The organism is Streptomyces sp. AV19, from assembly GCF_015999245.1.
In the GTDB taxonomy this organism is placed as follows: Bacteria; Actinomycetota; Actinomycetes; order Streptomycetales; family Streptomycetaceae; genus Streptomyces.
Map to the genome: position 1 here is coordinate 881,719 of NZ_JAEAMR010000003.1, position 55,128 is coordinate 936,846.

Below are 55,128 nucleotides of genomic sequence, written 5' to 3' on the forward strand. Positions count from 1 at the left end.
GGGGGGGCGGGGGGGGTTATTTGCGGGCGGGGGGGGGGGGGGGGGGGGGGGGGGGGGGGGTTGTGCCCCGGCCCCGCCCTTTCACCGTTTCTTCCGGGGCGCCGCCCCTCGGCCCGGCACCGCGCTCCGCGCGGTGGGCGGGGGCTCCGCCCCCTGCACCCCCGCAACGCGGCTGCGCCGCGTTCGTCCTCAAGCGCCGGACGGGCTGGTTCGGGGCTCCGCCCCCGGCCCCCGCAACCGCGCTCCACGCGGTTGTCCTCAAACGCCGGACGGGCTGATTGGTGCGCGACGGCCATGGTCAGCGGCCCGCCCCCTCCGTAGAGTGTGATCACCCAGCCACCAAGGCGATTGGCCCGAAAGGGACTTGACATAGTCGCCCGCGAAGGAATGGACCCCATGTCCGAGACGCCCGCGATACTCGACCGCTACCACCGCGCCGTCCTCTCCAAGTCCGCCGACGACCTGGCCGAGCTCTACGCCCCCGACGGCGTGCACGAGTACCCGTTCTTCTTCCCCGGGATGCCCGAGCGCTTCGAGGGGCGCGAGGCGATCCGCGAGGGGTGCCGGGCGATCTGGGGGCCCAGCCCTGCCCGGCCGCAGCGGGTGGAGGAGGTCGCCGTCCACGTGAGCGCCGACGGCGAGGTGATCACCGTCGAGCACATCGTCCACGGGACCCTCGCCCCCACCGGGCAGGAGTTCTCCTTCCCCGGCCTCCTCGTCCTCCGCGTGCGCGACGGTCTGATCACCCACGCCCGGGACTACATGGATGGGCTGCGCGTCGCCCACACCATGGGCGTACTGCCCGCGCTCGCGGCCGCAGTAGGGACCTCCTGACGCAGCAGGATCACCGGCACCCGGCGCCCCGCCCGTGCCCGGAAGTCCGCGAACTTCGGCTCTACCGCGATCTGCCGGCGCCACAGCTCCTCGTACTCCCCCTCGTCGGCGACCTCCTCGGCCAGCACCCGGTACGCCCCGCCGCCCACCTCGGCGGTGAGGCGGTCCGGGTGCGCGCGGAGGTTGTGGTACCAGGCGGGGGCGGCCGGGTCGCCGCCGTTGAGGGCGAAGACGGCCAGGCGGCCGTCGTGGTGGCGGAGGTACACCAGGGGCGTGGTGCGCGCCTCGCCGCTGCGCGCGCCGACCGTGGTGAGCAGGAGCAGCTCCGTACCCGCGAAGTCCCCGCTTACCACGCCCCCGTTGGCGCGGAATTCCTCGATCACTCGGAGGTTGAACGGGTTGCTCATGACAGCTCCGACAGCTTCGCGAACTGGGCCGCCGTGAGGCGGACGTCGAGCGCCGCCGCGTTCTCCGCGAGGTGCGTCGCCGAGGCCGTGCCCGGGATGGGGATCACCGTGGGGGAGCGGTGCAGCAGCCAGGCCAGCGCCGTCTGGGACGGGGTCGCGCCGACCTCGTCCGCCACGGCGGCCAGCGGTCCGGCGTGGGCGTCGTCGAGGGAGACCGGGAAGTACGGGAGGAACGCGATACCGTGCTCGGCGGTGTGGTCCACGACCGCCTCGCTCGCGCGGTTGCTCAGGTTGTAGAGGTTCTGCACGCTGCTGATCGGGGCGATGCGGGACGCATCCTCGATCTGCTCGACCGTGACCTCGGAAAGTCCGATGTGACGGACTTTGCCCTCGTCCTGGAGCTGCTTGAGGGCGCCGACCTGGTCGGCCAGCGGGTACGCGGGGTCGACGCGGTGCAGCTGGAGCAGGTCCAGGCGCTCGACGCCCAGCCGGCGCAGGCTCAGTTCGGCCTGCTGGCGCAGGTAGGCCGGGTGGCCGAGGGGGACCCACTCGGTGGGGGACGGACGGGCCACGCCGACCTTGGTGACGACGGTGACCGACCCCTCGTACGGGTGGAGCGCCTCGGCGATCAACTCCTCGCCGCCGCCGAGCGCGTAGGCGTCCGCCGTGTCGATCAGGTCGACGCCCAGCTCGACCGCGCGGCGCAGCCGGTCGATCAGCTCGTCCCGGTCGTTCATGTCGCGGGCGGTGCGCCAGATCGTGGCGGTCGTGCCGCGCCGGTCCTCCGGGGCGCCGGTGAGCCGCATCGTGCCGTAGCCGATCCGGCGGACGGTCAGGTCGCCGCCGAGGGCGAAAGTAGTCTGGGTTTCAAGAGTTTCGGCAAGTGCGTCGTTCATGGAGAGGACGCTAGGAGCTCACATGGGTGTGAGCTTCAAGTAGGTGTGAGGGGGATCACGTTGAGGATCGGGGAGCTCGCGGAGCGCACGGGTGTGAGCGTCCGGCTGCTGCGCTACTACGAGGAGCAGGGGCTGCTCGTCCCGGAGCGGACGTCCGGCGGTCACCGTTCCTACGGGGCGGACGCCCCGCCGGCCGTCCGCCGCATCCGCAGGCTGCTGGACGCGGGGCTGCCCACGCGGGTGATCCGCGAGGTGCTGCCGTGCGTCGAGGGGGACGGGCTGTTCGTCCACCCGTGCGTGGGCGACCGGCTCCGGGACCAGCTGCGCGGGATGGACGAGAGGATCGCCGGGCTCCAGGAGAGCCGCACCGGGCTGGCGGCGATCCTCGCCGAGACGGAGCGCGCGGAGCTCGTCGGGTAGTCCGGGGCGGGTCCTGCGACCGGGGCGGGTCCTGCGGCCGCCGGGGCGACGCTTCACAATGGAGTAGGTGCCCACAATGAAGGCCGGTGCGCGATGCGCCCCGGCGGGCAGGATGGGGGCGAGGACGCCGGGGAGCCCACCCCGGGCGTGCGTCGTTCGGATGCCCGTGCGCAACGCGTCCGAAATCGTGTGGTGGGATGCTGATGCCCCCGGCCTGCCCCGCGGCCGGGAACGGACGGCCTGACCAGCGAGGATAGGTAGCTATGGATAAGCAGCAGGAGTTCGTGCTCCGCACCCTCGAAGAGCGCGACATCCGCTTCGTGCGGCTGTGGTTCACGGACGTGCTCGGCTATCTGAAGTCGGTCGCCGTCGCCCCGGCCGAGCTGGAGCAGGCCTTCGACGAGGGCATCGGCTTCGATGGGTCCGCGATCGAGGGATTCGCCCGTGTGTACGAATCCGACATGATCGCCAAGCCGGATCCGGGGACGTTCCAGATCTTGCCCTGGCGCGCCGAGGCCCCCGGCACCGCCCGGATGTTCTGCGACATCCTGATGCCGGACGGCTCGCCCTCGTACGCCGACCCGCGCTACGTCCTCAAGCGCATCCTCGCCAAGACCTCCGACCTCGGGTTCACCTTCTACACCCACCCCGAGATCGAGTTCTTCCTCCTCAAGGACAAGCCGGTGGACGGCACCCGCCCGGTGCCCGCCGACTCCTCCGGCTACTTCGATCACACCCCGACCGGCGTCGGCATGGACTTCCGCCGCCAGGCGATCACCATGCTCGAATCCATGGGCATCTCGGTCGAGTTCAGCCACCACGAGGGCGCGCCCGGCCAGCAGGAGATCGACCTGCGCTACGCCGACGCGCTCTCCACCGCCGACAACATCATGACCTTCCGGCTGATCATGAAGCAGGTCGCGCTGGAACAGGGCGTGCAGGCCACCTTCATGCCGAAGCCGTTCTCCGAGTACCCCGGCTCCGGGATGCACACCCACCTCTCCCTCTTCGAGGGCGACCGCAACGCGTTCCACGAGTCGGGCGCCGAGTACCAGCTCTCCAAGGTCGGCAAGTCCTTCATCGCCGGACTGCTGCGGCACGCGGGCGAGATCTCCGCCGTCACCAACCAGTGGGTCAACTCCTACAAGCGCATCTGGGGCGGCTCCGGCCGCACCGCCGGCTCCGGCGGCGAGGCCCCCGCGTACATCTGCTGGGGCCACAACAACCGCTCCGCCCTCATCCGCGTCCCCATGTACAAGCCCGGCAAGACCGGCTCCACCCGCGTCGAGGTCCGCTCCATCGACTCCGGCGCCAACCCGTACCTGACCTACGCCGTCCTCCTGGCCGCCGGCCTCAAGGGCATCGAGGAGGGCTACGAACTCCCGCCCGGCGCCGACGACGACGTCTGGGCTCTCTCCGACGCCGAACGCCGCGCGATGGGCATCGCCCCCCTCCCACAGAACCTCGGCGAGGCCATCGAACTCATGGAGCGCAGCGAACTGGTCGCCGAGACGCTCGGCGAGCACGTCTTCGACTTCTTCCTCAGGAACAAGAAGCAGGAGTGGGAGGAGTACCGCAGCGAGGTCACGGCCTTCGAACTGCGGAAGATGCTGCCGGTGTTGTGACGCTGCCGACGGCAGGCCGGTGGAAGTGGGAGGATCGGGCGCCATGGTGACCGTTCTGGACAGCCCAGGGCTCAGCTCCTCCCATTACCGCGGACTGCGCGACACGATCGAGCGGATCGAGGACGGCGTGCCCGGCAGGCTGGAGATCACGAAGGAAGGGCTCGTCCACGACCTGAGATCGCCTGTGGGGCCACATGCGATGACGACTGCCCTTGTGGGTCGCCGCCTGGAACAGGTTATGCCGGACGGCCTGCTCGCCCACGCGGGGGCGCCGGATGTCGAGGACGTGGACGAGGGCGTGCTGCGCCGTCCCGATGTCATCGTCATGGCCGAGCGGGACATGGAGGGCGAAGGTTCCTTCGACCCGCGCACCCTCCTCGCCGCCATCGAGGTCGTCTCCCGCTCCAACCCCGACAACGACTGGGTCGGCAAGATGCGGGACTACCCCTTGCTCGGCATCCCGGTCTACGTGATCTTCGATCCCCGCAAGGGCGAGGGGGCCGTCCTCTCCGAGATCCACCAAACCCCCTCCGGCCCCCGGTACGCCGTCCGCAAGGATTTCGTCTACGGCGAGGACGTCACGATCGGCGAGTGGACGATCTCCACGGAGGGTCTGCCCCGGTATCCGTAGAAGCGCCGCGGCGCATAGTCTGGGACGCCGGGAACTTGATCGAAATGGTCAGGCTGGAGGCGGCGGGACGATGGTGCCGGGACGCAGGAGCAGCACCTTCAGCCGGCTGGTGCGGCACGGGTTCACCGATCCCGCCGTCGCCGGGAGGCTGCTGGAGGCGGACGGGCTGACGGCCGTGCGGGACGATCCCGTGCTCCTCGACGCGCTCGGCGCCACCGCCGATCCCGACCTGGCGCTCGGCGGGCTCGTCCGGCTCGTCGAAGCGGCGGGCGACGACGCCCGGACGCTGCTGGACACCCTCGCCGCCGCCAAGCCGCTGCGCGACCGGCTGCTCGGGGTGCTCGGCGCCTCCGAGGCGCTCGGCGACCACCTCGCCCGCCACCCCGGCGACTGGCACGCGCTCGACGCCTTCGAGACCGGCGATCTCCACCCGGACACCGCCGCCTTCGAACGAGCCCTGGCCCAGGGCGCCGCGGCCGGACGGGAGCAGGGGCTCGCCCCGTCCAACGCGCTGCGCGCCGCCTACCGCCGCTGCCTGCTCACCATCGCCGCCCGGGACGTCACCGGCGCCGTCGACGTCGCCCAGACCGCCGCCGAACTCGCCGACCTGGCCACCGCGACGCTGCGCGCGGCACTGGGGATCGCCGAGGAGGAGCACCCGGACGACGCCGCCGCCTGCCGGCTCGCCGTCATCGGCATGGGCAAGTGCGGCGGCCACGAGCTCAATTACGTCTCCGACGTGGACGTCATCTTCGTCGCCGAGGCGCGCGGCGGCACCGCCGAGGGCCCCGCCCTCCAGGCCGCGACCAGGCTCGCCTCCCGGATGATGCGCGTCTGCTCCGACGCCACCCCCGAGGGCACCATCTGGCCCGTCGACGCCAACCTCCGCCCCGAGGGCCGCAACGGGCCGCTGGTACGGACGCTGAACAGCCACCTCGCCTACTACCAGCGCTGGGCCAAGACCTGGGAGTTCCAGGCCCTGCTCAAGGCCCGCCCGGTGGCCGGCGACCCGGGGCTCGGCAAGCGCTACGTGGACGCCGTCTCCCCGCTGGTGTGGCAGGCCGCCGAGCGCGACAACTTCGTCCCCGACGTCCAGCAGATGCGCCGCCGCGTCATCGCCTCCATCCCCGCCGACCGCGTCGACCGCGAACTCAAGCTCGGCCCGGGCGGCCTGCGCGACGTCGAGTTCGCCGTCCAGCTCCTGCAACTGGTGCACGGCCGCAGCGACGCGACGCTGCGCAGCGGCAGCACCCTGGAGGCGCTCGCCGCGCTCGCCGCCGGCGGCTACGTCGGCCGCGCCGACGCCGCCGCCCTCGACGCCGCCTACCGCTTCCTGCGCGCCATGGAACACCGCATCCAGCTCCACCGGCTGCGCCGCACCCACCTGGTGCCCGAGGACGAGGCCGGGCTGCGCCGGCTGGGCCGCTCGCTGGGCTTCCGCGGCGAACCGGTCGCCGAACTCGACCGAGAGTGGCGGCGGCACGCCCGCGAGGTGCGCCGGCTGCACGAAAAGCTCTTCTACCGCCCGCTGCTGGACGCCGTCGCCCAGCTCGAACCCGGCGAGATCCGGCTCAGCCCCAAGGCCGCCGGACAGCGCCTGGAGGCCCTCGGCTACGCGGACCCGGCCGCCGCGCTGCGCCATCTGGAGGCGCTTGCCTCGGGAGTGACCCGGAAGGCGGCGATTCAGCGTACGCTGCTGCCCGTGCTGCTGGGCTGGTTCGCCGATTCCGCCGATCCCGACGCCGGACTGCTCAACTTCCACAAGGTCTCCGACGCGTTGGGCAAAACACCCTGGTACCTGCGGCTGCTGCGGGACGAGGGCGCCGCCGCCGAAAACCTCGCCCGGGTGCTCTCCGCCGGGCGGCTCGCCCCCGACCTGCTGCTGCGCGCCCCCGAGGCGGTCGCTCTCCTCGGCGCCTCCGAGGGGCTGCGCCCGCGCGAACGCGACGTCCTGGAGCAGGAGACGCTCGCCGCCGTCGGCCGCGCCGATGACGCGGAGGCCGCGATCGTCGCGGTGCGCGGGGTGCGGCGCCGCGAGCTGTTCCGTACCGCCGCCGCGGACATCATCGGCGCCTACGGGCGCGCCGGTTCGGGCGCCGGGGCGACTGTCAACGGCGGGCACGGCACCGGCCCGCGCGGCGGCCGCTGCGAGACCGTCGGCCGGGCCGTCTCCGACCTCAACGCCGCTGCCCTGGCGGGCGCGTTGCGCGCCGCCGTCCGGGCGCAGTGGGGCGACACGCTGCCCACCCGCTTCGCCGTCATCGGCATGGGCCGCTTCGGCGGCCACGAACAGGGTTACGGATCCGACGCCGACGTCCTGTTCGTGCACGAGCCGCGCGAGGGCGTCGGCGAGGAGGAGGCGTCCAAGGCGGCCTTCGCCGTCGCCAACGAGATGCGCCGGCTCCTCCAACTCCCCACCACCGACCCGCCGTTGCCCATCGACGCCGACCTGCGGCCGGAGGGCCGGTCGGGCCCGCTGGTGCGCAGCCTCGCCTCCTACGCGGCGTACTACCGCCGTTGGTCGCTGGTGTGGGAGAGCCAGGCGCTGCTGCGGGCCGAGCCGGTCGCCGGCGACGAGGAACTCGGCCGCCGCTTCGTCGAACTCATCGACCCGCTGCGGTACCCGGCGGAGGGCCTCGCCGAGGACGCCGTGCGCGAGATCCGCCGCCTGAAGGCCCGCATGGAGACGGAACGCCTCCCGCGCGGCGCGGACCGCACGCTCCACACCAAGCTGGGCCGGGGCGGGCTGTCGGACGTGGAATGGACCGTGCAGCTGTTGCAGTTGCGGCACGGTGGTGCCGAGCCCGCCCTGCGCACGACGCGCACGCGGGAGGCGCTGGCCGCGGTGAGCGCGGCGGGCCTGCTGCCGGCGGACGAGGCGCGGATCCTGGACGAGGCGTGGGTGATGGCGACGAGTGTGCGCAACGCGGTGATGCTGGTGCGGGGGCGGCCGGGGGATTCCTTTCCCGGGGACGCGCGGGAGTTGGCCGCGGTGGGGCGGTATCTGGGGTATGGGCCCGGGCATGTCGGGGACATGTTGGACGACTACCGGCGGGTTACGCGGAGGGCTCGGGGGGTGGTGGAGCAGCGCTTCTATGGCGCGTAGGGGGTTTGTGCCCCGGACCCGCCCTTTCACCGTTTCTCGCCGCGCTGCGCGCGGGGTGCAATGCGGCTTCGCCGCATTGTCCTCAAACGCCGGACGGGCTATTTCAGCCCGTCCGGCGTTTGAGGACACCCGCGCGGAGCGCGAAGAAACGGTGAAAGGGCGGGGCGGGGAGAAACCCCTACCGGCCGACGGCCGGTACCTCCCTCGCCAAGCGGTACGGAAACGCGCCGTACCACACATACGACAGCCCGAACCCGAACCCCAGGCACAACACCCCACCCACCGCGTCCAACCAGAAGTGGTTGGCCGTCGACACGATGACGACAAGCGTCGCTGCGGGATACAACGCCCCCAACACCCGCACCCACCCCCACCGCCCCAACACCGCGATCATCACCCCGCACCACACCGACCACCCGATGTGCATCGACGGCATCGCCGCGTACTGGTTGGAGACATCCGCGAGATTGCCGGACGCCATCGAGCCCCATGTGTGGTGGACGACGACCGTGTCGACGAAACCGCCGCCGGACGTCAACCGCGGCGGCGCGAGCGGGAACAGGTAGTAGCCGAGCAGGGCGACGCCCGTCGTGGTGAAGAGGACCAGGCGGGCGGCGGCGTACCGCCCGGGGTGCCGGCGGTACAGCCACACCAGCACCCCGATCGTCAGCACGAAGTGGAGCGTCGCGTAGTAGTAGTTCATCCCCACGACGAGCCAGGTCACCGAATTGACGGCCCGGTTGACCGTGTCCTCGACGGCGATGTGCAAGGCCCGCTCCGCGCTCCAGATCCAGTCCGCGTTGCGCAGCGCCTGTTCCTTCTGCTCCGGAACGGCGTTGCGCACCAGCGAGTACGTCCAGTAGCTGATCGCGATCAGCAGCACTTCGAACCAGATCCGGGGCCTGCGGGGGGAGCGCGTTCCGCGCAGCGACGGGCGACGGTCCGCAGGCGGCCTGTCCGCTTCCCCGCTGGGCGGCGGGGCGGCCGTACGGCCTTCCAGGGTCCTTGCTGTCGCTTCACCCATAGGCCCACAGTGTGCCAGAGACCGGAGGAGCGCAGATCAATCCCGAGGCGGGTCCTGGCGGCTTTCGGCCTGATGCGTAACGGCCGCCGCCCCGGTGGAGCCCCGTACGACCAGCTCGGGCAGAAAGACGAACTCGCTGTGCGGCGCGGGCGTCCCGCCGATCTCCTCCAGCAGTGCCCGCACCGCCGCCTGCCCCATGGGCCGCACGGGCTGGCGGACCGTGGTCAGCGGGGGGTCGGTGAACGCTATGAGCGGGGAGTCGTCGAAACCCACCACGGAGACGTCCCTCGGCACCTCCAGGCCCGCCCTGCGGACCGCCCGGACGGCGCCCAGCGCCATCATGTCGCTGGCGCAGACGACGGCCGTGCAGCCGCGTTCCAGGAGCGCGGAGGCCGCCGCCTGACCACCCTCCAGGGTGAACAGGGAGTGCTCGATCAACTCCTGTGCGTCGTCCGCGTCCACGCCGAGCTGGTCCCTCATTCCGGCCAGGAAACCCTCGATCTTCCGCTGGACGGGGACGTACCGCCGCGGGCCCAGGGCCAGTCCGATCCTGCGGTGGCCCAGCTCCGCCAAATGGGTGACGGCGAGCCGCATCGCGGCCCGGTCGTCGGGGGAGACGAAGGGGGCCCGCACCTTCGAGGAGAAGCCGTTGACGAGGACGAACGGCACGCCCTGCGCGCGCAGCCGCTCGTAGCGCTGCATGTCGGCGGAGGTATCCGCGTGCAGGCCGGAGACGAAGATGATGCCGGCGACGCCGCGCTCCACGAGCATCTCGGTGAGCTCGTCCTCGGTGGAGCCGCCGGGGGTCTGCGTGGCCAGGACGGGCGTATAGCCCTGGCGGGTCAGCGCCTGCCCTATCACCTGGGCGAAGGCGGGGAATATGGGGTTCTCCAGCTCGGGCGTGATCAGCCCCACGAGGCCCGCGCTGCGCCGCCGCAGCCGCACCGGCCGTTCGTAGCCGAGCACATCGAGCGCGGCCAGCACGGACTGGCGGGTGGACGCGGCCACCCCCGGCTTGCCGTTGAGGACGCGGCTGACGGTTGCTTCGCTGACACCCGCCTGGGCTGCGATGTCGGCCAGCCGTGCGGTCACGGGAGGTGACTGTACCGGTCCCACTTCAGACTTCCCACCAGACGCAGGTCTCGGCGGGCAGCCGTACGGCGCCGCCGGTGAACTCCAGCGGGGCGGTGGCGAGCACCGGCCGCCCCGGAACGGTCAGTTCCACTTCTTCGCCGAGGGTGTTGAGGGTGCACTCGAACCCCGGCCGGGAGAAGGCGAGTACGCCCTCGGGCACGTCCTCCGCGCGCCAGGACATAGGCCCGTCGCCGAGCCCCGGCAGGCGCCGGCGCAACGCGAGCGCGGAGCGGTAGAGCTCCAGCGTCGAGCGCGGGTCGCCGGACTGGGCCGCGACCGACAGTTCACGCCACCGGCCGGGCTGCGGCAGCCAGCTGCCGGCCGGGCCCTCGGTCGGGCCGAAGCCGTACGGCGCCTCGTCGCCCTCCCACGGGATCGGCACCCGGCAGCCGTCCCGCGTGCCGTCCTGGCCGTCCCCCCGGAAGAACGCCGGGTCCTGGCGCACCGCGTCCGGCAGGTCCACGACCTCCGGCAGTCCCAGCTCCTCGCCCTGGTAGACGTACGCCGAACCCGGCAGCGCCAGCATCAGCAGCGCGGCCGCCCTGGCCCGGCGGGCGCCGCGCTCGCCGCCGCCGTAGCGGGTGACGTGCCGTACCACGTCGTGGTTGGACAGTACCCAGGTGGCCGGTGCGCCGACCGAGCCGGTGGACGCCAGCGACGCGTCGATGACCGCGCGCATCGCCGCCGCGTCCCAAGGGCACGTCAGGAAGTGGAAGTTGAACGCTTGGTGCAGCTCGTCCGGGCGGACGTACAGGGCGAGCCGCTCGGCGGTCGGCGCCCACGCCTCGGCGACGCCGATCCGGCCGCCGTCGTAGGAGTCCAGCAGCCGCCGCCAGGAGCGGTGGATGGCGTGCACGCCGTCCTGGTCGAAGAACGGCAGGACCTGGGCGCCGATGAGTTTGGCCTGTTCCTTTCGCCCGATGTCGGGCAGTCCGGGGGCCTTGACCATGCCGTGCGCGACATCGATGCGGAAGCCGTCCACGCCGAGGTCCAGCCAGAAGCGGAGGATGGACTCGAACTCGGCGGCGACCTCCGGGTTCTCCCAGTTCAGGTCGGGCTGCTCCGGGGCGAAGAGGTGGAGGTACCACTCGCCGTCGTCCGCGCGTGTCCACGCCGGTCCGCCGAAGACGGACTCCCAGTCGTTCGGCGGCAGTTCGCCGTGCGTCCCGCGGCCGGGACGGAAGTGGTAGCGGGCGCGGGCCTCGTCGCCGGGGCGCCCGGCGAGCGCCGCGCGGAACCAGGCGTGCCGGTCGGACGTGTGGTTCGGCACGATGTCGACGATGACGCGCAGACCGAGGCGGTGGGCCTCGCGGACGAGGTCGTCGGCGTCCTGGAGGTCGCCGAACAGCGGGTCGACGGCGCGGTAGTCCGCGACGTCGTACCCGCCGTCCGCCTGCGGCGAGGCGTAGAACGGCGTGAGCCAGACGGCGTCCACGCCGAGCTCGGCGAGGTACGGGAGGCGGGTGCGGGCGCCGCGGAGGTCGCCGATGCCGTCGCCGTCGCTGTCGGCGAAGGAGCGGATGTAGATCTGGTAGATGACGGCGTGGCGCCACCAGGTGTCCCGGCCGGACGGGGGGTTGGGGGCGTTGGTGGTGGCGGTGAGGTTCTGGGTCATGTGGGTCCTTGTGGTGGGTTCGGGTTCTGATTCGCGTGCGGGTCGGTGGGTGGGGTTTTGTGCCCCGGACCCGCCCTTTCACCGTTTCTTCCGGGGCTCCGCCCCGGGCCCCGCAACCGCGCTCCGCGCGGTTGTCCTCAAGCGCCGGACGGGCTGATTTCCCTGCTCGGGAGCGCACTTCAGCCCGTCCGGCGTTTGAGGACCAACGCGGCGAAGCCGCGTTGCACCCGCGCGGAGCGCGGCGAGAAACGGTGAAAGGGCGGGCCGGGGCAGAATCCCGCGCGAAGCGCGGAACCCCCTGGGGGCGGGCTACCCCTTCGTCCCCCCGGCCGTCAGGCCGGATATCAGATGGCGCTGCGCCAGGAAGAACACCGCCCCCGCCGGCACGGTGATGAGCACGGCCGCAGCCGTCATCAATCCCCACTCCGCCTTCTGCTGCCCCACGAACGTCTGCAGTCCCACGGCCAACGTGTAGTGCTCCTCACTGCTCATGAACTGACTGGCGAACGCCACTTCGCCCCACGCCGTGATGAACGAGTAGAACCCCGTCACCGCCAGCCCCGGCCGGGCCAGCGGCAGTATCAGCCGCCAGAACGTCCCGAACGGGGTCAGCCCGTCCACCCGCCCCGCCTCGTCGATCTCCGCCGGGATCGTGTCGAAGTAGCCCTTGAGCATCCAGGCGCAGAACGGCACCGAGACCGAGCAGTAGGTGACGATCAGCCCTACGTGCGAGTCGAGCAGGCCCAGCTGCCCGAGGATCGTGTACAGCGGCACGATCAGCACCGCCATCGGGAACATCTGCGCGACCAGGAAGGTCCACATCAGCGGCCGGTGGCCGGGGAAGCGCAGCCGCGAGACCGCGTACCCGGCGCTGGCCGAGACGAACACGCCCAGCAGGGTCGCCCCCAGCGCGACGACGGCCGAGTTGCCGAACCACGTCAGGAACGCGGTGTCCCCCAGCACGTAACGGTAGTTGGAGAGGCCGAGCCCCCCGATCCGCGTCGGCTCCTGCCAGCCGTCGCGCCCGTGCAGCGAGACGAGGACGACGTACAGGACGGGGAAGAGGGCGGTCAGCGACGCCACGGCCAACGTGGCGTGCAACGCCACCGACGCCCCGCGCGTACGGGACTTCATCGCACCGCCACCTCCTGCCGCGCCAGCATCCGGCGGTAGAACGTGGCGAACACCAGCAGCAGCGAGAGGATCAGGATCCCGTACGTCGCCGAGCCCGCGTAGTCGCGGATGCCCTGGAAGGCCAGCCGGTAGGCGTACGTCACCAGGATCTCGCTCTCCGAGCTCGCGCCCTGCCCGATCAGCAGGTAGATGACCTGGAACATGTTGAACGTCCAGATGGTGCCCAGCAGGACCACCGTCCCGCTCACCGCCCGCAGGCCCGGCAGCGTCACGTGCCGGAAGCGCTGCCAGGGCGAGGCGCCGTCGATCTCGGCGGCCTCGTGCAGCTCCGCCGGGATGGCCTGGAGCCCGCCGAGGAGCGCCACCATCATGAACGGGACGCCCATCCACACGTTGACGGCGACGGCCGCCGCCTTCTGCAGGGTGCTGTCGCCGAGCCAGTCGAGGGCGCCCACGCCCAGCCGGTCGAGCACCGCGTTGAGCACCCCGTACTTCTCGTTGAACATCAGCCGCCAGGAGAAGGCGCCGACGAACGCGGGCACCGCCCACGGCAGGATCAGCAGCACGCGGTACAGCCCGCGCAGCCGCATCGGCCGGTTGAGCAGCAGCGCCAGCCCCAGGCCGAGCGCGTAGTGCAGGACGACGCACGAGGCCGTCCACACCACCGTCCAGCCCAGCCGGCCGTAGAAGTTGCCCTCCTGGCCGGAGAGCACGCGCCAGTAGTTGTCCAGGCCGACGAAGGAGTACGTCGACGGGATGTGGTTGACGCCTATCGTGCGGGCCGAGTTGGCCTCGTTGGCGTCGGTGAACGACAGGTAGACGCCCTTGCCCAGCGGATAGCCGACGAGCACGGCCAGGACGACGACCACCGGCAGCACCATCGCCCACGCGTACCAGTGGGTGCTCAACGAACGGCGCAGCGTCATCGTCATGACGCGACCGCGTAGTCCTTGAGGAGCGCGGACTTCCACTCCTTCGCGGTGGCGTCCAGCCCCTCCCGCGGCTCCTCCTTCAGCGTCAGGATCCGCGTGTAGTGCTGGAGCCAGACCGTGAACAGGTCACCGCCCTGCGGGATCTGCGGGCGCGGGTGCGCGGTCGCCAGCGCGTCGTGGAACGACTTGCGCACCGGATCGGCCAGAACGTCCTTCGTATAGGCGGACGTACGCGTCGGCAGCAGCCCGAGCGCGAGGGACACCTCGCGCTGCCGCTCGCCGTCCGCCATGAACCGGGTGAAGAGGTACGACGCGTCGAAGTTCCCCGAGCCCGCGTAGACGACGAGGCTGTGGCCGCCCACCGGGGCCCCCGCGACCCCGGTCGAGCCTGCCGGGACCCGGGTGATGCCCAGGTTCTCCCGCTTGCGGAACGCCTCGCCGCCGAAGACCTCCTTGGTCGCCCACGGGCCGTCCAGCAGCATCGCCAGCTTCCCGCTCTTGAAGTCGGTCTTCAGCGCGTTGTAGCCGTCCGTCCCGGCCGGCTTCGGCGCCGCGCCGGACCTGACCAGGTCGACGGCGGTCTCGATCCCCTTGCGGGACGCGGCGTCGGCAATGGTGATCCGCTTCCCCGGCACGTCGAGCATGTCGCTCTTCTCGCCGTAGAGGAACGGGAGGGAGTAGTAGCTGTCCGGGCTCAGCCCGATGCCGCCCGCCCCCGTCTTCTCCTTGACCTTCCGCGCGACGTCCTTGACCTCCTGCCAGGTCGTGGGCGGTTCGCCGACGCCCGCCTTCCGCAGGAGCTCCTTGTTGTAGAGCAGCCCGAGGGTGTCCGTGACCTGCGGGACCCCGTACGTCTTCCCCTCGTACGCGGCGTTCTTCAGCGGCCCTTGGAGGAAGTCCCGGGGCTGCTGCAGGGCCGGGGTACCGCCGAGATCCTTGAGATAGCCGAGCTGCGCGAAGCCCGGCGTCCATCCGACGTCCGCCCGCAGCACGTCGGGCGCGCCCTTGCCGGTGGAGGCGGAGGTCTTGAACTTCTGCTGCGCCTGGTCGAAGGGGACGTTGACGTAATTCACCTTGATCTTCGGGTACTTGGCCTCGAAGTCCTTCACGAGCTTCCTGAAGACCGGGGCCTCGTTGGTGGCGTCCGAGGTGTCCCACCAGGTGATGCTGCCGCTGACCGAGCCCGGGTCCGTGGCGGCCTTCTCGCCGCTGCCGCCGTCGCCTCCACCGCTGCCGCCGCAGGCGGTCGCGGTCAGCGCGAGCGCGCCGACGGCGGCGATGATCGATATGCCTCTTCGCACAGGGATCTCCTCGTCACGAGGGCCGGTCCGGGGGTGGGGCGGCCCTGAGCTGAGGAGGAAGCTAACAGGCTGCAATCTCTTGCGAAAGAGGTTGCAAGAGGTTGCCGTCGTTTCCTCCCGTGCGTTTCCTCCCCTGTTAAGGACCTTGCGCGGAGTTGCGGCCGGGGTTGACCGTCACAGCAGGGGCACGTACGGTCTCGGGCACTGCGCCGGTGCCCGGCATCCGCAAGGGCCTTGTGGGGGTGGTGATATGTACCGAGCCGCACGCCGTGCCCTGCCGGCCGTTCTGTTGCTGCTGGCGGGCTGCCTTCTGTGGGCGTCCCCGCGGGCGGCGGCCGCTCCGCCGGGGCAACGGGACGTCACCGCCGTGCTGTTCCAGTGGCGCTACGACTCCGTGGCCCGGGAGTGCGCCACCGCCCTCGGGCCCGCCGGCTACGGCTACGTGCAGGTCTCGCCGCCCCAGGAGCACATCGCGGGCCCGCAGTGGTGGACCTCCTACCAGCCCGTCGGCTACCGGATCGCCGGACGGCTCGGCGACCGGGCGGCCTTCGCCCGGATGACGTCCGCCTGCCACCGGGTGGGGGTCAAGGTCGTCGTGGACGCCGTGGTCAACCACATGAGCGCCGGGTCGGGGACCGGTACAGGGGGCTCGGCGTACACCAAGTACGACTACCCGGGCACCTACCGGGACGCCGACTTCCACCGCTGCCGCCGCCCGATCGCGGACTACCGCGACCGCGACGACGTCCAGAACTGCGAACTCCTCGGCCTGGCCGACCTGGACACCGGCAGCCCCTACGTCCGCGACCGCCTCGCCCGCTACCTCGACGACCTGCTCGCACTGGGCGCCGACGGCTTCCGCGTCGACGGCGCGAAGCACATCGCGAGCACCGACCTCGCGGCGGTCAAGGCGCGGACCGCCCGTCCCGGGGCGTACTGGAAGCAGGAGGTCATCTTCGGCGCGGGCGAGGCGGTCCGCCCCGAGGAGTATCTGGACACCGGTGACGTACAGGAGTTCCGCTACGCCCGCGACCTGCGGCGCGCGCTGGAGCCCGGACACCTCGCGGAGCTGCGGGACTTCGGCGAGGGGCGGGGCTATCTGCCCGGCCGCCGGGCCTCCGTCTTCGTCGACAACTGGGACACCGAGCGGGACGGCAGCACCCTCAGCCGGAAGTCCGGTGCCGCCTACACGCTGGCCAATGTCTTCCTGCTCGCCTGGCCGTACGGCTCACCGGACGTCCACTCCGGCTACGACTTCGACGACCGCAACGCGGGACCGCCCGGCGGCGGGACGGTACGGGCCTGTTGGCAGGACGGCTGGACCTGCCAGCACCGATGGCCCGAGATCGCCCGCATGGTCGCGTTCCGGAACGCCGTGCGTGACGCGCCCGTCACCCACTGGTGGGACGACGGCGCCGACGCCGTGGCCTTCGGGCGCGGCGACCGGGGCCACGTCGTCCTCAACCACGGACGGACGCCCCTCACCCGGGAGTTCGCCACGTCACTGCCGGCCGGCGAGCATTGCGACGTGCAGAGCGGACGGCGGGTGCGCGTCGGCCCCGACGGGCGGTTCACGGCGACCGTCGCCCCGGACACGGCGCTGGCCCTGCTCGCCACAGGATCGGTCACGGGGGCGGTCACAGGGCCGGTCACAGGGTCGCGAGCGTGCTCACCGCGCTGACCGCGCCCAGGCACGGTCGCCGTGCGGACAGCGGCTCCCGGGCTCAGAGCGTCGCCAGCGCGCTCACCGCGCCGCCGAACGGCCCGTCCTCCGGCTCCTCCGCCAGGATCCGCCGCAGCACCGCCGCCATGTCGGCGTCGTGTGCCGCGCTCGCCGCCGTCATCGCCACGAACGCGTGGACGAGTTGGGACTCCATCTCGGCGCGGGGGATGCCGGTGCCGCCCCGCCACAGGCGGGACGTCGTCTCCGTCAGGGAGATCCAGGCACGCAGGGCGACCTCCAGGCGGGGGCCGGGAACGCCGACGGCCAGCTGGTCGAGGAGCTGGGCGTACGCGGCCTCGCGGACGCGGCCGGTGAGGTCGGGGCTGCCCCGCAGCAGGACGGCGTACCCGGCGGCGTCCTCCTCCGCGAAGTCGAAGAAACGGGCGATGACGCCCAACAAGACCGTCCCCGGCGGGACTTGGCGGCGCTCCGCGAAGAGCCCCGCCAAGTCGTCGGCGGCGCGGTGCAGTACGGCCTCGTAGAGGCTCTGCTTGCCCGCGAAGTAGTGGTAGACGAGCGGGCGCGAGATACCGGCGGCGGTCGCGATGTCGTCGAGCGAGACGTGTTCGGGCGGGCGCCGGCTGAACAGGTCGAGGGCCACGGCGATCAGTTGCTCGCGTCGCCGCGCCACGTCCATGCGGCGCCGGTTCCGTGTCGCGGTGGTCATGCGGGCATCCTAAGCGGTCGCCCGCGAGGAGGCTCACCGCAGTGGCGTCACCCGCGCACCGTCCTTCAATCGGCCACTCAACTCGGCCCGGGCGCCCGCCGGCGCGGGCCAGAAGGCCGTCGGCCCTTCGTCGGCCCCCTTCACCCCGCCCGTCGCCGCGATCGACGCCACGTCCTCGCTGCCCGCGGCCAGCGCGTACCACGCCCCGCTCGCGGAGCGCCACAGGCCGCCCGCCAGGGCGTGCGGGGAACGGACGCCGCACGCGGGGGAGTCCTCGGCGCGGCCGACCACCGCGGCCTGGGCGGCGGCCCGGGCCGCGGGGGCCTGGAACTGGGCGAGGACGTGACTGCCGGCGCCGCGCCAGGTCTCGGCGCGGGTGCAGTACCAGTCGGCCGTCCCGGCCACGCCCGGGAGTTGCTGGTGCGCGAAGTGCCAGAGGTTGACGGACCGCACGCCCTGGGAGTGCAGGGGCTGGAGCTGACAGGCGGTGTGGGACCACTGGGCGGAAGGGGCGCCGACCGCGCCCGGAGCGCCGGACGTCAGGCGCGCCGGGAGCAGTTCGCCCAGGTCCGTCGCCAGGCGCGGGCCCAGCTGGAGGGCCGGCCAGGTCCGGCAGTCGCCCGCCGCCGCGGGGCCCGCCACGGGGTCGGTCACCCCGTCGGCGTCCCGCCGCAGCGGCCGCGCGGCCTGCCCCGGCGCGAGCAGGTCGCGCACGGCGGCCGAGGCGACCCAAGGGGCCGTCAGATAGCGGACGTTGCCGTCGGTGCGGCCGAGGACGACGGCCGTCGCCGTGTCGGTGTCGGCCGCGTCCGCCCGCGCGAAGTCCAGCGCGGCCGCCCCCGAGCCGTCGCCCGACCGCGCCTCGGCGTAGCGGACGACGCGCAGACCGTCGTACAGGAGGACGACCGCGGCGGAGTCGACGTCGCCCGCGTAGAGGAGCTGGGCCGGTCCGGCGGCGGGACCGGCGGGGGTGCCGGGGGTGGCGGTCACGTGCACCGCGCCGCCCGGGCGGGCCCAGACGGTCAACGCCCGGCGCAGCAGCGGCTCGTCGTCGGCCCGTTCGCCGCGCGCCGGCCAGGACGCGAAGCCGGGACGGTCGGCGCGCTTCCACGAGTCGGGCTCGGCGCGCGTCAACAGACCGGGGTCCAGGGCCTGTTCGGCCGCGGCGTTGCGCGCGTACGGAGGGGCGGCGGCGCTGTCGGGGCCGCCGCCGGTGAAGGCCAGGAGCAGCGCCCCGCACACGGCCGTCGCGGCGACGCCGATCGCGGCCGCGCGCGTACGGCGGCGGCGCTGCATGAGGTCCGTGGGTCTGGCCTGGAGCGAACAGGGGTCGAATTCCACGGAGTTGAGGAGCGTGCCCTCGCGGGAACCGGGCGGGACGCGGACCGCCGTCGCCTCGGCGATGGCCGCGCCCGGGTCGTCCACCCCGGCGTCCTCCAGCAGCGCGCGCACCTCGCGGTCGGCGCCCAGCTCCACGGCGCGCAGTACGAAGGCGGCCCGGGCGGGGGCGGAGAGCCGGCCGAGGGCCTGGTCCAGGGCGAGCTCGTCGGCTCCCCCGGAGCGGGGGAACAGCCGCAGGCCCCACATCTGCGGGAGCAGCGGCGGCAGTTGGCCCGCCTTCGGCAGGGCGAACCGGGTGCGCGGACGGGCCGCGTCGAGGGCCGCGCGCAGCACGCGCAGGCGGACGTAGGCGTAGCCGGAGTCGCCGGCCGGAACGGGCTCCCCGGCCCCGGGCCGGGTGCGCGGCAGCGCGCGCTGGACGAGGGCGTGGGCGGTCAGGACGCGGCGGTGGCGGCCGAGGACCGGGGGGAGCACGAGGTAGCCGAGGCGGACGAGGCGGGGATAGTGCTCGATGAGCGCGGCCTCGGCCCGGTCGATGTCGATGGCGCCTTCGGTGGCGACGGCGCGCGGGCGGGGGGCTGTTGCTTGCTGCTCCACGTCCGTAGAACGAGTGAATGGTGCGATGGTCACCTCCACCCGTCAGGGCGTCCGGCGCCGGCGATCACGCCACGTAGCGCGCCCTGATCCGGTTCACCGCCGCGTCCGGCACGCCCAGTCCGACGCGGACGTACCCCGTCACGGACCCGTGCGTCCGCCGCATCTCCTCCAGGGCGGCCGCCAGATACGCCGGGCGCACGCCGAAGAGCGCGTCGGCGATGGCCCGGTCGCCGCCGGCGGCGGTGAAGCGGTCGACGACCGGTGCGAAGGCGGCCCGTACGGCGGGGGCCACCGCCAGGTACTCCGCCTCGGCGGTCGCCTCGTCCGCGCCGAGGAGCAGCAACAGGACGGTGGCGGCCCAGCCGGTGCGGTCCTTGCCCGCGGTGCAGTGGAAGAGCAGGGGGCCGCAGTCGGGTTCGGCCAGGGTGGTCAGCAGCCGGCCGTAGGCGCGGCACGCGGCGTCGGAGGTGACGAACGCCCGGTAGGACTCGCACATCAGCTTCTGCGCCTTGCCCCCGCCGAGGCGTTCCTCGGCGGCGGCCGGGCTGCCGAGGATCGAGTCGAGGCTCGCGGGCACCGGTTCGCCGCCCGGCGTCGCGCCGTCGGCCAGGACGTCCGCGACGATCAGCCGGGCCCCCTTCGGCAGCCGGCCCGGGCGCTCGCGGCGCTCGTGCTCGCCGCGCAGGTCCACCACGGTGCGGATGCCGAGCGCGGCGACGGCCGGGTCGGCCGCGGGGTCGTGCCGGTCGAGCTGCCCGGAGCGCAGCAGCAGCCCGGGGCGGACGGCGGAGTTGCCGGCGAGCGCGATGCCGCCGAGGTCGCGGAGGTTGATGATGGTCGAGGCGTCGAACTCCGGCATTGCGCGCTTCTCCCTTGTCGGCCCGTGGCTGTCGGCTTTTGGCAAGCTCTCGGGGTTTGGCAAGCTCTCGGGGGTTTTTCCGCTTTCCACTTTTATTGTGGAGAACGGTAGCCGAGGCCGCGACGTCACCCGTGGGCGAGGGTCCGTCGGCGCAGAGATCCCAGGCCCAGCCCGAGGAGCAGGGCGATCAGGTGCCCCGCGTCCGTGAAGCCGGGGCGGCGGGTGACCAGCGGGCGGACGGCCAGGGCGAGCAGCGCCGAGCGGGCCGCGATGCGCGGCCGGCCGGCGGGCAGACCCGCGGCGAGGAAGCCCGCGACGGAGTTGAAGCCGTAACTGGTGCCGACGTCGGTCGCGGACCGGGTGCGCTGCCCGGCCCGTACGGCGCGCAGACCGCCGTAGACGATCAGCGAGGCGCCCGCGTGCCCCCAGGCGAAGGCGCCCGCCGCCCACCACGCGCCGTACGCGTACTCCGTGTACCCGAGCACGGCGAGCAACAGCAGCGCGTACCCCAGATCCATGGGCGCCTCGACGACCAGGGCGCTGGTGACCAGGGTGTCCCAGCGCCCGGCGCGCAGGTTGTCCACATTGGTCGAACAGCGGCGCAGGAGCCGGGCGCGGCGGGCCGGGGACAGCAGGTGCCGCGCCGCGAGGGCGCCGAGCTGGACGCCGCCGACGTAGAACGGGGCGAACCGGGGCGGGAGTTCGGTGGTCATCGGGCCATCATCGGCCGCCCGCCCGGACCCCGCCAGCCCGATGACGTCTTCCCGTCAGCCACGGCCGGGACATCAACCGCGGTCGAGATAGGCGAGGACGGCCAGCACCCGGCGGTTGTCGTCGTCGGAGGGCGCGAGGCCCAGCTTGGCGAAGATGTTGGAGGTGTGCTTGGCCACGGCCCGTTCGGTGACGACGAGCCGGTCCGCGATGGCCGCGTTGGAACGGCCCTCCGCCATCAGCTCGATGACCTCCCGCTCGCGCGGGGTGAGCCGGGCCATCGGCGCGTCCTGCGAACGCCGCGACAGCAGCTGCGAGATGACCTGCGGGTCCATCGCCGTGCCGCCGCCCGCCACGCGGCGGACGGCGTCGACGAACTGCTCGGCGTCGAAGACCCGGTCCTTGAGCAGGTAGCCGACGCCGCCGCTGCCGTCGGCCAGCAGCTCCTGAGCGTAGAGCTGCTCCACGTGCTGGGAGAGCACCAGCACGGGCAGCCCCGGGGTGGCCCGCCGGGCGGCCAGGGCGCACTGCAGGCCCTCGTCGGTGAAGGACGGGGGCAGCCGTACGTCCACCACCGCGACGTCCGGCTTCAGCTCGGCCAGCGCCCGGCTGAGCTCGGGACCGCTCTCCACGGCCGCGACGACCTCGAAGTCGTACGCCTCGAGCAGCCGGACCAGCCCGTCGCGCAGCAGGAACAGGTCTTCGGCAAGGACGACACGCAACGTGGGACTCCAGGGTGAGGAAGGGCCGCGCCCCCCGCGGGCCCGGCGCTCCCATTGTCCCCGGGGGCCGGGCGGGCTCCGCCCCAGGCCATATCCCAGGCCATGCCCCAGGCCCCCAGGCCATGCCCCGGACCGAGCTTCAGACCATGGTGAAGTCCGCGAAGTCGAAGCCGGGGGCCACCACGCAGCTCACCAACACCGGCTCTTCGCCCAGCGGTTCGGCGTCCTGCCAGGCACCGCCGGGGACCAGCAGCTGGGGACGGTCGCCGTCCTCGACGCCCGGGCCGAGGACCAGCTCCCGGGCCCCCGCCTCGTCCGGCGCGCCGCCGCTGCCGCCCAGGCGCAGCCGCAGCCGGCTGCCGCGGTGCCACAGCCACAGCTCGTCGGAGCGCACCCGGTGCCAGCGGGAGCGCTCGCCGGGGTGCAGCAGGAAGTGGATGCCGGTCGCGTACGCCCGCGGCCCCGGGTAGCCGTCCGGGACCGCGTTGCCGGACGTCCGCCACGTCTGCCGGTACCACCCGCCCTCGGGGTGCGGTTCCAGCCCGAGGAGGCCGACCAGGGGAGAAATGTCGCTCATGGCCCCGACCCTCTCATCCGGCGGCGGACGCGGCCAGGGCACACGGGATCTCGACGGTGACGAGGGTCGGCCCGCCCGCCGGGCTGCTGATCGCCAGCACCCCGTCGAAGGCGCCCAGCCGCCGCTCGATGCCCAGCAGGCCCGTGCCCCGCGAGGTGTCCGCGCCGCCGCGCCCGTCGTCGGTGACGGCGACGCGCAGCATCCCGTCCGCGTGGTACACGTCCACCCGGACGCGGGTGGCCTCCGCGTGCTTGACGGCGTTGGTGAGCACCTCGCTGACCGCGAAGTAGGCGGCGGACTCGACCGGTTCGGCGGCGCGGCCCGGCAGGTCCACCGTCACCTCGACCGGCAGCGGCATGCGCAGCGCCAGCGCCCGGACCGCGTCCCCCAGCCCGCGCTCGGCGAGGACCGGCGGGTGGATGCCGCGCACCAGGTCCCGCAGTTCGGTCAGGGCCTCGGCGGAGTCGGCGCGGGCGGCGGCCAGCAGCCGCTTGGCCTGCGCCGGGTCCCTCTCGATCAGCGCCTCGATGGTGCCCAGGCTCATGCCCATGGCGACGAGGCGGGCCTGGGCGCCGTCGTGCAGGTCCCGCTCGATGCGGCGCAGTTCGGCGGCCGAGTGGTCGACCGCGTCCTCCCGGGTCTCCGTCAGCCGCTGGACGCGCAGTTCGAGCTCGCGCTCGTGGTCGGGGTGGAGCAGCTGCCGGGCGAGGGTGAAGTTGGCGCGCAGCAGGGGCCGGGCGGTGAAGAAGCCGAGGACGGCGAACACCGCGCCCAGGCCGGCCGCGAGGTTGGCGCTGGTCTGGCCGGTGATATGGATGAACGCGAACCACTCGTTGCCGCCCGCCTCGACGATCGGCTTCCACACGCCGCAGGCCAGCACGATGCCCCACGGGAAGTAGAGGAAGAGGACGGGCGGCAGGATCGAGAGCGTGAAGCCCGCGGTCATGTCCACCAGCAGCCACTGGAGGTCGCGCCAGGTCGCCTTGTCCTTCAGCAGGGCCGCGAGCCGCTCGACGTGCCCCATGAGCCCGCCGCGCTCCGGCAGCGGCCGGTAGGGGACGGGGATGGAGACGCCGGACCACTCCATGGCGTACAGCCGGCGCTGGTTGGCGTAGTGCCGCACGGCCTTGAGGGCGTAGGGCGCGGTGAGGACGCCGACGCCCGCCGGGATGAGGGCGATGGAGCAGACGGCGAGGGTGAACAGCAGGATCGAGGAGACCAGCCCCCAGAGCGCGAGCCACAGGGACCTCGCGGTGGCCTGCAGTGCGGTACGGATCCTCATGGTGCGGTTCTCCCGGTCGTGTCGTGCCTGCCGGGAGCCGTTCCCCCCGGGCCTGCCCCCAGTCTGCGGGACCGGCCCGGTCCGGGTCATTGGGCGTAGCCCGTGGCCCGGGGGTGTACCTGGCAACACCCCCGGGCGGCGCCCTCTACCACAGGCCGGACGGCCGTGGCCGGTGCGAACGTTTCCTCGCCACCTGTTCGGGGCTCCGCCGCGTAGGCCCGGGCGGCGCGGGGCAATCACCTCGCGCGTCACCGGTCCCGGTGCCGTACGGACAGCCAACCCCGGGAGACATCATGCTGCTTGTCGTCACTCAGCCCCTCGGAATGGCCATTCGGGCCCTGGGCGCCTTGGCCGGCAACTGTCTGTCAATGCTGCCGTTGGCCGGCTGACCTCCGCCCCGGGCGACCGGGCCGGTTCAGAGGCCGGACGGGGGCGCGTACTTGTAGCCGACGCGGCGCACGGTCACGATCGACTTGCGGTGCTCGGCGCCCATCTTGCGGCGCAGCCGCGCGACGTGGACGTCGACGGTGCGCCCGTCGCCCACGTGTCCGTAGCCCCACACCGTGGTCACCAACTGGTCGCGGGTGTGCACCCGGTGGGGGTGCGCCACCAGGTGGGCCAGCAGCTCGAACTCCAGGTAGGTCAGGTCCAGCGGCCGCCCGGCGATCCGGGCGGTGCGCTGCTCGGGGTCGATGCTCACCAGCGCGTCCCCGTGGCCGGCGGGCGCCGCGCCGTCCGCGCCGGGCTGCTGCTCGGCGGGCACGAGGACGAGGTAACCGACCATCGGCGGCTGGCCGGGCAGGGACGGCAGGGTGTGCTGCGGGGCGGGCAGCCAGGTGGCACCGGGGTGCAGCAGGTCGGCGACCGGGGGCACCTCGTCCGGGGCGACGGCCCGCAGGCGCTGGCGCTGGACCGGGATGCCGGCGGCGGTGCCGGCGGCGGTGCCGGCGGCGGGGGTGGACAGCGTACGGACAGGGTTCGTCATGGGGCTCAGCTCTTTCGCGCGGGGGAACGCCGAAAAGGACGTGCGATGCGCGGGCCTTGGCCGGTAATCGGTACCGGCGGCTGACTTCGACGTAAGGGGTCAGCGGGGGAGAGGGGCCTGCGCGGAACTACACGCGCGACAACACACTCGGTCGAAGTCGTGATGCTGGCGGGACGGCCAGAAAGGCTCAAGGTCGTTGCGACCCATCACGGTGTTCTGGTGGCTGCCCATGGCCCTATTGAAGCATGGCGGGCGGGTGGCCAGCAGCCCCCCGGGGCGCCGGGGCCACCGCTTCCGGCAGCCCCGGCGGCCGGAGCGCGCCGTAATCGTGGAAACGGCGCGTTCCGCAGGAGGCGCAGAACTCCTCGCCGCCGTCCCCGTCCACGGATTCCCAGCCGCCGGGGTGCGGGCAGTTCTCCACGAGCCGGCCCACCGCCCGCCGCATCAATTCCCGCCCCAGCGGCCGGTGTGCGCGACGATCCAGTGCGTGTACGCGGCGGCGGTGGCGTTCCCCGCCTTCGTCCGGTCGCCGCCGCCGGCGGCCGCGCGCCGCGCGGCGTCCAGCGCGACGCACTTGGCGCAGCCGGACTCGTACGGGGCGAGCCCGGCCGCCGCGCGCTCGGCGCGGGTCGCGAGCCGCAGGGCGGAGGCGTGGGCCTCCCACTCGGGAGCGTCACCCGGTCCGGTGGCCGGCCCCGGTTCGCGGAGCCGGGCGGTGTCGTCGGTGGTACTGATCACTTGGGCAAGCCGGTCCCGGCGCACGTCGATGACGAACGTGCCTGGTCTGTACGTCACGGTTCCCAGCATTGGGGTGGGGCAGTACGGTGGCCAGGGGTCGGGCCTTAAGGGCTGAGGGCTTAAAGCGAGGTCGAACAACAGTGCCTGATTCCAAGCGACTTGACCCCTCCCGGTCGTTCGTCGCGCAGTTCGGGGTGAAGCTCCGTGCGCTCCGTGATCAGCGAGGATGGTCCCAAGCCAAGCTCGCGGGGAAGGTGTTCCTGTCCCACGCGCGGATCGCCCAGTTCGAGTCGGGCGAGAGCATGCCGTCGCAGCGTCACGCGCAGGCGCTGGACGAGGCGCTCGGCGCGGGTGGCGCCCTGCTGGACGAATGGGACAAGCTCAACGACAGTCCGGACGCCAAGTGGGCCCAGAAACTGGTGGGCGTCGAGGCGAAGGCCCTTGAGATCCGGCACTTCAGTGATCTCGTCCCCGCGCTTCTGCAGACCGAGGGGTACGCCAGGGCGATCCTCGCCGAGAGTATGGAGTTCTACGGGGGAGACCTGGAGGCCAAGATGCGCTACCGCATCCAGCGACGGGCGCTGCTGGACCGGCCCGATGCGCCGACCTTCATGGGCCTGCTCAAGGAATCCGCCCTGAGCTGGGTCGTCGGAGGCACCGGGGTCATGCGCGAGCAACTGCTGGACCTGCTGCGCATGGCCCGTAAGTCGCACGTCAGCATCCAGGTCGTGCCCTTCGTGGGGCCCAGGTTCTTGAGCGATGTCGGCATGCTGACGATCACGCGGCTCCCGGGCGGCCGGGAGGTCGTCTACCGAGGCGGCGTCCAGGGGGCCTGGGTCACCAACCGAGCCGCCATCGCCGAGTATGCGGTCCTGTACGAGCGGGTCCAGCGTGGAGCGTTGTCGCCCTGCGACTCAATGACGTTGATCGACAAGGTACTTGGGGAGAAATATCCGTGAGCGTCGTACGGCCCCGCCTCGCTGCCGCTGCCTGGCGCAAGAGCTCGTACAGCATGGGGCAGGATGCGTGCGTCGAAGTGGCTTGCCAGTTCCTCGACGTCGTCCCGAACCGGGTCGCAGTCACCTGGCGCAAGAGCTCCTACAGTCACAGCGATGAAGACGCCTGCGTCGAAATAGCCGACCACGTCCCCGACATCGTCCCGATAAGAGACAGCAAGGTCCCCGACGGCCCAGCCATAGCGGCCGGCGCCCCCGCCTGGACGGCGTTCGTCGCGGCCCTCACCGCCGACACCATCCCCCCGCCCTGACCCGTGGGGCGGCATTGCGCTCTCCCGGCGAACCGTTTCGTCTCGGGCCCTCCGGGCCCAAAGATGGCGGGCTACGCGAGGGGGTGGGCGGGGCCCGGCTGTCGGGTGCGGGCGCCCGGGTGGCGATCGCCAGGAGAAGTGGGCAGTTTGGTGTGCCCAGCTGCCCGGAAGTCCGGCCGAGCAGACCCATATTGCCCGCAATTGAGAGGGCAACGACCTCACGGTCATCACACAACGCTCCAGGCTGTCCCGCCCCGCGTCCCGCGCCGCGCCGTCCCGCGCCGCGCCGTCCCGCGCCGTCCCGCGCCGCGCCGTCCCGCGCCGTCCCGCCCCGCGCCGCGCCGTCCCGCCCCGCGCCGCGCCGTCCCGCCCCGCGCCGCCCCGCGCCGCCCCGCGCCGCGCCGCGCCGCCCCGCGCCGCGCCGCCCCGCGCCGCCCCGCGCCGCCCCGCGCCGCGCCGCCCCGCGCCGCAGTCGGTCGGGCGCGGAGAGTCGAGGCCTGCGACAGCCTCCGGCCGACGGCGGCCGCCAGTCGGGAAGCCGGCCTCGCCGTCGGCGTCGACCCGCAGTCGAACGGCGGCCCCCGGCCCCCTCCTCGCGTAGCCGGCCCTCTTTGGGCCCGGAGGGCCCGAGACGAAACGGTCGGCCGGCCGAGCACAATGCCGCTCCGCGCTGCCGTCCCCGCCGACCCGGGGCCGGCGGTGCCGTCCGGCGGCTTTCGGGGTGAACGCACCGCCGGCGCGCCACGGTCGACCTGATATCTGTGAGGAGGGCACTGTGAGCGCACAGCCCATGCACCGGCACCCCCGCCATCTCGCAGCCGTCCGCGACTCCGGAAGCGCTCCGTACGGCGCTCGCGCGAATTGCCCCGGGCCGTCTTGCCGCCTTCGACGCGGACCGCGCACGCGAGCAGGCCGGCTCCGATCCGCTGCGCCGGTTCATCGAGCGGTGGGCCATCGAAGTGGCGGTCGAACGGCACCCGGAGAAGGCGGCACGCCTGCGCGCGCTGCAAGCGCGCGCCGAGTTGGTGAGTGACGCGGACGAGGCGCGTCGCATCGCCGTGGAGATCAGCTCGATCCGGGCCGGAGCGGCGGCCGAGGCGGGCATTCCCGCCGTCGGAGCCGGAGCGGAGCCGTCGGTGAGCGGTGCGAGGACGGGCTGAGCTATTCGAAGATCGTCAGGGACGAGGTCAAGGCGATGCCCAGTGGCCGGCGCCCCCGCCTGGGCGGCGTTCGTGGTGGCCGTGAACGCTGAGGCCCTGCGCCCTCGGGCCGGATTGGCGGGCGGCAAAGACCGGAGGCCCGTCGGCAAAAGACCGGCGGCCCGTCGGCAACGGTGCGGGCCGCCCCCTCCTCCCCTCGGGCGGAGCACGGCCCCGCCCCGGGGGTTGTGAAGGGGCGCAGCCCCTGCGGAAACGGTGAAAGGGCGGGGCGGGGGCAAATCCCGCGCCCCGCGCGGAACTCAGCCCCGCTCGCCCGCCCGCCTCGGCGCGGCCACCCCCACTCCCACGCCCACCCATACACATCCGCCCAGCCACGCCGCCGCGAACGCCCACCCCGCCACCACGTCCGTCAGCCAGTGGACCCCGAGGTACACCCGGGTCAGGCCGATCGACACCGCCCAGCAGCCGAGGGCGGCCACGGCCGCCCACCGGCCCCGCCCCCGTCCCGCTCGCGCCGCGACCGCCACCGCGAGCAGGCCCGCCGCCATCGCCGACGTCGTCGTGTGCCCGGACGGGAACGAGAAGCCGTCCGCGTGCGCCGCCCAGTCCGCCGCCGGCGGGCGGGGGCGGGCCGCGAGGGCCAGGACCAGGGCCCGTACGCCCTGGCCACAGGCGAGGACGGCCATGGCGGCGGCCGACCACCGGATCCGGCGGCGCCAGATCCAGCCCGCCAGCGCCGCGAGCAGGTACGGGAAGAAGCCCGTCCCGGTCGCGGTCAGCGCCCGTGCGGAGGTGACGGCGGCGTCGGGCCGGTGCGCGACCGACCACGCGTGGGCCGCCGCGTCGGGGGCGACCGCGTCCCAGCCGCCGTGCGCGACGACCGTGGTCACCACCGCGAAGCCGAGCAGACCGGCGACTGTCGCGATCGCGGCCGGGTGGACGCGGGGGGTGAGGGGCATCCGTGCACTCCGCTCGGTCGGGGGTGTGGAGGCAGTATCACCGCCGTGGCCGGCCCGCAACCGCGGCCGTGCGCATGCGCGGGGCGAAGGACCCTCCTAGCGTGGAAATGCCAGGTTCGTCACGTTCTGGATGGTCTGGAGGTCCGGCCATGGCCGCGCATGCGCACACGCTCAAGGACAAGGTCGTCGTCATCGGCGGCGCGTCGAGGAACCTCGGCAGTCTGATCGCGAAGGAGATCGCGCCGGACGGAGCGAAGGTCGTCGTCCACTACAACAGCGACTCCTCACGGGACAAGGCCGAGCAGACCGCCGCCGATGTCCGCAAGGCCGGGGGCGAGGCGATCACGCACCAGGGGGATCTGACCGAGGTCGCCGAGGTGGAGAAGCTCTTCGACGCCGCCGTCGAGGCCTTCGGCAAGGTCGACTGCCTGGTGAACACCGCCGGCATGGTCATCAAGAAGCCGATGACCGAGACCACGGAGGAGGAGTTCGACAAGATGTTCGCCGTCAACACCAAGGCGGCGTACTTCATGATGCGCGAGGCGGCCAAGCGGCTGGAGGACGACGGGAAGATCATCACGATCGTCACCTCGCTGCTCGCCGCCTACACCGGCCTCTACTCCGTCTACGCCGGCAGCAAGGCCCCCGTCGAGCACTTCACCCGGGCCCTGTCCAAGGAGCTCTACGGCCGCCGGATCTCGGTCAACAACATCGCCCCCGGGCCCATGGACACCCCGTTCTTCTACCCGGCCGAGACCGACGACTCCGTCGCCTACCACAAGTCGTCCGCGATGAACGGCGAGCTGACGAAGATCGAGGACATCGCCCCCTACGTCAAGTTCCTGCTGACGGACGGCTGGTGGCTCAACGGGCAGACGCTCTTCATCAACGGCGGTTACACGACCCGGTGAGGTGCGCGACCCGCTGAAAGTGGTGGTGGCACACCCAGGTTCAGCACGCACTGTCAACGGCGTGGCCCCCACTCGAAGATCGTCGGCATGGAGCGATTCACCGACAGAACAGCACTGATCACCGGCGGCACCAGCGGCATCGGCCTCGCCGCCGCCCGTCGCCTCCTCGACGAGGGGGCGTACGTGGCCATCACCGGGCGTGACGACGCCCGGCTCGCCGCCGCCGTCGAGCGGCTGGGCGCGGCGGACGGGCGCGTCCTCGCGGTCCGCGCCGACGCCGGCGTCCCCGCCGAACTCGACGCGCTGATGCGGCGGGTGGCGGACTGGCGCGGCGGGCTGGACACCGTCTTCGCCAACGCGGGGACCGGGGTCTTCAAGCCGGGGGCGGAGCTCACGGCGGAGGACGTCGATCACGTCCTGGACGTCAACTTCAAGGGCGTCTTCTTCACCGTGCAAAAGGCGCTGCCACTGCTGCGGGACGGTGGTTCCGTCGTCCTCAACGCGTCGTGGACCCTGCACCGGGGGCTCTCCGTCGCGTCCGTGTACGCCGCGTCGAAGGCCGCCGTGCACAACCTGGCGCGCACGCTGGGGGCCGACCTGGCCCCGCGCGGCATCCGCGTCAACTCCGTCAGCCCCGGCTACATCGACACCCCGATGTACCGGGAGGCCAACCCCGACCCCGCCACGGAGCCGGCCGTCGCCGCCGAGGTCCCGCTGGGCAGGCTGGGGCGCTCCGAGGAGGTGGCCGCGGTGGTGGCGTTCCTGGCCTCGGACGACGCGGCGTACGTCACCGGGCAGGACCTGATCGTCGATGGCGGGCTCGTCGGGTCCGTCCCGGCGCAGGGCGCGTGAGCGGGCCCGGGGCCCGCACGATGCGGGCGATGAGCCAGGACGCCTTCGGCGGGCCGGAGGTACTCAAGGAGGTCCGGCTGCCCGTCCCCGCGCCCGGGCCCGGCCAGGTGCTGGTCCGGGTGCGCGCGGCGGGCCTCAACCCCACCGACTGGAAGCACCGGGCCGGCCCCGCCTTCCTCGGCGAACCGCCGTTCGTCCTCGGCTGGGACGTCTCCGGCGTCGTCGAGGAGGCCGGCCTGGGCGTCACGCCGCACCGGCCGGGCGACGAGGTCTTCGGCATGCTCCCGCACCCGTACGGGGCGGGCGCGCACGCCGAGTACGCCGTCGGCCCCGCCCGGGCGTTCGTCCGCAAGCCGGACGGCGTCGGCCACGTGCAGGCGGGCGCCCTGCCGCTCGCCGCCCTCACCGCCTGGCAGGCGCTGGTGGACGTGGCGCAACTGGCGCCCGGACAGCGAGTGTTGGTCCATGCTGCCGCCGGCGGCGTCGGCCACCTCGCCGTGCAGATCGCCAAGGCGCGCGGCGCGTACGTGATCGGCACCGCGAGCGCCGCCCGCCACGCGTTCCTGCGCGGCCTGGGCGCCGACGGGACGATCGACTACCGCGCCACGGACTTCGCCACCGCCGTCCGCGACGTGGACGTCGTCCTCGACACCATCGGCGGCGACTACCGCGAACGCTCCCTGCGCACGCTGCGCCGCGGTGGCGTCCTGGTCTCCCTCCAGCCGTACGGGCGGCGCGAACTCGCCGCCGCGGCGGAACCGTTCGGCGTCCGCGCGGAAGTGATGATCGTCGAATCCGACCACGCCGGAATGGCCGCCGTGGCCCGCCTCGTCGAGAAGGGAAAGCTGCGCGCGGAGATCGCGGGCACCTTTCCGCTCGCCGACGCGGCGCGGGCGCACGCCGCGGGGGAGACCGGGCGCACCGCCGGAAAGCTGGTGCTGACGGTGGAATGAAATGCCGCAGATAAGGCCGCCGACAATGCCGCCAATACCGTTACGCGGTCCGCGATTTCTCCAGAATTTCGCCGACGATTTCGGCGACTTTCTCGGGTGACGGCATCGTCGGGTGATGCGTAGTCAGGCCCGAGTGAATGTCAAAGGAATCGTGCCAGTCCGGCTCGGGAATGTGGTGGCCGTCCTCGCGTATCTGCGCGACATTCCGCTGCACCGCCGCCTTGTTCCACATGGGCCCGCCCATGGAGGGGAAGAAGACGACCGGGAAGGTGGAGGAGAGGATCACCGTCGCGATGCGGTTCGGCGCGGCGCCCGTGGCGGCGTCGGAGAGGATGTTCGCGGTGGCCGGCAGGACGACCAGGATGTCGTGGTCGGCGACGAGCCGGGAGGGCTTGTCCGTCGGCCAGTCGGAGGGGGCCTCGCCGTGGACGACGCGCTCGGCGGCGAGCCGCACGGTGTCCGGGGGGATGAAGGAGGCGGCGGTGTGGGTCATCAGCACGGTGTACGTGCCGCCGAGCCGGGCGCGGAGGGCGTCGAGGTAGGAGGGCAAAGCCGTCACGGCCACGGACCCGGTGGCGCCGACGAGGACGCGCGGACCGTCTGACGGTACGTCAGTCGCATTTAACATAACTGCAATGATGCACGGAGCACGGAGCCGGTTCAACCACTTGGCGCGGCTTTTCAGTTGAGGGGTCCGGCACCCGCGTACAGCGGGTGCCGGACCCCTCGTCCGTTGCGTCCCTACCCCGCCGTCACAGCCGGTGAAACACCCGGATGGCAGGGCCAACCGGCCCTCCATAAAGGAAGCTTGGGGTATCTGAAAAAGAGGCTTGGAGGCTCCTTTCCGGCCAGTGTGCCAAGTGGGCAAGAACTTCTGGCGAGTTCACCAGGATCTCGCTCCGTGATCTTGTCAACGCGGTTTGTTGCAACTACGATACGAACACATGAAGTGATCTCGCCCGACCCACAGGTTGGTTCACCGCGGGAGCTTGACAAAGGCGCAGGCGGCCTCTCGCCGCCCGGAGCGCCGTCGTTCCATGGACCATGGGCAGCCGCCCGAGTATCCACGCACCCGCCCTTCACGGGGACCGGCCTGCGCACGCACGTCACGTGAACACCACGCATTGCGAAGCAGCCAGCGCGAAGCACTAGAGAGGCACGGGGACCTTTGATGGAAGACCTTCTTGTCGAGTTACGGAATCGTCGTGTCAACCTTCGCCCGAACGGCGATCGCCTCGACATCGAGGCACCAGAGGCTCCAGGGGCTACCGGTGCCCCAGGGACTCCCGACGACGCCCTCACGCCGCAGCTGCGCGCGGCCGTCGACGAGCACCGTGACCAGCTGGCCGCCCTTCTGCGAGGCAGGCCGCACCCGGCGAACCTCCCGGCCGCCGAGCCCGAACCGGGCCTGCGCAACGACCCGTTCCCGCTGACCGACATCCAGCACGCCTACCTCATCGGCCGCACCAAGGGCCTCGAGCTCGGCGGGGTGTCCAGCCACTACTACTTCGAGTTCGACGGCACCGGCCTGGACGTCCCCCGGCTCTCGGAGGCCCTCCAGAAGGTCGTCGAGCGGCACGACATGCTCCGCGCGGTGGTCCAGCCCGGCGGCAAGCAGCGCGTGCTCGACCAGGTCCCGCCCTACCGGATCGCCGCCGAGGACCTCCGCGGCCGGCCCTCCGCCGAGCAGGCCGAGGCCCTCGACCGCGTCCGCGGCGAGCTCGCCGACCAGGTGCTGCCCACCGAGGAGTGGCCGCCGTTCGACATCCGCGCCTCGCTCCTCGACGAGGACCGCGTCCGGCTGCACCTGAGCATGGACCTCCTCTTCGTCGACGTCCGCAGCCTGTTCGTCGTCCTCGACGAGTGGCGCCGCTTCTACGACGACCCCTCCTGGACGCCCGAGCCGCTCGAACTCACCTTCCGGGACTACGTCCTGGCCGAGCAGGCCCTGGAGTCCGAGGCCCTCGGCAAGCAGTCCGCCACGTACTGGCTCTCCCGCGTGGACGAGCTGTCCCCCGGCCCCGACCTGCCCATCGGCACGGCCCCCGAGCGCCTGGGACGGCCCACGTTCACCCGGCGCCGCGCGGCCTTCACGCCCGAGCGCTGGGCCGCGCTGTCGGACGCGGCCCACCGCCACGGCCTGACCCCCAACAACCTGCTGCTGGCCGCCTACGCCGAGGTGCTGCGCACCTGGTCCAAGCGCCAGGAGTTCACGCTCACGCTCACCCAGCTGCACCGCCTGCCGCTGCACCCGCAGGCGCAGAAGATCGTCGGCGACTTCCTCTCGCCCGGCCTGCTCGCCGTCGGCGGCACCGCCGACGAGTCGTTCGCCGAGCGCGCCGCCGGCGTCCAGCGCCAACTCCTCGCGGACCTCGCCCACTCGGCGTTCGGCGGCATCCGCGTGCTGCGCGAGCTCACCCGCCGCCAGGGCGACGGGCGCAACGTCTCGATGCCCGTCGTCTTCTCCAGCATGCTGGGAGCGGACGGCGACGCGGCGACCGCCGACGCCCTGCGGCTGTTCGGCGACGTGGCGTACGGCATCAGCCAGACCCCGCAGGTCTGGCTGGAGAACCAGGTCACCGAGGAGAACGGCGAGCTCGTCCTCAACTGGAACGCCGTGGACGGCCTGTTCCCCGAGGGCACGCTGGACGCCATGTTCGACGCGTACACCACGCTGCTCGACCGGCTCGCCCGGGACGAGGGCGTGTGGTCGGCCACCGGCGGCGTCGTCCCGCTGCCGGCCGCGCACGTCGAGGAGCGCGAACGCGCCAACGCCACCGCCCAGGACATCCCGCCGGCCCTGCTGCACGAGCTGGTCGCCGAGGCCGCCCGGCGCACCCCGGACGCGGTGGCCGTCATCTCCGACGGCGTGGAGACCACGTACCGCGAGCTGACCGAGGAGGCGCACCGCCTCGCCCGGCGGCTGCGCGACGTCTGCGGCGCCGAGCCCAACACGATGATCGCGGTCTCGACGCGGCCGGGCCCCGGCCAGATCTCCGCGCTGCTGGCCGTCCAGCACGCGGGCGCCGCCTACGTCGCGATCGACCCCGAACTGCCCGAGCAGCGGCGGCTGAAGCTGCTGAGCCAGTGCAAGGCCAAGGCCGTCGTCACCGAGGCCGGCCTGCGCACGACGCTGACCTGGCCGGACGGGCTGGAGATCGTCACCGCCGAGGACGAGGCCACCTGCGGCTACGGCGCCGGGCCCGTGGACAGCGTCCAGGGCGTGGACGACCTCGCCTACGTGATCTTCACCTCGGGCTCCACCGGTGAGCCCAAGGGCGTGATGATCTCGCACCGGAACGCGTCCAACACCGTCCAGGACATCAACCGCCGCTTCGGCGTGACCGGTTCGGACCGGGTGCTGGCGCTGGCCCCCGCCGGCTTCGACCTGTCCGTGTACGACGTCTTCGGCATCCTCGGCGCGGGCGGCGCGGTCGTCGTCCCCGAGCCCAAGCGGGCCAACGACCCGGCGCACTGGACCGAGCTCATCGACCGGCACAAGGTCACCGTCTGGGACAGCGTGCCCGCGCCGATGCGCATGTGGGTCGAGACGCTGACCGACGCCGCCCCCGGCACCGGCGCGAGCCTGCGGCTCGCCCTGCTCAGCGGCGACTGGATCCCGCTGGACCTGCCCGGCCGGCTCCGCGAGCACCTCCCGGAGCTGAGGGCGATGAGCCTCGGCGGCGCCACCGAGGGCTCGATCTGGTCGATCCACTACCCGATCGGCGAGGTCTCGGCCGACTGGTCGAGCATCCCCTACGGCAAGCCGCTCGCCAACCAGACCTTCCACGTCTACAACGAGTGGCTGGAACCCTGCCCGACCGGGGTGACCGGAGAGCTCTACATCGGCGGCACGGGCGTCGCCCAGGGCTACTGGGCCGACCCGGTCCGCACGGCGGAACGATTCATCACCCACCCCGCCACCGGCGAGCGGCTCTACCGCACCGGCGACCTGGGCCGCTACCAACCCGGCGGCAACATCGAGATCCTCGGCCGCACCGACTTCCAGGTGAAGATCAACGGCTACCGGGTCGAGCTCGGCGAGATCGAGGCCACCCTGCTGCGCCAGGAGGGCGTCCGCCAGGCCCTGGTGACCGCCCCGGCCCACCCGCGCACCGGCCAGCGGCAGCTCGCCGCGTACCTGGTCACCGACGGCGCGGGCGCCGCGCACCTCGAACCGGCCGCGCTGCGCGAGACGCTGGCGGGCGCGCTGCCCAGCTACATGGTGCCCACGCACTACATCCCCCTCGACGCCGTGCCGCTGACCCCCAACGGCAAGGTCGACCAGGCCGCCCTGCCCACCCCGTGGCAGGAGGCGGAAGGCGCGGACGGCCGCGTCTCGCCCCGCAACGACATCGAGGAGCGGCTCCTCGCCCTGTGGGCCGAGCAGCTGGGCCACGGCGACTTCGGCATCGAGGACGGCTTCTTCGACGTCGGCGGCGACTCGCTGCACGCGGTGGGCATCATCGGCCACCTGCGCACCGAGTTCGGCATCGACGCCTCCGCCGAACAGGAGATCATCGAGGGCCTGTTCATGAACTCGACCATCGCGGACTTCGCCGAGATCATCGTCTCCCTGAAGGAGGCCGGGGCATGACCGACGCCACCTGGGACTACGTGATCGTCGGCGGCGGCTCCGCCGGCACGGTCACCGCCACCCGGCTCGCGGCCGACGGCGGGACGCGGGTGCTCCTCCTGGAGGCCGGCGGCGACCAGCCGTCCCCCCGGGAGAAGACCCACCCGCTCGCCGACGCCAGCCGGCTCATCCTGCGCGACTACAACTGGGACTACCTGGCCAACCTCCGCGGCAGCAGCCGCCTGGAGGACCTGGTGGCCGCCGGCCCCGAGGGCCGCGCCCGGGTCGCCGAGGCCGCCGCGGCCAAGGTGCCGCGGGCCCTGTGGGGACGCTTCCCCTACCAGCTGGGCAAGGTCATGGGCGGCGGCTCGGCCGTCAACGGCGCCATCGCCCTGCGCGGTCTGCCCCGCGACTTCGAGGAGTGGGTCCGCCTCGGCAACCCCGAGTGGTCCTGGGAGCACGTCCTCCCGTACTACCGGGAGATCGAGACCGACTCCGGCATGTCCGCAGAACTCCACGGCGACAGCGGCCCGATGCCCATCCGCCGGGTCGGGCGCGAGCACCTGCACGAGATCGACACGGCGTTCTGGAACGAGTGCGTCCGGCTCGGCCTGCCGGAGCTGGACGACCTCAACGGCGGCCGGGAGGCCGGCGTCGGCGTCATCCCCAGCAACGCGGTGGACGGCGAGCGGATGGACACCGCCACCACCTACCTCGCCACCGCCCGGCACCTGCCCAACCTGGAGATCCGCACCGGCGTCAAGGTCACCCGCGTCCTGTTCGAGGGCAACCGCGCCACCGGCGTGGAGATCCTCACCGACGAGGGCCTGTCGGCCGTGCGCGCCACCGACGTCATCCTCAGCGCGGGCGCGGTCGGCACCCCGGTCGTCCTGATGCGCTCCGGCGTCGCCGCCGCCGGGCTGAGCGAGTCCCTGGGCGTCGCGCCCGTCGTGGACCTGCCGGGCGTCGGCGAGAACCTCGTCGACCACCCCTCCGTCGTCATCTGGTCCAAGCCCAAGCCGGGCGTCTGCACGGCCGGCCTGCCCTGGCGGACCGTCGCGTCCCGCATGTCCAGCGGCTTCGACGACGACACGGACATCCAGGTCGGCCTGCTCAACAACGTCGAGAGCTCGACGGTGCCGGGCTTCGAGGACCGGCTGGACTGGCCCCTGGTCGTGGGCGTCTCGGTGATGCTGCTCCGGCCCGTCTCGCGCGGCCGCGTCTTCATCGAGGACGCCGACCCGACCAGCAGGCCCGTCATCGAACTCGGCCTCGGCACGGTCGAGGAGGACGTGGACCGCCTCTGCCACGGCGTCCGCAAGGCCTGGAGCATCCTGCGGCAGCCGGCGCTCGCCGACCGCTTCGAGGAGACCCAGTTCTGGACCGACAGGATGGTGGCGAACGACCGCATCCTGCGCAGCGGGGTCAGGAACATCATGAACCCCGGCTGGCACGCGGCCGGTTCGTCCCGGATGGGCCCCGCGAGCGACCCGATGGCGGTCGTGGACCAGGAGGGCCGGGTGCACGGCACGGAGAACCTGCGGATCATCGACGCGTCCGTCTTCCCGTCGATGCCCAGCGTGCCGACCAACCTGACCACCATCATGCTGGCCGAGCGGATCGCGGGGAGCACCAAGCAGTGAACGGCGAGCAGCCCGTACGGCTCTACTGCTTCCCGCACGCCGGCGCCACCTCGGTGGCGTACCGGCCCTGGAAGGCCCTGGGGACGGACCGTCTGACGATCGTCGCCGTGGACCAGCCGGGCCGCGGGACCCGCAGACGGGAGACCCGCACCGAGGACTTCCGCCAACTCGTGGAGTCGACGGCCGCGTTCGTGGCCGACGACCTGCGCCGCGCCCGCGAGGAGACCCCGGGCGCGCGCTGGGCCACCTTCGGGCACAGCTTCGGCGCGACGCTGAGCCTCGCGGTGGCCGCCGCGGTGGAGCGGGCCGTGGGGGAGGCGCCGGTGCGCGCCTTCCTCTCGGCGGCGCTCCCGCCGGGGCTGCAGAAGCCCGACGACACCGACGCGCTCAGCGACGAGCAGCTGCTGGAGAAGATCGCGGCGGACGGCGGGACGGCGCGCGAGCTGCTGTCCAACAGCGCGATGAGCGCCTTCCTGGTGCGGCTGATGCGCGAGGACTACGTCGTGCGGCGGCAGTTCCCCCAGGAGGCCGGCGGTCTGCGCGTCGGCTTCCCGCTCACGCTGATCGCGGCCCGGGACGACGTCTACGTGACGCCCGGCCGGATGTGGCGGTGGGCCGAGCACAGTGAGGTCCCCGCCCGGCGGGTGGAGATCGACGGCGGCCACTTCGCCGCCGTGCAGGAACCCGCGGCGGTCGTGGCGATCGTGGGCGAGGACATCGGGGAAGGGGAGCGCTAGAGATGCAGACCACCGTGTACGAGGCGCAGCACGAGGAGTTCCGGCAGCTGTGCCGCACGTTCCTGGCGCGCGAGGCGATCCCGTACCACGACCAGTGGGAGCGGGACGGCATCATCGGCCGCGAGCTGTGGACGAAGGCCGGGGCCGCCGGGCTGCTGGGCATCGGCGTGCCCACCGAGTACGGCGGGGGCGGGGAGAGCGACTTCCGCTACCCGGCCGTCCTCTCCGAGGAGTTGATCCGGGCCCGGGTCACCGCGCCGGGCTTCGTCGCCCACAACGACGTCATCGCCACCTATCTGTCCGGCCGGACCACGCCCGAGCAGCGCAAGCGCTGGCTGCCCGGGCTGTGCTCCGGTGAGCTGATCGCGGCCATCGCGATGAGCGAGCCGGACGCCGGGTCCAACGTCGCCGACATCCGCACCACCGCGGTGCGGGACGGGGACTTCTACGTCCTCAACGGGCAGAAGACCTTCATCACCAACGGCGAGAACGCCGACGTGATCGTGGTGGCGGCCAAGACCGAGCCCAAGCGCGGCGGCCAGGGGATCAGCCTGATCGTCGTCGAGCGGGACACCCCGGGCTTCACCCGGGGCCGGCGCATGGAGAAGCTGGGCTGGACGGCCAGTGACACCTGCGAGCTGTTCTTCGACGACTGCCGGGTGCCGGCCTCCAACCTGATCGGCAAGGAGAACGTGGGGATGGCCTACCTGATGGCCGGCCTCCCGCGCGAGCGGCTCAGCATCGCCACGGTGGCGGTCGCCGCGGCCGAGAAGATGCTGGCCGACACGCTGGAGTACGCCCGCGGCCGGGAGGCGTTCGGGCAGTCCATCGGGAGCTTCCAGCACAACCGCTTCCAGCTCGCCACGCTGGACACCGAGATCACCATCGCCCGGGTCTTCCTCAACCACTGCGTCACCGAGCTCAACGCCGGGCGCCTGACGGTGGCCGACGCGGCCAAGGCCAAGTGGTGGACCACCGAGCTCCAGGTCGAGGTCGCCAACCGCTGCCTGCAACTGTACGGCGGCTACGGCTACTTGAAGGAGAGCCCGATCTCCCGCGAGTGGGCCAACAGCCGGGTCCAGACGATCTACGGCGGCACCACCGAAATCATGAAGGAACTCATCGGCCGCTCACTGGGCCTGTGAGAGGCCCGAACGCCCGGCGTATCCGGCATGTCCAGCACGCTCGGCACGACCGGCACGCCCAGCACGCCCGGCATGTTCAGCATGTTCAGCAAGGGAAGGGACGTACCCCCCACATGAACCACCCCGGCGAATCCCTGCACGCGGGAACCGACGGACTCACCGTCTCGGTCGCCACGCTGGAGGAATGGCGGCACGTGGAGGAGTGGGCCAACGGCGAGGGGTGGAACGTCGGCCTCGGCGACGTGGCCTGCTTCCACGCCACCGACCCGGCCGGCTTCTTCCTCGCCCGCCTCGGCACGACCCCGGTCGCCGCGATCTCGGTCGTCAACTACTCCGACACCTACTCCTTCATGGGCCACTACCTGGTCCACCCCGACCTGCGCGGACAGGGCCTGGGCCTGGCGACCTGGGAGGCGGCCTTCCCCCACGCGGGGAACCGGGTCATCGGCCTGGACGCCGCGCTGCCCCAGCGCTCCAACTACGCGAAGCACGGCTTCCGCGCCGTGTGGGACACCATCCGCTACGGCGGCGTCCTCACCCGGCCGGGCCGGATCGCCGAGGGCACCGTGCGGATCGGTCCCGGGCACCTGGACGCGGTCGCCGCCTACGACCGCGGCTGGTGCCCCGCCGACCGCGGCGACTTCGTACGGCGCTGGCTGACGGCCCCCGGGCACGTGGGCCACGCGACGGTGCGGGACGGCGAGGTCACCGGCTACGGGGTGATCCGGCCGGCCCAGGAGGGCCACCGGATCGGCCCGCTCTTCGCCGACACCCCCGAGGAGGCCGAGGCGCTCCTCGACACCCTCACCGCGGACCTGGGCCCCGGGGCGGGGCTCTCGCTGGACATGCCCGAGCCGCAGACGGCCGGCGGCGAGCTGGTGCGGGCCCGTGGCCTCACCGAGCGCTTCCGCACCGTGCGGATGTACAACGGCGAGGTCCCCTGGAGCCGCGCCGGCCAGGCCTACGCGACCACCACGCTCGAACTCGGCTGACCACCCCGGAAATCGGATCGACCGGAACGTAATCTCAGGAGGTGCACGATGGCGGACTCCACTCCGACCATGTACGAGTGGATGGGGGGTGCCGAGGTCCTGGAGAAGCTCACCGAGGCGTTCTACGCGAAGGTGCGCAAGGACGAGATCCTCGCCCCGCTCTTCGCGCGGATGGCGGACGACCACCCGCAACACGTGGCGACGTTCCTCGGCGAGGTCTTCGGCGGCCCCACCAAGTACACGGAGGAACACGGCGGTTACCCGCGCATGCTCTCCCGGCACATCGGCCGGCAGATCAAGCCGGAGCAGCGCCACCGCTGGGTCGAGCTGATGCGGCAGGCCGCCGACGAGGTCGGGCTGCCGCAGGACGCGGAGTTCCGCTCCGCGTTCAACGCCTACATCGAGTTCGGCTCGCGGCGCGCGATGGCCAACTCGCAGAAGGACGCCGAGCTCGGCAGCCGCACGACCATCAAGATCTGGGGCTGGGGCGAGGCGCCTCCCGGCTCCGACTGAGCGGCACGTGAAGGGGCCCGGCACGCGGATCGCGTGCCGGGCCCCGCGGTGTTCCCGGGACGGGCCGGACGGGGGGACGGTCAGTCCCGGGAACAGGCTCTGGCGGTGTGGACCGTGGTGGCGCTCAGATAGAAGGCGTCCGGGCGCCACAGGATGCCCGTGCAGGCGTCGCCGTCCACCAGACGCTCCAGCGTCGCGCGGTCCCCGGCGTCCAGCCGGTCGCCGATCCGCTCGCGCAGCCGCGTCAGATGGCCGTGCAGGTGCTCGCGGGCCGGCAGGCCCAACGGGGTGGGCAGGTCGGTGAGGAACGTCCGCGTCCCGGTCGGGATGAGCCCGGCCCGCGCGAGCATCGCGGGCCAGTCCTCGACGGCGGCGGACGCACCGGGCAGCCCGCCGCGCATCTCCGTGAACCAGTCCTCCTGGGCCGCCTCCAGCCGGGCCTGCAGGCCCGGCCGGCCCATGCCGATGTCGCGCGGCAGGAAGCGCGGCGGCAGCCCGCGCTCGGCCACCGCGAGCACCCCGCCGCGCCGCAGCCGGGAGGCGAGGGCGTCCAGCGCGGCCTGCTGGTCGCCGAGGTGGTGGACGACGTTGCCCGCCCAGATCACGTCCGCCGTGCCCAGCGCGTCGAACTCCGCGGGCAGCTCGGCCCGTTGGACGGTCACGCGGCCCGACACGTGCCGGCGCGCGGCGCGCGGGCGCACCCGGTCCAGCACGGCGGGGTCCCGGTCCAGGGCCACGACCTCGGCCCGGGGGAAGGCCCGGGCGAGCAGACAGGTGCCCACCCCCGGTCCGCAGCCGACGTCGAGGACCCGGCCGACCGCCTCGTCCACGCCGTCCCCGGCACAGACCAGGCCCCGCAGCCACGCCACGGCCTCCTCCAGCGAGGAGGTGTGCAGCTCGGCCTCGCGCTCCAGCTGGGCGGCCGGGGCGTCGTGCTCGATGTCCCCGGATTGGTGTGGGTTCATTGGCTGTTCCTGTTCCGGGCGGGGCGGGCTGGGATCAGCGGAGGTAGGCGGCGAGGGTCCGCTCGAGGACGGGCTTGGGGGAGGCGCCGACCCACTGCTCCTTGCGCTCGCCGTCGGCGTAGACGATGAACGCGGGGATCGACGAGACGCCGTGCTGGATCGCGAGCGAGGGCTCGTCGTCGACGTTGACCTTGACGACGTCCAAGTGGCCGGTCTGCTCGGCGGCGAGCTGCTCGATGATCGGGGTCATCATCCGGCACGGCGCGCACCAGGGGGCCCAGAACTGGATGAGCACGGGCGTGCCGGCCTGCAGGACGCGGGTCGGGAAGGCGTCCTCGGTGAGGGCGTCCACGGGCTTGGCCATGACGGGTTACTCCTTGTACGGGTGGAGGTGGTGCGGTGAGCGGGGTCAGGGGGTGGCGCGGCCGGCGGGTACGAGGCGGAGTGCCTCGCCGGGCGGCCGGGGGACGGCCTCCGGAATACCGGACGCGCTAGCGGACGATCGGCTCGGCCGGGTTGCGGTACGCCTCCAGGTCCTGCGCGACGTCGTCGCCCAGCAGGTCGTGGTTGAGGGCGAAGCCGGCGGCGGAGCCCTGGCCGGCGGCGGTGACGACCTGGGCGCGCGGGTCGGCGACGTTGCCGACCGCCCACACGCCGGGCACGCTGGTGCGGCCGGCGCCGTCGGTGACCACCCAGCCCATGTCGTCCTTGTCGCAGCCCAGTTCGGTCAGCAGGGCGTCGTTGGCGACCATGCGCGGGAAGACGAACACCGCCTCGCGGGGCACCACGCGGCCCTCGGACAGCTCCACGCCGCGCAGCTTGTCGTCCTCGACGACCAGCCACTTCACCTCGCCCTCGGCTATCCGGATGCGGCGCGCGGCGAGCTTCTCGCGGTCCTCGGCGGTGATCTCCATGGTGTGCGGGAAGAAGACCACGTCGTCCGACCACTGGCGCAGCAGCAGGGCGTGGTTGACCGCGTTGGGGTGGGTGCCGAGCACGCCGAACGCCTGGTCGCGCACCTCGTAGCCGTGGCAGTACGGGCAGTGCAGCAGGTCCTTGCCCCAGCGCTCGCGCACGCCCGGGATCTCCGGCAGCTCGTCGCGCAGGCCGGTGGCGACGACGACGTGGCGGGCCTTGAGCGCCACCCCGCCCGCCAGCTGCACGACGAAGCCCTTCCCGTCGCCCTTCTCCACGTTCTCCACCTGGGCGTCGATCAGGTCCACGCCGTACCCGGCGACCTCCTTGCGGCCGACCTCCAGCAGGGCGGCCGGGTTCATCCCGTCCCGGGAGAGGAAGCCCATCATGTTCTCGGCCGGGGCGTTGCGCGGCTTTCCGCCGTCCACCACGGCGACCTTGCGGCGGGAACGGCCCAGCAGCAGCGCGGTGTTCAGCCCCGCGGCGCCGCCGCCGATCACCACGGCGTCGTACGTGTCCTTGCTCATGTCGCTCACTGCGATCACCTCCGCAGGTCAGCCTGCGACCGTCACCCGGAGGTGGCAATTTTTGTTGCCGTTTTAGGAACATGGGGTATGCAATGGCGGCATGGAGATCTCCGACGCCATCAACCGAGCCCTGACCGAGGTCGGCCCCCGCCTCAAGCGCCTGCGCATACAGCGCGGTGTGACGCTGGCGACACTCTCCGAGGCCACCGGCATCTCCAAGAGCACCCTCTCCCGCCTGGAGTCCGGCCAGCGCCGCCCCAGCCTGGAGCTGCTGCTCCCGATCTCCCAGGCGCACCAGGTGCCCCTCGACGAGCTCGTCGGCGCCCCCGAGGTCGGCGACCCCCGGATCCGGCTGACCTCCAAGCACGTGGCCGGCAAGACCGTCATCCCGCTGACCCGCCAGCCCGGCCCGCTCCAGACCTTCAAAATGATCATCCCGGCGGCGCTGAACACGCCGGAGCTGTGCACCCACGAGGGCTACGAGTGGTTCTTCGTGCTCTCCGGCAAGGTCCGCCTGATCCTCGCGGACCACGACATCGTGCTGGGCCCGGGGGAGGCGGCCGAGTTCGACACCCGGCTCCCGCACTGGTTCGGCAGCACGGGAGAGGGGTCGGTCGAACTCCTCAGCCTCTTCGGCCGGCAGGGGGAGCGGATGCACGTCCGGGCGAAGCCGACGGGTTCGGTGAGGGAGGCGAGGGAACCGACGACGGCGTGACCGCCGGGGTTGTTGCCTCAGCCCCGCCCTTTCACTGTTTCTTCCGGGGCGGAGCTCCGGGCCTGGTACTGCGCTTCGCGCGGTGAGCGGGGGCTCCGCCCCCTGCACCCCTGCCGGGGCTCGCGGCTTCGCCGCTCGTCCTTAAGCTCCCTGAAGGGCGCTTCAGGGGCCCAGGGGGCGGAGCCCCCGGTCAACGCGGCGCAGCCGCGTTACGGGCCCCGGGGCTTGCCCCGGAAGAAACGGTGAAAGGGCGGGTCCGGGGCAAATCCCTCACCGCCCCCCACCCACCCGCTCCTCCAGGAACGCCTCCCACGTCCGCCCACCCCGATCGGCCCCGTCAAGGGCAAGATTCGCCCCGGCGCGATAGGCACGCCCGACGCGGCCGGGCAAACGCACCGGCAACGCAGGCCGCCGCCGCCCACCGCGAGCACGCACATGGTCGAGCACCAGCTCATGCAACCCATAAACCCCCGGCCCCGCCAGATCCCGCACCCGCCCCGCCGCCTCCCCCAGCGCCAGCTCCACCAGCCGCTCCGCCACATCCCGCGCGTCCACCGGCTGCCACCGCAGCCCGCCCAGTGCCGGGACGACCGGCAGCCTGCCCATCTTCTCCGCGACGGTCAGCGCAAGGTCGTGGAACTGAGCGGCGCGCAGCGTCGTCCACGGCACCCCCGACTCCGCCACCGCCCGCTCCGCGCCCGCCTTGGCCCGGAAGTAGCCCAGCGGGATCCGGTCCGCGCCGATGACCGAGATGTACACCAGGTGCTTCACCCCCGCCCCGGCCGCCGCCCGCACCAGGTTGCGGGTCGCGACGACGTCCCCCTTGGGCCCGCCCGCGAGGTGCAGGACGGTCCCGACCCCGGCCAGGGCCGCGTCGATCCCCTCGCCCTCGATCAGGTCGCAGGCGACGTACTCGACGCCGTCCGCCGGCGCGCCCCCGCGCCGGCTGAGCACCCGCACCTCGCGGCCGGCCGCCCGCAGGAGCGGGACGACGTGCCGGCCCAGGGTGCCGGTACCGCCGGTGACCAGGATGGTTGTCGACATCGCTTCTCCCAGGGTTCGTCACGGGCCGCTCTCCGGCGGCCTCTGCCAGTACGACCCGCGGCGACGAAGGAATGTGACAACGTGCGCGAAAAAGTTCTGGCCACCGAAAGGCCCGAGGAGGAGCGGCCCCGGCCGCGACCCGTCGGCTCGCCGGCCGGGCCCGCCGCCGTCGACGTCCTGGCGGACGCCGAACGGCTGCGGTCGCTGCTCCCGGCGGACTAGACGCGGTCGGCGGCGATGAGGAGGTAGTGGAAGCTGCCTTCCTTGTAGGCGGTACCGCCTACAAGGAAGGCAGCTTCCACTACCTCCTCATCGCCGCCGACCGCGTCTGACGGGACCCGGGCCACGGGCCCCGCCGCCCGGCGGGGCCCGTGAAGGCGGTAACTCCCTTTGTCCGTCGGTCGTTTGAAGCTGTATGCACTGGCGATGGACAGTGACCTGGGCGCTGTGCGCGGTGGTCACGTGCGGGCTGTTGTCGATATGGGTGCGGTGGAATCCCGACCGGTTCTCCGCCGCCGCGGCGTTGCTGGGGACGGTCATCGCCCTGTTCGGCACGCTCTCCCTATGGGCCTGGCGGGCCGGCGCCCGCCGTAAGCACTCCAGCGGCGGCCAGGTCGCGGACGCCGCCGAGGTGCTCGCCCGCACCGTCCGGCGGCAGTGGGAGGAGGAGGCGGTCCTCCGGCAGCTGTACGACCCGGCGCCGCTGCCCGTCGTCTGGTCGGACTGCACCCGCCCCGGGATCTGCGACCACCGTCCGCTGGTGGGCACCTCGGTGGTCTGCCGGGCCGACGACCCGCGCGAACTGGCCGCCGCCTTCGGGGGACTCGCCCGCCGCCGCCTCGCCCTGCTGGGGCCCGCGGGATCGGGGAAGACGACCTTCGCCGTCCTGCTGATGCTCGCCCTGCTGCGCACCCGCGCCACCGGCGACCCGGTGCCGGTGCTCTGCTCCCTCTCCTCCTTCGACCCCGCCCGCGAGAGCGCCGCCGGCTGGCTGCGCCGCCGCATCGCCGCCGACTACCCGGCGCTGGCCGACACCGAGCACTACGGAGTCGGCGTCGTCGAGGACCTGCTCACCGAGCACCGGCTGATCCCCGTGCTCGACGGCCTCGACGAACTCCCCGAACGCAGCCGGGCGGCGGCACTCGCCTCCCTCAACGACACCCTCCCCTCCGACACCCCCCTCGTCCTGACCTGCCGCACCGACGCCTACGTCCGGGCCGTCGCGGCGAGCGGCGTCCTGACCGGAGCGGCCGTCCTGGAGCCCGCGCCCGTACGCACCGGCGACGCCCTCGTCCTCCTGCGGCTGGCCACCCCGCCGGGTCCCCGTCAGCGCGGCTGGGACGTCCTGGCCGAGCACCTCGACCGCCGCCCCGGCGCCCCCGCCGCCCGGGCCCTGACCAGCCCGCTGATGGTGGCCCTGGCCCGGTCCGTCTACGCCGACCACGACAACGACCCCGCCGAACTCGCCGACGAGCGGCGCTTCCTCGCCCCCGCCGACATCGAGCACCACCTCCTCGACGCGCTCGTCCCGACCCTCTACGGCCGTGCCCGGCGACAGTCCCCCGCGCGGAGCTGGGAACCCCGGCGGGCCCTGGCACACCTCGCCCACCTCGCGGCGGGGATGCACACCCAAGGCACCCACGACCTGGCCTGGTGGCAGCTGTACCGGTGGACCCCGGCCCTCGCCGGACCGTGGCGGCGCGCCCTGACCTGGGCCTCGGTGCTGTGCGCCGGCCTCGTACTGGCCGCGTCGCTCTGCGGGTTCGTCGGAAACGCTCCTCTGCCCGACGTCCTGCGGTGGTACCCCCAGTCAGTGCTCGAGGCCCTCGCCTTCCTCCCCGTACCGGCCATCGGCAGCCTGATCGTCCTGAGCGGACGCGGCCTGCCCCGCAAGTCCGTCGTGGCCGCCGCCGTCGCCCTGTCCGGCGGCCTCACCATCGTGCCGTCCGCCTGGTTCTACTACCCGGACGCGTCCCTGCCCCTGCTCGTGGGCGCGATCGGCTTCTACGTCTTCAGCCTGTGGCTCGTCCTGCTGGGCGCGGGCCTGCCGTCCCCTCCCCGGATGCCGAGCCGGAGCCGCCCCGCCCGGGAACGCCGGCGCAGGCAGCTGATGCGCGCGCTCGCGCTCGTCGCCGGCGTCGCGGCCATCAGCGAGGCGGTGTTCGCCGGCTACGCGATCGCCGGGTACGGGGCCGTCCTTCCGTCCGGAACCGTGCCGTGGGGCCTGGCGATCGGCGTGACGGCGGGCATCGGCCTGGCCGCCCTGGACTGGGTCCGGGACCCGTCCACCGCCGACGACGTGGCGACCGCCGCGTCCTCCGTCCGGACGGACCGCCTGATCTCGCTGATCGGCGCGGCGGCCTGCGCGGTCGTCTTCAACCTCCCCGACGGCGTGATGCGGGCCGTGCTGGCCTCCTCGGACCCGCTGCACACCACCACGTACGCGGCCGTCGTCGGCCTGTTCCACGGCGGCCTCATCGCCGCCGTGCTCGCCCTGGCCGCCCACTCCTGGCCGCACTACACGATCGCCCGCCTGCTCCTCGCCGCCCGCGGCCAACTCCCGTGGCGGCTCCAGCCGTTCCTCGCCGAGGCGCACCGCCTGGGCATCCTCCGCCGCGTCGGCCCCGTCTACCAGTTCCGTCACGCCCGTCTCCAGCACCACCTGGCGACCCACGCGCACGGCCTGAGATCCTGAGTCCATGCCGTACGCCACGACTCCGGACGGAGCCCGCATCGCCCACCAACTCCACCCCGGCGACGGCCCACCGCTCGTCCTCCTCGCCGGCCAGGCCAACAACCACCACTGGTGGGACGGCATCCGCGACGACTTCCACACGTCCCGCAGCACCCTCACCCTCGACTACCGGGGCACGGGTGCCAGCGACGCCCCCGAAGCCCCTTACTCCACCCGCGAGTTGGCCCGCGACGTGATCGCCGTCCTCGACACCCTCGGCATCGACCGCGCGGACGTCTACGGCACGTCCATGGGCGGCCGGGTGGCCCAGTGGGTCGCGGCCGACCACCCGGACCGCGTCCGCCGCCTGGTCCTGGGCTGCACCACCCCCGGCGGCCGCCACGCCGTAGCCCCCGACCCCGCCGTCCACCGCTCCCTGGCGACCCGCGACTCCCGCCGCGCCCTGCTCGACCTGATGTACACCCCGAAATGGCGCGCGACCCACCCCGGCCCGTACCGCACCCTGGGCGACCCGCACATGTCCCCCCGCTCCCGCACCCACCACCGGACCGCGAGCCGCGGGCACGACGCGTGGGACGCGCTCCCCTCCATCACCGCCCCGACCCTGGTCCTGCACGGCACGGACGACGTCTTCAACCCGGCAGCGAACGCACCGCTGCTCGCGGACCGCATCCCGGGCGCGCGGCTGGAGACGATCCCGGGCGCGAGGCACGCGTACTTCGAGGAGTTCCGGGAGGTGGCGGGGGCGCTGGTGCTGGATTTCCTGGGGTGAATCAGCATTTCCTGGGGTGAGTCAGCGTTGTACGACCTGGTGGGCGGCTTTCCAGTGGGCGGTGAGGGCGGTGGCGTGGTGGCTCTCGGCCCGGAAGTCACCGCGCCGGCGGGCATCCCGGATGGCCGCGTACTCGGCCTGACAACGCGGACAGCGCCGCGAGGAGTTGGTGGCGGGCCCAGAGGCGTGCGGGGTGGTGACGACGTACCGCCAGGCATGGGCGAGGTCGGGCCGAGGGGTGGAGGCGATCATGGTTGAGTGATCTTTCGTTAGTTGGTGATGGGGTACTGAGTTCACGGGCGGTCTCCGTACGGGTCCAGCCCGAGGGCCGCCCGGTCCTCCGGAGCCGAGAGGAGCAAGTGGTCCTTGGGGCACGACCACGGCGGCAGGGACGTGCCGGGACAGGTCATGAGCACGGACCTGCCCTGGTCGAGCTGGACCACGCCGACGCGGCCCGTACGCACGTCCTTGACCAGGCGTCCGGGGAGGATGTTCACCGCTCACCTCTGTGGTTGACCGAGATCGGAACCACCGCATCAGGTGGCTGCTCCACAAAACCCCTCACCCGCGTACGGAGCCAGGGCAGAATTGACGCGCTTGTGCGGCATCCATGCGGCAATGCCGGGCGAGACCAGGGGAGATGACGTCATGGCGCCGAAGCGGCACCGGTTCGTCCAGCAGCGCGAATCCAGGGGCTTCACCCAGGAGACCCTGGCGGAAGCCATGGGCGTGGACCGCTCCACCGTCGTGCGATGGGAAGGCGGTCGGGGTACGCCCCAACCCTGGATGCGTCCTCGTCTCGCCCGGGCTTTGGGTATCACGACCGACGAGCTACGGGATCTGCTGACTGTCTCTCCTCCGCGCGACGAGCGTCAGGACTATGCCCTTCAGCATCCGGAGCGGGCCGACCTCGGGACCTGCGCGCTGCTCCGTACGGAGTTCCAGGAGCTGGGCGACCGCTACGACCGGGAGCCGTCCGCCGGTCTCCTGGTCGATGCCGGACGGCAGCTCAGTCACGTCACCCTCCTGGCGAACGAGGCCCGCCGGGGCCGGGTCCAACGCGAGCTGCGGACCCTGCACTCCGACATCGCCGCGTTGATGGGCCAGTTGGTCTGGGACGCCTCGCAACGGCGCGACCATGAAACGGCGAAGTCCTTCTACACCGAGAGCCTCGGCATCGCCCGGTACCTGCACGACCGCACTCTCGAAGGCCACGCCCTCCTGCGTACCGGATACGTCGCCCTGTACGGCGCCCGTGATCCACGGGCCGGGCTCGCTCTCTTCCTCCAGGCAGCGATGACGGCCAAGGGGACCAGCCCCGCCCTCGCCGGGCTCGCCCTGCTCCACGCGGGAGAAGCCCACGCCAGGCTCGGAGAGGCCGACGCCTGTGAGCGCGCACTCGCGAAGGCGGGTGTTCATTTGGCGAAGGCCGAGGCCACCGACGCGGCCGCGGAACTGGTTTCACCCGCCCAGCCCGGCCGCCTCGCCGGAGCCTGCTATCTCTACCTGGGCCGGTACGCGCGCGCCGAGCAGGTTCTCACCGTCACGGCCGCCCAACTGTCGGAGCGGAGGAAGTCCCGCGCGATCGTGCTGGGGAACCTGACCCTCGCCCTCATCCGCCGGATGGAAGTCGATGCCGCGGTGGACGCCCTCCACAAGGCCGTTGATGACCTTGAGCTGACACGTGGTGGTGGGGGCCTGAACATCGTCTTCGCCGCCGCCCGTGAACTCAGGCCCTGGCGACGGCAAGCGCGCGTTCAGGATGTCCATGACCGGATGCTGGCCCTCATGGCAGCGACCTAGCGACAGGAGGGCCGTGGGATGCCCACCACACATGACGAGGCCAAGAGGCAGGTGAGAACGAGAGTCTGGGATGCTCTCGATGCCGCCTCGGCGACGTACAACGACACGGCCCATGGTCGTATCCCTCACTTCAGAGGAGCCGACCGGGCAGCGGCGCGGCTGGCCGATCTGCCCGCCTGGCAGGCAGCCACCACGATCAAGTCCGTACCCGACAAAGCCCAACTCCCCGTCCGGGCGCGCGCCCTGGCAGACGGCAAAACGGTTTACATGGCCGTCCCCAGGCTTGCCACACCCCGCCCCTTCTACCTCCTGGACCCCGCAGCTCTCGCCGTCCCACCGCTCGAGGCGGCCACCAGCCGGGTAGCGGCAACCGTCGCCCCCACCGTGGACGTCGACGGCCTGCGCTCCATCCAGCTCGTGGTGCTGGGCAGCGTCGCGGTCGACAGGGGCGGGACCCGAATAGGCAAGGGCGCCGGCTACTCGGACCTGGAATTCGCCCTCCTGACCGAAGCCGGCCTGATCACCCCTGAGACCCTCGTCGTCACCACCGTCCATCCCCTCCAAGTGATCGACGAACCCATCCCCGCCACTGAACACGACGTGGGCGTCGACCTGATCGTCACCCCTGATGCGGTCATCACCTGCCCCACCCCGCACCGCCCGGCGGGCATCCTCTGGGAGCACCTCGATGTGCGGAAGATCGCTGAGATCCCGGCACTGGAGCGCAGATACACCGAGCGGAGGTGAGGGCGTCGTGCGGGGTGCGACACCGCATGTCTACCGTGGGGGGTTCCGGTTCCTCGCTCCACCAGGAGGGACAAGAGCGTGCAGTTCCTGCTCGTCGCCCACGACACCACCGGCGAGCACCGCACGAGCGCCGCATGGCCGCCCGCGAGCGGCACCCCGCCCAGGTCCGTCCTTGATCGCCGACGGGCACGCCCTGTTCGGCACGGCGATCCTCGACGATGAGGGACGGATGGTTGGCTCGATGCTGGTGATGGACTTCCCCTCGCGTGCGGAATTCGATGCCTGGTTGGAGACCGAGCCGTACGTGACCGACGGCGTCCGGGCCGCCATCGAGGTTCGCCCCTGCCAGGCGGGCCCGCTATTCATGGAGGCGTCGGGACGGCCCGCAGGTGGCCTTCCTATCGTCGGCTGATCCGTTTCCTCGGCACCGGCGCTTCGTTGGACCGGACGGGTGCGGCCCGGGTGACTCCCTGCCCCTCCGCCCGTGAGCGATCCGGCGGCCGCCGAGGCGGTGACCGAGGATCTCCGGCCGCCGGCGTACGTCCAGGAGTCGCACCTCAGGACGGTGCGGACGGTGCGCGAGGACGGGCTGTTCGTGCCGACTCGGCTCGGCGCGGCGTTCGACATGCCGGGCGCGGCCGATCTCGACGTGCTGCAGGAGGCGTTGTGCCGGTGGACGCTCCGCCACGAGACGCTGCGCAGCGGCTTCCGCTGGGACGATGACGAGGGCCGCGCCGAGGAGCGCGCACCGATCAGCAGTTACGTCGACTTCTGCGGAATCGAGCAGGCGGATGCGGACCGCATCGACGACACCCACGCGATCGTCGCCCGCTGGCGGGAGTTCATCAACCGCTGCGACGGCAGACTCCCCAATTTCCCCGTCGACCTCGGCCTGGATCCCAGTGGCAAGTTGCCCACCCAGAAACTCATGCGCGAGATGCTCGTGGACGCCGACGACGCGGCCGCGTTCGAGTCGTACTGCCGCCCCTACGGCGGGAGTCCGGCCGGCGTCCTGGCCGCCACGGGCCTGATCGTCCACCGGATCGGAGGGGAGCCCGTCTACCGCACGGTCGTGCCGTTCCACACCCGGGTGAAGTCCCGGTGGCTGGACTCCGTGGGCTGGTACGTCGGCGGCGCGCCCGTCGAGATCACGACGGAACGCCCGGCCGGTTTCCGGAGCGTCCTGGAGCAGGTGCGCGCCGCCCTGCGCGCCAACATGCCGCTCGCCCACGTCCCCATCGCCCGCGTACTCCGCCTGCTCGGCGCGGGCTTCCGCCCGACCTCCCCCGACCTCTACTCGATCGTCTCCTTCATCGACTCCCGCGCCACCCCCGGCTCCGCCGACTGGCCCGAACAGAAGGCATACGGCCTGATCCGGGTCTCGTACGGCGACCAGGTCTGCGTCTGGACCACCCGACTCCACGAGGGCCTGCAGTTCGCGAGCCGCTACCCGGACACGGACATCGCGTACGAGAACATGCGGCGCTACGTCGAGCAACTGCGGGACGCCATCGTGACGGTGGCCCGCCAGGGCCCGGACGTCTGCCTCTGACGGAACCCAGGTCACCCGGACGCCACTCCAGTGGGTGACCCGCGCGCCGTTGCCGCGCCCGCCGACCTGGAACGTGCGCTGAAGATCGCTGTTCAACGTGTCGCGGGGGACCGGGCGGAGCGCCGCATATCTCTGCCAGGCCGATGCGAGACACATGGCTTGTTCGCGGCCTCCTCTGAGATGGACGGGAACGGTACATTTCGCGGCCATGAGGGGGATTCGGTCGTACTGGGGGTTTCTGGCAGCTGCTCTCTTGGTCGTCGCATGGGGTAAGGGCGGGGCCTGGCAGATCATCTTCATTCTGTCATTGGCGGTCAGCACATGGGCGTTGTTCCAGGCGCCTGTGTGGTGTGGGGCCGTGAACCGCGACGGGCGCACGTACTGCCGGGAGAACGCTTCTGGGCTCTTGATGGGATGCAGGCGCCGCCAGCACCGGTGGCAGAAGCTGAAGATGGTGGTGGCACGTAGCAAGGCCGGTGATGTCTCGCGCGCGATCTTTCCCACCGCAAAAGACAAATTCGCAGCGTTCATCGCGGTCGGTGGGCTGGCGTCAGCCATCGCGGCTGTTGTGGTGCCTGTGATCGTGGACAAGGGGTAGGGAACCGAGGTTCCTGAAGGCCGGGCCGGACGCGGAGAAGCGCTGAGCCCCGTCAGGGCCCGATGGGCGATGACGGGGCTCGAGGAGAGCGCTGTGCAGCTCTGGCGACCTGCCGGCTTCCGGCTCCCGGCGCGGACGAGGAGGAAGCGGTGGGCGATCAGTGACAGGAGCCGGGAAGCCCGCAGGCCAGAGGCCCTTCAAGGGGCTCCCTCCCAAGTCACCCGACCACCGGAACTAGATGTCGAAGTACAGCTCGAACTCGTGCGGGTGCGGCCGCAGCTGCATCGGCGCGATCTCGTTCGTGCGCTTGTAGTCGATCCACGTCTCGATCAGGTCGGATGTGAAGACGCCGCCGGCCTGGAGGTACTCGTTGTCCTGCTCCAGGGCGTCGAGGACGGCCGGGAGGGAGGTCGGGACCTGGGGGACGTTGGCGTGCTCGTCGGGGGCGAGCTCGTAGAGGTCCTTGTCGATCGGCTCGGCGGGCTCGATCTTGTTCTTGACGCCGTCGAGGCCGGCCAGGAGGAGGGCCGAGAAGGCGAGATAGGGGTTCGAGGACGGGTCGGGCGCGCGGAACTCGACGCGCTTGGCCTTCGGGTTGGAGCCCGTGATCGGGATGCGCATCGCGGCGGAGCGGTTGCGCTGCGAGTAGACCATGTTGACCGGGGCCTCGAAGCCGGGGACCAGGCGGTGGTACGAGTTCACCGTGGGGTTGGTGAAGGCGAGGAGCGAGGGGGCGTGCTTGAGGATGCCGCCGATGTAGTAGCGGGCGATGTCCGAGAGGCCCGCGTAGCCCTGCTCGTCGTAGAAGAGGGGCTCGCCCGCGCTCCACAGGGACTGGTGGACGTGCATGCCCGAGCCGTTGTCGCCGAAGATCGGCTTCGGCATGAAGGTGGCCGTCTTCTCGTTGCGCCAGGCGACGTTCTTCACGATGTACTTGAAGAGCATCAGGTCGTCGGCGGCGGCGAGCAGCGTGTTGAACTTGTAGTTGATCTCCGCCTGGCCGGCCGTGCCGACCTCGTGGTGCTGGCGCTCGACCTTGAGGCCGGCCTTGTCCAGCTCCAGGGAGATCTCCGCGCGCAGGTCGGCGAAGTGGTCGACCGGCGGGGCCGGGAAGTAGCCGCCCTTGTAACGGACCTTGTAGCCGCGGTTGTTGACCTCGGAGCCGGTGTTCCAGGCGCCGGCCTCGGAGTCGATGTGGTAGAAGGACTGGTTCGCCGACGTCTCGAAACGGACGTTGTCGAAGATGTAGAACTCGGCCTCGGGGCCGAAGTACGCGGTGTCGGCGATGCCCGTGGAGGCGAGGTACGCCTCGGCCTTCTTCGCCACGTTCCGCGGGTCACGGCTGTACTGCTCGCCGGTGATCGGGTCGTGGATGAAGAAGTTGATGTTGAGGGTCTTGTCGCGGCGGAACGGGTCCATGCGGGCCGTGGAGAGGTCGGCGCGCAGGGCCATGTCGGACTCGTGGATGGCCTGGAAGCCGCGGATCGACGAGCCGTCGAAGGCCAGCTCCTCGGCCGGGTCGAACGCCTCCGCAGGGATCGTGAAGTGCTGCATCACGCCCGGCAGGTCGCAGAAACGGACATCGACGAACTTGACGTCCTCGTCCTTGATGAACTTCTTGGCGTCGTCGCCGTTCTGGAACATCCAACCCTCCTAGCCCGGCCGCCAGCGGTCGGGGATTGCTTCGGTGGTGCTGCGGCCGACCCTAGAGAGACCGGATTTCCCGGGCATGACCCGTTTGTTTCGCAGAGGTTAACCGGGCCGCGGCCGAAACGTGATCGGAACGCGCGGCCGAAACGCGACCACCTCGGCGGTGTGCCGCAGTG

General features: G+C 72.4%; 54 protein-coding genes. 27 read left to right on the forward strand and 27 right to left on the reverse strand.

Annotated elements, in window-relative coordinates:
• Nucleotides 1–396: 396 nt before the first annotated feature.
• Complete coding sequence (locus I5Q34_RS04125) at nucleotides 397–834, forward strand: nuclear transport factor 2 family protein (RefSeq protein ID WP_234428267.1); 438 nt, start codon at nucleotides 397–399, stop codon at nucleotides 832–834.
• On the opposite strand, the gene I5Q34_RS04130 is transcribed toward I5Q34_RS04125, so the two are convergent.
• Entirely contained in the window at nucleotides 759–1,241 is a 483-nt protein-coding gene (locus tag I5Q34_RS04130) for a nitroreductase/quinone reductase family protein (protein WP_199890673.1), read from the reverse strand. The genes I5Q34_RS04125 and I5Q34_RS04130 overlap by 76 nt on opposite strands.
• A complete protein-coding gene (locus I5Q34_RS04135) occupies nucleotides 1,238–2,137 on the reverse strand; it encodes an aldo/keto reductase (RefSeq protein WP_199890674.1) in 900 nt (299 codons plus the stop codon). Before I5Q34_RS04135 ends, I5Q34_RS04130 begins: the two co-directional genes overlap by 4 nt.
• A 60-nt stretch (nucleotides 2,138–2,197) precedes the next feature.
• On the opposite strand from I5Q34_RS04135, the gene I5Q34_RS04140 reads away from it, so the two are divergent.
• The 4 genes from I5Q34_RS04140 (at nucleotide 2,198) to I5Q34_RS04155 (ending at nucleotide 7,919) form a co-directional block, all read left to right on the forward strand.
• Nucleotides 2,198–2,557, forward strand: coding sequence for a MerR family transcriptional regulator (locus tag I5Q34_RS04140; RefSeq protein WP_199890675.1), 360 nt, complete (start codon nucleotides 2,198–2,200; stop codon nucleotides 2,555–2,557).
• Nucleotides 2,558–2,820: 263 nt separating this feature from the next.
• Nucleotides 2,821–4,182: a type I glutamate--ammonia ligase gene (gene glnA, locus I5Q34_RS04145; RefSeq protein ID WP_199890676.1), complete on the forward strand. Its 1,362-nt coding sequence runs from the start codon at nucleotides 2,821–2,823 to the stop codon at nucleotides 4,180–4,182.
• 43 nt (nucleotides 4,183–4,225) lie between these two features.
• Nucleotides 4,226–4,813, forward strand: a complete 588-nt coding sequence (locus I5Q34_RS04150; RefSeq protein WP_199890677.1) for a Uma2 family endonuclease — start codon at nucleotides 4,226–4,228, stop codon at nucleotides 4,811–4,813.
• A 70-nt stretch (nucleotides 4,814–4,883) separates the two neighbouring features.
• Complete coding sequence (locus I5Q34_RS04155) at nucleotides 4,884–7,919, forward strand: bifunctional [glutamine synthetase] adenylyltransferase/[glutamine synthetase]-adenylyl-L-tyrosine phosphorylase (RefSeq protein ID WP_199890678.1); 3,036 nt, start codon at nucleotides 4,884–4,886, stop codon at nucleotides 7,917–7,919.
• A 178-nt stretch (nucleotides 7,920–8,097) separates the two neighbouring features.
• Here the strand turns inward: I5Q34_RS04155 and I5Q34_RS04160 are convergent, their stop codons facing one another.
• The 6 genes from I5Q34_RS04160 to I5Q34_RS04185 all read right to left on the reverse strand — a co-directional run bounded on the left by I5Q34_RS04160 (nucleotide 8,098) and on the right by I5Q34_RS04185 (nucleotide 15,059).
• The gene (locus tag I5Q34_RS04160; protein WP_199890679.1) at nucleotides 8,098–8,943 is read right to left on the reverse strand and encodes a phosphatase PAP2 family protein; all 846 of its coding nucleotides are present in this window, start codon (nucleotides 8,941–8,943) and stop codon (nucleotides 8,098–8,100) included.
• Nucleotides 8,944–8,979: 36 nt separating this feature from the next.
• Complete coding sequence (locus I5Q34_RS04165) at nucleotides 8,980–10,035, reverse strand: LacI family DNA-binding transcriptional regulator (RefSeq protein WP_199890680.1); 1,056 nt, start codon at nucleotides 10,033–10,035, stop codon at nucleotides 8,980–8,982.
• A 25-nt stretch (nucleotides 10,036–10,060) separates the two neighbouring features.
• On the reverse strand, nucleotides 10,061–11,692 hold the full coding sequence (locus tag I5Q34_RS04170; RefSeq protein WP_199890681.1) for a glycoside hydrolase family 13 protein: 1,632 nt from the start codon (nucleotides 11,690–11,692) through the stop codon (nucleotides 10,061–10,063).
• Nucleotides 11,693–12,001: 309 nt separating this feature from the next.
• On the reverse strand, nucleotides 12,002–12,826 hold the full coding sequence (locus I5Q34_RS04175) for a sugar ABC transporter permease (protein WP_199890682.1): 825 nt from the start codon (nucleotides 12,824–12,826) through the stop codon (nucleotides 12,002–12,004).
• Nucleotides 12,823–13,758: a carbohydrate ABC transporter permease gene (locus tag I5Q34_RS04180; protein ID WP_199890683.1), complete on the reverse strand. Its 936-nt coding sequence runs from the start codon at nucleotides 13,756–13,758 to the stop codon at nucleotides 12,823–12,825. Before I5Q34_RS04180 ends, I5Q34_RS04175 begins: the two co-directional genes overlap by 4 nt.
• On the reverse strand, nucleotides 13,755–15,059 hold the full coding sequence (locus I5Q34_RS04185; protein WP_199890684.1) for an extracellular solute-binding protein: 1,305 nt from the start codon (nucleotides 15,057–15,059) through the stop codon (nucleotides 13,755–13,757). Before I5Q34_RS04185 ends, I5Q34_RS04180 begins: the two co-directional genes overlap by 4 nt.
• Nucleotides 15,060–15,309: 250 nt before the next feature.
• On the opposite strand from I5Q34_RS04185, the gene I5Q34_RS04190 reads away from it, so the two are divergent.
• Complete coding sequence (locus I5Q34_RS04190; RefSeq protein WP_199890685.1) at nucleotides 15,310–16,740, forward strand: alpha-amylase family protein; 1,431 nt, start codon at nucleotides 15,310–15,312, stop codon at nucleotides 16,738–16,740.
• A gap of 43 nt (nucleotides 16,741–16,783) precedes the next feature.
• Here I5Q34_RS04190 and I5Q34_RS04195 read toward each other — a convergent pair whose 3' ends face one another.
• The 10 genes from I5Q34_RS04195 to I5Q34_RS04235 form a co-directional block, all read right to left on the reverse strand.
• Entirely contained in the window at nucleotides 16,784–17,449 is a 666-nt protein-coding gene (locus I5Q34_RS04195; protein ID WP_199890686.1) for a TetR/AcrR family transcriptional regulator, read from the reverse strand.
• 33 nt (nucleotides 17,450–17,482) lie between these two features.
• Complete coding sequence (locus I5Q34_RS04200; RefSeq protein WP_199890687.1) at nucleotides 17,483–19,387, reverse strand: hypothetical protein; 1,905 nt, start codon at nucleotides 19,385–19,387, stop codon at nucleotides 17,483–17,485.
• 64 nt (nucleotides 19,388–19,451) lie between these two features.
• Entirely contained in the window at nucleotides 19,452–20,246 is a 795-nt protein-coding gene (locus I5Q34_RS04205) for a tyrosine-protein phosphatase (protein ID WP_199890688.1), read from the reverse strand.
• Nucleotides 20,247–20,371: 125 nt separating this feature from the next.
• Complete coding sequence (locus I5Q34_RS04210) at nucleotides 20,372–20,959, reverse strand: rhomboid-like protein (RefSeq protein ID WP_199890689.1); 588 nt, start codon at nucleotides 20,957–20,959, stop codon at nucleotides 20,372–20,374.
• 72 nt (nucleotides 20,960–21,031) lie between these two features.
• Nucleotides 21,032–21,679 (reverse strand): response regulator transcription factor, encoded by a 648-nt coding sequence (locus I5Q34_RS04215; RefSeq protein WP_199890690.1) that lies wholly within the window; start codon nucleotides 21,677–21,679, stop codon nucleotides 21,032–21,034.
• A gap of 139 nt (nucleotides 21,680–21,818) precedes the next feature.
• A complete protein-coding gene (locus I5Q34_RS04220; RefSeq protein WP_199890691.1) occupies nucleotides 21,819–22,256 on the reverse strand; it encodes a cupin domain-containing protein in 438 nt (145 codons plus the stop codon).
• Between the two features lie 13 nt (nucleotides 22,257–22,269).
• Complete coding sequence (locus tag I5Q34_RS04225) at nucleotides 22,270–23,538, reverse strand: sensor domain-containing protein (protein ID WP_199890692.1); 1,269 nt, start codon at nucleotides 23,536–23,538, stop codon at nucleotides 22,270–22,272.
• A gap of 415 nt (nucleotides 23,539–23,953) precedes the next feature.
• Nucleotides 23,954–24,523 carry a winged helix-turn-helix domain-containing protein gene (locus I5Q34_RS04230; RefSeq protein ID WP_199890693.1) on the reverse strand — a complete coding sequence of 190 codons (570 nt, stop codon included), beginning with the start codon at nucleotides 24,521–24,523 and terminating at the stop codon, nucleotides 23,954–23,956.
• 235 nt (nucleotides 24,524–24,758) lie between these two features.
• Complete coding sequence (locus I5Q34_RS35965) at nucleotides 24,759–24,968, reverse strand: DUF6255 family natural product biosynthesis protein (RefSeq protein ID WP_374192978.1); 210 nt, start codon at nucleotides 24,966–24,968, stop codon at nucleotides 24,759–24,761.
• Complete coding sequence (locus tag I5Q34_RS04235) at nucleotides 24,968–25,318, reverse strand: hypothetical protein (protein WP_199890694.1); 351 nt, start codon at nucleotides 25,316–25,318, stop codon at nucleotides 24,968–24,970. The genes I5Q34_RS35965 and I5Q34_RS04235 overlap by 1 nt, the downstream gene beginning before the upstream one ends.
• Nucleotides 25,319–25,455: 137 nt before the next feature.
• On the opposite strand from I5Q34_RS04235, the gene I5Q34_RS04240 reads away from it, so the two are divergent.
• The 3 genes from I5Q34_RS04240 to I5Q34_RS34355 all read left to right on the forward strand — a co-directional run bounded on the left by I5Q34_RS04240 (nucleotide 25,456) and on the right by I5Q34_RS34355 (nucleotide 27,688).
• A complete protein-coding gene (locus I5Q34_RS04240; protein ID WP_277965495.1) occupies nucleotides 25,456–26,220 on the forward strand; it encodes a helix-turn-helix transcriptional regulator in 765 nt (254 codons plus the stop codon).
• Nucleotides 26,217–26,528: a DUF397 domain-containing protein gene (locus I5Q34_RS04245; protein ID WP_277965334.1), complete on the forward strand. Its 312-nt coding sequence runs from the start codon at nucleotides 26,217–26,219 to the stop codon at nucleotides 26,526–26,528. Before I5Q34_RS04240 ends, I5Q34_RS04245 begins: the two co-directional genes overlap by 4 nt.
• Nucleotides 26,529–27,487: 959 nt before the next feature.
• A complete protein-coding gene (locus tag I5Q34_RS34355; RefSeq protein WP_234428269.1) occupies nucleotides 27,488–27,688 on the forward strand; it encodes a hypothetical protein in 201 nt (66 codons plus the stop codon).
• Nucleotides 27,689–27,987: 299 nt separating this feature from the next.
• Here I5Q34_RS34355 and I5Q34_RS04255 read toward each other — a convergent pair whose 3' ends face one another.
• Nucleotides 27,988–28,647, reverse strand: a complete 660-nt coding sequence (locus tag I5Q34_RS04255) for a phosphatase PAP2 family protein (protein WP_199890696.1) — start codon at nucleotides 28,645–28,647, stop codon at nucleotides 27,988–27,990.
• Between the two features lie 149 nt (nucleotides 28,648–28,796).
• Here I5Q34_RS04255 and I5Q34_RS04260 point away from each other — a divergent pair, with 149 nt between their 5' ends.
• The 3 genes from I5Q34_RS04260 (at nucleotide 28,797) to I5Q34_RS04270 (ending at nucleotide 31,363) form a co-directional block, all read left to right on the forward strand.
• On the forward strand, nucleotides 28,797–29,558 hold the full coding sequence (locus tag I5Q34_RS04260) for an SDR family oxidoreductase (RefSeq protein WP_199890697.1): 762 nt from the start codon (nucleotides 28,797–28,799) through the stop codon (nucleotides 29,556–29,558).
• Between the two features lie 87 nt (nucleotides 29,559–29,645).
• The gene (locus tag I5Q34_RS04265; protein WP_199890698.1) at nucleotides 29,646–30,410 is read left to right on the forward strand and encodes an SDR family NAD(P)-dependent oxidoreductase; all 765 of its coding nucleotides are present in this window, start codon (nucleotides 29,646–29,648) and stop codon (nucleotides 30,408–30,410) included.
• 29 nt (nucleotides 30,411–30,439) lie between these two features.
• Nucleotides 30,440–31,363, forward strand: a complete 924-nt coding sequence (locus I5Q34_RS04270) for an NADP-dependent oxidoreductase (protein WP_234428270.1) — start codon at nucleotides 30,440–30,442, stop codon at nucleotides 31,361–31,363.
• 40 nt (nucleotides 31,364–31,403) lie between these two features.
• Here the strand turns inward: I5Q34_RS04270 and I5Q34_RS04275 are convergent, their stop codons facing one another.
• The gene (locus I5Q34_RS04275; protein WP_199890699.1) at nucleotides 31,404–31,991 is read right to left on the reverse strand and encodes a flavoprotein; all 588 of its coding nucleotides are present in this window, start codon (nucleotides 31,989–31,991) and stop codon (nucleotides 31,404–31,406) included.
• A 543-nt stretch (nucleotides 31,992–32,534) separates the two neighbouring features.
• On the opposite strand from I5Q34_RS04275, the gene I5Q34_RS04280 reads away from it, so the two are divergent.
• The 6 genes from I5Q34_RS04280 (at nucleotide 32,535) to I5Q34_RS04305 (ending at nucleotide 40,969) form a co-directional block, all read left to right on the forward strand.
• On the forward strand, nucleotides 32,535–35,960 hold the full coding sequence (locus I5Q34_RS04280) for a non-ribosomal peptide synthetase (protein ID WP_199890700.1): 3,426 nt from the start codon (nucleotides 32,535–32,537) through the stop codon (nucleotides 35,958–35,960).
• Nucleotides 35,957–37,582, forward strand: coding sequence for a GMC family oxidoreductase (locus I5Q34_RS04285; RefSeq protein WP_199890701.1), 1,626 nt, complete (start codon nucleotides 35,957–35,959; stop codon nucleotides 37,580–37,582). The genes I5Q34_RS04280 and I5Q34_RS04285 overlap by 4 nt, the downstream gene beginning before the upstream one ends.
• Nucleotides 37,579–38,319 carry a thioesterase II family protein gene (locus I5Q34_RS04290; RefSeq protein WP_199890702.1) on the forward strand — a complete coding sequence of 247 codons (741 nt, stop codon included), beginning with the start codon at nucleotides 37,579–37,581 and terminating at the stop codon, nucleotides 38,317–38,319. Before I5Q34_RS04285 ends, I5Q34_RS04290 begins: the two co-directional genes overlap by 4 nt.
• Nucleotides 38,320–38,321: 2 nt before the next feature.
• Nucleotides 38,322–39,464, forward strand: coding sequence for an acyl-CoA dehydrogenase family protein (locus tag I5Q34_RS04295; RefSeq protein WP_199890703.1), 1,143 nt, complete (start codon nucleotides 38,322–38,324; stop codon nucleotides 39,462–39,464).
• Between the two features lie 113 nt (nucleotides 39,465–39,577).
• Nucleotides 39,578–40,456, forward strand: coding sequence for a GNAT family N-acetyltransferase (locus I5Q34_RS04300; RefSeq protein WP_199890704.1), 879 nt, complete (start codon nucleotides 39,578–39,580; stop codon nucleotides 40,454–40,456).
• 48 nt (nucleotides 40,457–40,504) lie between these two features.
• Nucleotides 40,505–40,969 (forward strand): group II truncated hemoglobin, encoded by a 465-nt coding sequence (locus I5Q34_RS04305; protein WP_199890705.1) that lies wholly within the window; start codon nucleotides 40,505–40,507, stop codon nucleotides 40,967–40,969.
• A gap of 80 nt (nucleotides 40,970–41,049) precedes the next feature.
• Here the strand turns inward: I5Q34_RS04305 and I5Q34_RS04310 are convergent, their stop codons facing one another.
• From I5Q34_RS04310 to I5Q34_RS04320, 3 genes are all read right to left on the reverse strand, one after another.
• Nucleotides 41,050–41,934 carry a trans-aconitate 2-methyltransferase gene (locus tag I5Q34_RS04310; RefSeq protein ID WP_199890706.1) on the reverse strand — a complete coding sequence of 295 codons (885 nt, stop codon included), beginning with the start codon at nucleotides 41,932–41,934 and terminating at the stop codon, nucleotides 41,050–41,052.
• Nucleotides 41,935–41,968: 34 nt separating this feature from the next.
• Nucleotides 41,969–42,298: a thioredoxin gene (gene trxA, locus I5Q34_RS04315; protein ID WP_199890707.1), complete on the reverse strand. Its 330-nt coding sequence runs from the start codon at nucleotides 42,296–42,298 to the stop codon at nucleotides 41,969–41,971.
• A gap of 127 nt (nucleotides 42,299–42,425) precedes the next feature.
• Complete coding sequence (locus tag I5Q34_RS04320) at nucleotides 42,426–43,376, reverse strand: NAD(P)/FAD-dependent oxidoreductase (protein WP_199890857.1); 951 nt, start codon at nucleotides 43,374–43,376, stop codon at nucleotides 42,426–42,428.
• A 100-nt stretch (nucleotides 43,377–43,476) separates the two neighbouring features.
• On the opposite strand from I5Q34_RS04320, the gene I5Q34_RS04325 reads away from it, so the two are divergent.
• On the forward strand, nucleotides 43,477–44,091 hold the full coding sequence (locus I5Q34_RS04325) for a helix-turn-helix domain-containing protein (RefSeq protein WP_199890708.1): 615 nt from the start codon (nucleotides 43,477–43,479) through the stop codon (nucleotides 44,089–44,091).
• A gap of 270 nt (nucleotides 44,092–44,361) precedes the next feature.
• Here I5Q34_RS04325 and I5Q34_RS04330 read toward each other — a convergent pair whose 3' ends face one another.
• Nucleotides 44,362–45,135: an SDR family oxidoreductase gene (locus I5Q34_RS04330; RefSeq protein WP_199890709.1), complete on the reverse strand. Its 774-nt coding sequence runs from the start codon at nucleotides 45,133–45,135 to the stop codon at nucleotides 44,362–44,364.
• 81 nt (nucleotides 45,136–45,216) lie between these two features.
• Here I5Q34_RS04330 and I5Q34_RS04335 point away from each other — a divergent pair, with 81 nt between their 5' ends.
• From I5Q34_RS04335 to I5Q34_RS04345, 3 genes are all read left to right on the forward strand, one after another.
• Entirely contained in the window at nucleotides 45,217–45,357 is a 141-nt protein-coding gene (locus I5Q34_RS04335) for a hypothetical protein (protein WP_199890710.1), read from the forward strand.
• Between the two features lie 211 nt (nucleotides 45,358–45,568).
• The gene (locus tag I5Q34_RS04340; RefSeq protein WP_277965338.1) at nucleotides 45,569–47,830 is read left to right on the forward strand and encodes an NACHT domain-containing protein; all 2,262 of its coding nucleotides are present in this window, start codon (nucleotides 45,569–45,571) and stop codon (nucleotides 47,828–47,830) included.
• Nucleotides 47,831–47,834: 4 nt separating this feature from the next.
• Complete coding sequence (locus I5Q34_RS04345; RefSeq protein ID WP_199890712.1) at nucleotides 47,835–48,602, forward strand: alpha/beta fold hydrolase; 768 nt, start codon at nucleotides 47,835–47,837, stop codon at nucleotides 48,600–48,602.
• Nucleotides 48,603–48,623: 21 nt separating this feature from the next.
• On the opposite strand, the gene I5Q34_RS04350 is transcribed toward I5Q34_RS04345, so the two are convergent.
• Together I5Q34_RS04350 and I5Q34_RS04355 are read right to left on the reverse strand one after the other, a co-directional pair.
• The gene (locus tag I5Q34_RS04350) at nucleotides 48,624–48,854 is read right to left on the reverse strand and encodes a hypothetical protein (RefSeq protein WP_199890713.1); all 231 of its coding nucleotides are present in this window, start codon (nucleotides 48,852–48,854) and stop codon (nucleotides 48,624–48,626) included.
• Between the two features lie 41 nt (nucleotides 48,855–48,895).
• Nucleotides 48,896–49,099, reverse strand: coding sequence for a hypothetical protein (locus I5Q34_RS04355; RefSeq protein WP_199890714.1), 204 nt, complete (start codon nucleotides 49,097–49,099; stop codon nucleotides 48,896–48,898).
• A gap of 151 nt (nucleotides 49,100–49,250) precedes the next feature.
• Between I5Q34_RS04355 and I5Q34_RS04360 the strand changes: the two genes are divergently transcribed.
• The 5 genes from I5Q34_RS04360 (at nucleotide 49,251) to I5Q34_RS04380 (ending at nucleotide 53,302) form a co-directional block, all read left to right on the forward strand.
• Nucleotides 49,251–50,405 (forward strand): helix-turn-helix transcriptional regulator, encoded by a 1,155-nt coding sequence (locus I5Q34_RS04360; RefSeq protein WP_199890715.1) that lies wholly within the window; start codon nucleotides 49,251–49,253, stop codon nucleotides 50,403–50,405.
• Between the two features lie 18 nt (nucleotides 50,406–50,423).
• Nucleotides 50,424–51,152, forward strand: a complete 729-nt coding sequence (locus tag I5Q34_RS04365; protein WP_199890716.1) for a 5-formyltetrahydrofolate cyclo-ligase — start codon at nucleotides 50,424–50,426, stop codon at nucleotides 51,150–51,152.
• 172 nt (nucleotides 51,153–51,324) lie between these two features.
• A complete protein-coding gene (locus I5Q34_RS04370) occupies nucleotides 51,325–51,564 on the forward strand; it encodes a YciI family protein (RefSeq protein ID WP_199890717.1) in 240 nt (79 codons plus the stop codon).
• Nucleotides 51,565–51,636: 72 nt separating this feature from the next.
• The gene (locus tag I5Q34_RS04375) at nucleotides 51,637–52,704 is read left to right on the forward strand and encodes a hypothetical protein (protein WP_199890718.1); all 1,068 of its coding nucleotides are present in this window, start codon (nucleotides 51,637–51,639) and stop codon (nucleotides 52,702–52,704) included.
• Between the two features lie 358 nt (nucleotides 52,705–53,062).
• A complete protein-coding gene (locus I5Q34_RS04380; protein WP_199890719.1) occupies nucleotides 53,063–53,302 on the forward strand; it encodes a hypothetical protein in 240 nt (79 codons plus the stop codon).
• Between the two features lie 234 nt (nucleotides 53,303–53,536).
• Here the strand turns inward: I5Q34_RS04380 and glnA (I5Q34_RS04385) are convergent, their stop codons facing one another.
• Complete coding sequence (gene glnA, locus I5Q34_RS04385; protein WP_199890720.1) at nucleotides 53,537–54,946, reverse strand: type I glutamate--ammonia ligase; 1,410 nt, start codon at nucleotides 54,944–54,946, stop codon at nucleotides 53,537–53,539.
• Between the last annotated feature and the right edge of the window lie 182 nt (nucleotides 54,947–55,128).

What these genes read in the sequence shown, in the direction of transcription:
- I5Q34_RS04125 (WP_234428267.1), top strand. Translation starts at nt 397, where the DNA reads ATGTCCGAGACGCCCGCGATACTCGACCGCTACCACCGCGCCGTCCTC.
- I5Q34_RS04130 (WP_199890673.1), bottom strand. Translation starts at nt 1,241, where the DNA reads ATGAGCAACCCGTTCAACCTCCGAGTGATCGAGGAATTCCGCGCCAAC.
- I5Q34_RS04135 (WP_199890674.1), bottom strand. Translation starts at nt 2,137, where the DNA reads ATGAACGACGCACTTGCCGAAACTCTTGAAACCCAGACTACTTTCGCC.
- glnA (WP_199890676.1), top strand. Translation starts at nt 2,821, where the DNA reads ATGGATAAGCAGCAGGAGTTCGTGCTCCGCACCCTCGAAGAGCGCGAC.
- I5Q34_RS04150 (WP_199890677.1), top strand. Translation starts at nt 4,226, where the DNA reads ATGGTGACCGTTCTGGACAGCCCAGGGCTCAGCTCCTCCCATTACCGC.
- I5Q34_RS04155 (WP_199890678.1), top strand. Translation starts at nt 4,884, where the DNA reads ATGGTGCCGGGACGCAGGAGCAGCACCTTCAGCCGGCTGGTGCGGCAC.
- I5Q34_RS04160 (WP_199890679.1), bottom strand. Translation starts at nt 8,943, where the DNA reads ATGGGTGAAGCGACAGCAAGGACCCTGGAAGGCCGTACGGCCGCCCCG.
- I5Q34_RS04170 (WP_199890681.1), bottom strand. Translation starts at nt 11,692, where the DNA reads ATGACCCAGAACCTCACCGCCACCACCAACGCCCCCAACCCCCCGTCC.
- I5Q34_RS04175 (WP_199890682.1), bottom strand. Translation starts at nt 12,826, where the DNA reads ATGAAGTCCCGTACGCGCGGGGCGTCGGTGGCGTTGCACGCCACGTTG.
- I5Q34_RS04180 (WP_199890683.1), bottom strand. Translation starts at nt 13,758, where the DNA reads ATGACGATGACGCTGCGCCGTTCGTTGAGCACCCACTGGTACGCGTGG.
- I5Q34_RS04190 (WP_199890685.1), top strand. Translation starts at nt 15,310, where the DNA reads ATGTACCGAGCCGCACGCCGTGCCCTGCCGGCCGTTCTGTTGCTGCTG.
- I5Q34_RS04195 (WP_199890686.1), bottom strand. Translation starts at nt 17,449, where the DNA reads ATGACCACCGCGACACGGAACCGGCGCCGCATGGACGTGGCGCGGCGA.
- I5Q34_RS04205 (WP_199890688.1), bottom strand. Translation starts at nt 20,246, where the DNA reads ATGCCGGAGTTCGACGCCTCGACCATCATCAACCTCCGCGACCTCGGC.
- I5Q34_RS04210 (WP_199890689.1), bottom strand. Translation starts at nt 20,959, where the DNA reads ATGACCACCGAACTCCCGCCCCGGTTCGCCCCGTTCTACGTCGGCGGC.
- I5Q34_RS04220 (WP_199890691.1), bottom strand. Translation starts at nt 22,256, where the DNA reads ATGAGCGACATTTCTCCCCTGGTCGGCCTCCTCGGGCTGGAACCGCAC.
- I5Q34_RS04225 (WP_199890692.1), bottom strand. Translation starts at nt 23,538, where the DNA reads ATGAGGATCCGTACCGCACTGCAGGCCACCGCGAGGTCCCTGTGGCTC.
- I5Q34_RS04230 (WP_199890693.1), bottom strand. Translation starts at nt 24,523, where the DNA reads ATGACGAACCCTGTCCGTACGCTGTCCACCCCCGCCGCCGGCACCGCC.
- I5Q34_RS35965 (WP_374192978.1), bottom strand. Translation starts at nt 24,968, where the DNA reads ATGCGGCGGGCGGTGGGCCGGCTCGTGGAGAACTGCCCGCACCCCGGC.
- I5Q34_RS04255 (WP_199890696.1), bottom strand. Translation starts at nt 28,647, where the DNA reads ATGCCCCTCACCCCCCGCGTCCACCCGGCCGCGATCGCGACAGTCGCC.
- I5Q34_RS04260 (WP_199890697.1), top strand. Translation starts at nt 28,797, where the DNA reads ATGGCCGCGCATGCGCACACGCTCAAGGACAAGGTCGTCGTCATCGGC.
- I5Q34_RS04265 (WP_199890698.1), top strand. Translation starts at nt 29,646, where the DNA reads ATGGAGCGATTCACCGACAGAACAGCACTGATCACCGGCGGCACCAGC.
- I5Q34_RS04270 (WP_234428270.1), top strand. Translation starts at nt 30,440, where the DNA reads ATGAGCCAGGACGCCTTCGGCGGGCCGGAGGTACTCAAGGAGGTCCGG.
- I5Q34_RS04275 (WP_199890699.1), bottom strand. Translation starts at nt 31,991, where the DNA reads ATGTTAAATGCGACTGACGTACCGTCAGACGGTCCGCGCGTCCTCGTC.
- I5Q34_RS04280 (WP_199890700.1), top strand. Translation starts at nt 32,535, where the DNA reads ATGGAAGACCTTCTTGTCGAGTTACGGAATCGTCGTGTCAACCTTCGC.
- I5Q34_RS04285 (WP_199890701.1), top strand. Translation starts at nt 35,957, where the DNA reads ATGACCGACGCCACCTGGGACTACGTGATCGTCGGCGGCGGCTCCGCC.
- I5Q34_RS04295 (WP_199890703.1), top strand. Translation starts at nt 38,322, where the DNA reads ATGCAGACCACCGTGTACGAGGCGCAGCACGAGGAGTTCCGGCAGCTG.
- I5Q34_RS04300 (WP_199890704.1), top strand. Translation starts at nt 39,578, where the DNA reads ATGAACCACCCCGGCGAATCCCTGCACGCGGGAACCGACGGACTCACC.
- I5Q34_RS04305 (WP_199890705.1), top strand. Translation starts at nt 40,505, where the DNA reads ATGGCGGACTCCACTCCGACCATGTACGAGTGGATGGGGGGTGCCGAG.
- I5Q34_RS04310 (WP_199890706.1), bottom strand. Translation starts at nt 41,934, where the DNA reads ATGAACCCACACCAATCCGGGGACATCGAGCACGACGCCCCGGCCGCC.
- trxA (WP_199890707.1), bottom strand. Translation starts at nt 42,298, where the DNA reads ATGGCCAAGCCCGTGGACGCCCTCACCGAGGACGCCTTCCCGACCCGC.
- I5Q34_RS04320 (WP_199890857.1), bottom strand. Translation starts at nt 43,376, where the DNA reads ATGAGCAAGGACACGTACGACGCCGTGGTGATCGGCGGCGGCGCCGCG.
- I5Q34_RS04325 (WP_199890708.1), top strand. Translation starts at nt 43,477, where the DNA reads ATGGAGATCTCCGACGCCATCAACCGAGCCCTGACCGAGGTCGGCCCC.
- I5Q34_RS04330 (WP_199890709.1), bottom strand. Translation starts at nt 45,135, where the DNA reads ATGTCGACAACCATCCTGGTCACCGGCGGTACCGGCACCCTGGGCCGG.
- I5Q34_RS04345 (WP_199890712.1), top strand. Translation starts at nt 47,835, where the DNA reads ATGCCGTACGCCACGACTCCGGACGGAGCCCGCATCGCCCACCAACTC.
- I5Q34_RS04350 (WP_199890713.1), bottom strand. Translation starts at nt 48,854, where the DNA reads ATGATCGCCTCCACCCCTCGGCCCGACCTCGCCCATGCCTGGCGGTAC.
- I5Q34_RS04360 (WP_199890715.1), top strand. Translation starts at nt 49,251, where the DNA reads ATGGCGCCGAAGCGGCACCGGTTCGTCCAGCAGCGCGAATCCAGGGGC.
- I5Q34_RS04365 (WP_199890716.1), top strand. Translation starts at nt 50,424, where the DNA reads ATGCCCACCACACATGACGAGGCCAAGAGGCAGGTGAGAACGAGAGTC.
- glnA (WP_199890720.1), bottom strand. Translation starts at nt 54,946, where the DNA reads ATGTTCCAGAACGGCGACGACGCCAAGAAGTTCATCAAGGACGAGGAC.